At 70.7% G+C, this 50,165-nt stretch carries 46 protein-coding genes, 1 pseudogene and 1 riboswitch; of the genes and pseudogenes, 31 read left to right on the top strand and 16 right to left on the bottom strand.

Translation table 11 applies throughout. The features are described 5' to 3' along the window. Positions 1 to 13: 13 nt before the first annotated feature. From OC490_RS04640 to OC490_RS04630, 3 genes are all read right to left on the bottom strand, one after another. Complete coding sequence (locus OC490_RS04640) at positions 14 to 1,198, bottom strand: lysine N(6)-hydroxylase/L-ornithine N(5)-oxygenase family protein (protein ID WP_262056488.1); 1,185 nt, start codon at positions 1,196 to 1,198, stop codon at positions 14 to 16. Between the two features lie 129 nt (positions 1,199 to 1,327). Further along, a complete protein-coding gene (locus OC490_RS04635) occupies positions 1,328 to 1,957 on the bottom strand; it encodes a hypothetical protein (RefSeq protein WP_262056487.1) in 630 nt (209 codons plus the stop codon). Between the two features lie 246 nt (positions 1,958 to 2,203). Beyond that, positions 2,204 to 2,653 carry a hypothetical protein gene (locus OC490_RS04630; RefSeq protein ID WP_262056486.1) on the bottom strand — a complete coding sequence of 150 codons (450 nt, stop codon included), beginning with the start codon at positions 2,651 to 2,653 and terminating at the stop codon, positions 2,204 to 2,206. A gap of 583 nt (positions 2,654 to 3,236) precedes the next feature. Here OC490_RS04630 and OC490_RS04625 point away from each other — a divergent pair. From OC490_RS04625 to OC490_RS04600, 6 genes are all read left to right on the top strand, one after another. Continuing rightward, positions 3,237 to 3,635, top strand: a complete 399-nt coding sequence (locus OC490_RS04625; RefSeq protein WP_262056485.1) for a hypothetical protein — start codon at positions 3,237 to 3,239, stop codon at positions 3,633 to 3,635. 118 nt (positions 3,636 to 3,753) lie between these two features. Beyond that, the gene (locus tag OC490_RS04620; protein WP_262056484.1) at positions 3,754 to 4,893 is read left to right on the top strand and encodes a PLP-dependent cysteine synthase family protein; all 1,140 of its coding nucleotides are present in this window, start codon (positions 3,754 to 3,756) and stop codon (positions 4,891 to 4,893) included. Continuing rightward, positions 4,890 to 6,143, top strand: coding sequence for an MFS transporter (locus OC490_RS04615; protein WP_262056483.1), 1,254 nt, complete (start codon positions 4,890 to 4,892; stop codon positions 6,141 to 6,143). The genes OC490_RS04620 and OC490_RS04615 overlap by 4 nt, the downstream gene beginning before the upstream one ends. Positions 6,144 to 6,211: 68 nt before the next feature. Continuing rightward, positions 6,212 to 6,580 carry a BlaI/MecI/CopY family transcriptional regulator gene (locus tag OC490_RS04610; protein ID WP_262056482.1) on the top strand — a complete coding sequence of 123 codons (369 nt, stop codon included), beginning with the start codon at positions 6,212 to 6,214 and terminating at the stop codon, positions 6,578 to 6,580. Next, positions 6,577 to 7,488 carry a M56 family metallopeptidase gene (locus tag OC490_RS04605; RefSeq protein WP_262056481.1) on the top strand — a complete coding sequence of 304 codons (912 nt, stop codon included), beginning with the start codon at positions 6,577 to 6,579 and terminating at the stop codon, positions 7,486 to 7,488. Before OC490_RS04610 ends, OC490_RS04605 begins: the two co-directional genes overlap by 4 nt. 178 nt (positions 7,489 to 7,666) lie before the next feature. Then, a complete protein-coding gene (locus OC490_RS04600; protein ID WP_262056480.1) occupies positions 7,667 to 8,692 on the top strand; it encodes a C40 family peptidase in 1,026 nt (341 codons plus the stop codon). Positions 8,693 to 9,132: 440 nt separating this feature from the next. Here OC490_RS04600 and OC490_RS04595 read toward each other — a convergent pair whose 3' ends face one another. Beyond that, positions 9,133 to 9,795, bottom strand: coding sequence for a class I SAM-dependent methyltransferase (locus OC490_RS04595; RefSeq protein ID WP_262056479.1), 663 nt, complete (start codon positions 9,793 to 9,795; stop codon positions 9,133 to 9,135). A 90-nt stretch (positions 9,796 to 9,885) separates the two neighbouring features. Here OC490_RS04595 and OC490_RS04590 point away from each other — a divergent pair, with 90 nt between their 5' ends. Then, positions 9,886 to 10,497 (top strand): TetR/AcrR family transcriptional regulator, encoded by a 612-nt coding sequence (locus OC490_RS04590; protein ID WP_262056478.1) that lies wholly within the window; start codon positions 9,886 to 9,888, stop codon positions 10,495 to 10,497. Here OC490_RS04590 and OC490_RS04585 read toward each other — a convergent pair. Next, on the bottom strand, positions 10,490 to 10,762 hold the full coding sequence (locus OC490_RS04585) for a DUF418 domain-containing protein (RefSeq protein ID WP_262056477.1): 273 nt from the start codon (positions 10,760 to 10,762) through the stop codon (positions 10,490 to 10,492). The genes OC490_RS04590 and OC490_RS04585 overlap by 8 nt on opposite strands. Positions 10,763 to 10,795: 33 nt before the next feature. On the opposite strand from OC490_RS04585, the pseudogene OC490_RS04580 reads away from it, so the two are divergent. From OC490_RS04580 to OC490_RS04565, 4 genes and pseudogenes are all read left to right on the top strand, one after another. Further along, a pseudogene (locus tag OC490_RS04580) lies at positions 10,796 to 10,945 on the top strand (histidine kinase); the annotation flags it as partial. Positions 10,946 to 11,246: 301 nt separating this feature from the next. Further along, complete coding sequence (locus tag OC490_RS04575; RefSeq protein ID WP_262056476.1) at positions 11,247 to 11,456, top strand: ANTAR domain-containing protein; 210 nt, start codon at positions 11,247 to 11,249, stop codon at positions 11,454 to 11,456. A 59-nt stretch (positions 11,457 to 11,515) separates the two neighbouring features. Further along, the gene (locus tag OC490_RS04570; RefSeq protein WP_262056475.1) at positions 11,516 to 11,725 is read left to right on the top strand and encodes a hypothetical protein; all 210 of its coding nucleotides are present in this window, start codon (positions 11,516 to 11,518) and stop codon (positions 11,723 to 11,725) included. Positions 11,726 to 11,807: 82 nt separating this feature from the next. After that, the gene (locus OC490_RS04565) at positions 11,808 to 12,668 is read left to right on the top strand and encodes a SigB/SigF/SigG family RNA polymerase sigma factor (protein WP_262056777.1); all 861 of its coding nucleotides are present in this window, start codon (positions 11,808 to 11,810) and stop codon (positions 12,666 to 12,668) included. Positions 12,669 to 12,681: 13 nt separating this feature from the next. Here the strand turns inward: OC490_RS04565 and OC490_RS04560 are convergent, their stop codons facing one another. Beyond that, positions 12,682 to 13,152: an ATP-binding protein gene (locus tag OC490_RS04560; protein ID WP_410098546.1), complete on the bottom strand. Its 471-nt coding sequence runs from the start codon at positions 13,150 to 13,152 to the stop codon at positions 12,682 to 12,684. Between the two features lie 80 nt (positions 13,153 to 13,232). Between OC490_RS04560 and OC490_RS04555 the strand changes: the two genes are divergently transcribed. Next, positions 13,233 to 13,493: an STAS domain-containing protein gene (locus OC490_RS04555; RefSeq protein ID WP_262056474.1), complete on the top strand. Its 261-nt coding sequence runs from the start codon at positions 13,233 to 13,235 to the stop codon at positions 13,491 to 13,493. On the opposite strand, the gene OC490_RS04550 is transcribed toward OC490_RS04555, so the two are convergent. The 3 genes from OC490_RS04550 to OC490_RS04540 all read right to left on the bottom strand — a co-directional run bounded on the left by OC490_RS04550 (position 13,490) and on the right by OC490_RS04540 (position 15,503). Then, positions 13,490 to 14,071: a LysE family translocator gene (locus OC490_RS04550; protein ID WP_262056775.1), complete on the bottom strand. Its 582-nt coding sequence runs from the start codon at positions 14,069 to 14,071 to the stop codon at positions 13,490 to 13,492. The genes OC490_RS04555 and OC490_RS04550 overlap by 4 nt on opposite strands. A 91-nt stretch (positions 14,072 to 14,162) precedes the next feature. After that, entirely contained in the window at positions 14,163 to 14,699 is a 537-nt protein-coding gene (locus OC490_RS04545; RefSeq protein ID WP_262056473.1) for a DinB family protein, read from the bottom strand. Positions 14,700 to 14,960: 261 nt separating this feature from the next. Beyond that, a complete protein-coding gene (locus OC490_RS04540; protein ID WP_410098544.1) occupies positions 14,961 to 15,503 on the bottom strand; it encodes a MarR family winged helix-turn-helix transcriptional regulator in 543 nt (180 codons plus the stop codon). Positions 15,504 to 15,555: 52 nt separating this feature from the next. On the opposite strand from OC490_RS04540, the gene OC490_RS04535 reads away from it, so the two are divergent. Together OC490_RS04535 and OC490_RS04530 are read left to right on the top strand one after the other, a co-directional pair. Next, on the top strand, positions 15,556 to 16,479 hold the full coding sequence (locus OC490_RS04535; protein ID WP_262056774.1) for a DMT family transporter: 924 nt from the start codon (positions 15,556 to 15,558) through the stop codon (positions 16,477 to 16,479). Between the two features lie 51 nt (positions 16,480 to 16,530). Further along, entirely contained in the window at positions 16,531 to 16,953 is a 423-nt protein-coding gene (locus tag OC490_RS04530; RefSeq protein ID WP_262056471.1) for a hypothetical protein, read from the top strand. 18 nt (positions 16,954 to 16,971) lie between these two features. On the opposite strand, the gene OC490_RS04525 is transcribed toward OC490_RS04530, so the two are convergent. Genes OC490_RS04525 through OC490_RS04515 form a run of 3 tightly spaced genes read right to left on the bottom strand, consistent with a single transcriptional unit; the run spans position 16,972 to position 20,232 of the window. Then, positions 16,972 to 17,418, bottom strand: a complete 447-nt coding sequence (locus tag OC490_RS04525; protein ID WP_262056470.1) for an HIT family protein — start codon at positions 17,416 to 17,418, stop codon at positions 16,972 to 16,974. A gap of 34 nt (positions 17,419 to 17,452) precedes the next feature. Further along, positions 17,453 to 19,138: a TIR domain-containing protein gene (locus OC490_RS04520; RefSeq protein WP_262056469.1), complete on the bottom strand. Its 1,686-nt coding sequence runs from the start codon at positions 19,136 to 19,138 to the stop codon at positions 17,453 to 17,455. Further along, complete coding sequence (locus OC490_RS04515) at positions 19,135 to 20,232, bottom strand: toll/interleukin-1 receptor domain-containing protein (protein WP_262056468.1); 1,098 nt, start codon at positions 20,230 to 20,232, stop codon at positions 19,135 to 19,137. Before OC490_RS04515 ends, OC490_RS04520 begins: the two co-directional genes overlap by 4 nt. A 531-nt stretch (positions 20,233 to 20,763) precedes the next feature. Between OC490_RS04515 and OC490_RS04510 the strand changes: the two genes are divergently transcribed. The 6 genes from OC490_RS04510 (at position 20,764) to OC490_RS04485 (ending at position 29,919) form a co-directional block, all read left to right on the top strand. After that, positions 20,764 to 21,972: an FxsB family cyclophane-forming radical SAM/SPASM peptide maturase gene (locus OC490_RS04510; RefSeq protein WP_262056467.1), complete on the top strand. Its 1,209-nt coding sequence runs from the start codon at positions 20,764 to 20,766 to the stop codon at positions 21,970 to 21,972. Continuing rightward, on the top strand, positions 21,969 to 22,748 hold the full coding sequence (locus OC490_RS04505; protein WP_262056466.1) for a hypothetical protein: 780 nt from the start codon (positions 21,969 to 21,971) through the stop codon (positions 22,746 to 22,748). The genes OC490_RS04510 and OC490_RS04505 overlap by 4 nt, the downstream gene beginning before the upstream one ends. A gap of 24 nt (positions 22,749 to 22,772) precedes the next feature. After that, positions 22,773 to 26,690, top strand: coding sequence for an FxSxx-COOH system tetratricopeptide repeat protein (gene fxsT / locus OC490_RS04500; protein WP_262056465.1), 3,918 nt, complete (start codon positions 22,773 to 22,775; stop codon positions 26,688 to 26,690). Positions 26,691 to 26,716: 26 nt separating this feature from the next. After that, a complete protein-coding gene (locus OC490_RS04495; protein WP_262056464.1) occupies positions 26,717 to 27,547 on the top strand; it encodes a hypothetical protein in 831 nt (276 codons plus the stop codon). Between the two features lie 118 nt (positions 27,548 to 27,665). Further along, a complete protein-coding gene (locus OC490_RS04490; RefSeq protein ID WP_262056463.1) occupies positions 27,666 to 28,625 on the top strand; it encodes a hypothetical protein in 960 nt (319 codons plus the stop codon). A 133-nt stretch (positions 28,626 to 28,758) separates the two neighbouring features. Then, positions 28,759 to 29,919 (top strand): hypothetical protein, encoded by a 1,161-nt coding sequence (locus tag OC490_RS04485; protein ID WP_262056462.1) that lies wholly within the window; start codon positions 28,759 to 28,761, stop codon positions 29,917 to 29,919. An 18-nt stretch (positions 29,920 to 29,937) separates the two neighbouring features. Here OC490_RS04485 and OC490_RS04480 read toward each other — a convergent pair whose 3' ends face one another. Next, complete coding sequence (locus tag OC490_RS04480; RefSeq protein WP_262056461.1) at positions 29,938 to 30,879, bottom strand: ScbA/BarX family gamma-butyrolactone biosynthesis protein; 942 nt, start codon at positions 30,877 to 30,879, stop codon at positions 29,938 to 29,940. Positions 30,880 to 30,989: 110 nt separating this feature from the next. Here OC490_RS04480 and OC490_RS04475 point away from each other — a divergent pair, with 110 nt between their 5' ends. Both OC490_RS04475 and OC490_RS04470 read left to right on the top strand, forming a co-directional pair. Then, positions 30,990 to 31,643, top strand: coding sequence for a ScbR family autoregulator-binding transcription factor (locus tag OC490_RS04475; protein ID WP_262056460.1), 654 nt, complete (start codon positions 30,990 to 30,992; stop codon positions 31,641 to 31,643). A gap of 138 nt (positions 31,644 to 31,781) precedes the next feature. Further along, positions 31,782 to 33,344, top strand: a complete 1,563-nt coding sequence (locus tag OC490_RS04470; protein ID WP_262056459.1) for a glutaminase — start codon at positions 31,782 to 31,784, stop codon at positions 33,342 to 33,344. 30 nt (positions 33,345 to 33,374) lie between these two features. Here OC490_RS04470 and OC490_RS04465 read toward each other — a convergent pair whose 3' ends face one another. Then, on the bottom strand, positions 33,375 to 34,124 hold the full coding sequence (locus tag OC490_RS04465) for a class II aldolase/adducin family protein (protein WP_410098542.1): 750 nt from the start codon (positions 34,122 to 34,124) through the stop codon (positions 33,375 to 33,377). Between the two features lie 68 nt (positions 34,125 to 34,192). Next, positions 34,193 to 35,644 carry a sodium:solute symporter gene (locus OC490_RS04460; RefSeq protein ID WP_262056457.1) on the bottom strand — a complete coding sequence of 484 codons (1,452 nt, stop codon included), beginning with the start codon at positions 35,642 to 35,644 and terminating at the stop codon, positions 34,193 to 34,195. A gap of 159 nt (positions 35,645 to 35,803) precedes the next feature. Here OC490_RS04460 and OC490_RS04455 point away from each other — a divergent pair, with 159 nt between their 5' ends. Continuing rightward, the gene (locus tag OC490_RS04455) at positions 35,804 to 37,378 is read left to right on the top strand and encodes a PucR family transcriptional regulator (protein ID WP_262056456.1); all 1,575 of its coding nucleotides are present in this window, start codon (positions 35,804 to 35,806) and stop codon (positions 37,376 to 37,378) included. A 3-nt stretch (positions 37,379 to 37,381) separates the two neighbouring features. Here OC490_RS04455 and OC490_RS04450 read toward each other — a convergent pair whose 3' ends face one another. After that, positions 37,382 to 38,989: a purple acid phosphatase family protein gene (locus tag OC490_RS04450; protein WP_262056455.1), complete on the bottom strand. Its 1,608-nt coding sequence runs from the start codon at positions 38,987 to 38,989 to the stop codon at positions 37,382 to 37,384. A gap of 345 nt (positions 38,990 to 39,334) precedes the next feature. Here OC490_RS04450 and OC490_RS04445 point away from each other — a divergent pair, with 345 nt between their 5' ends. From OC490_RS04445 to metE, 8 genes are all read left to right on the top strand, one after another. After that, positions 39,335 to 39,868, top strand: coding sequence for a universal stress protein (locus OC490_RS04445; protein ID WP_262056454.1), 534 nt, complete (start codon positions 39,335 to 39,337; stop codon positions 39,866 to 39,868). A gap of 165 nt (positions 39,869 to 40,033) precedes the next feature. After that, entirely contained in the window at positions 40,034 to 40,444 is a 411-nt protein-coding gene (locus tag OC490_RS04440; RefSeq protein ID WP_262056453.1) for an SAV_915 family protein, read from the top strand. Positions 40,445 to 40,456: 12 nt separating this feature from the next. After that, entirely contained in the window at positions 40,457 to 41,794 is a 1,338-nt protein-coding gene (gene lysA, locus OC490_RS04435) for a diaminopimelate decarboxylase (RefSeq protein WP_262056452.1), read from the top strand. 95 nt (positions 41,795 to 41,889) lie between these two features. Beyond that, positions 41,890 to 43,695 carry a methylmalonyl-CoA mutase subunit beta gene (locus tag OC490_RS04430; RefSeq protein WP_262056451.1) on the top strand — a complete coding sequence of 602 codons (1,806 nt, stop codon included), beginning with the start codon at positions 41,890 to 41,892 and terminating at the stop codon, positions 43,693 to 43,695. Beyond that, a complete protein-coding gene (scpA, locus tag OC490_RS04425) occupies positions 43,695 to 45,881 on the top strand; it encodes a methylmalonyl-CoA mutase (protein ID WP_410098540.1) in 2,187 nt (728 codons plus the stop codon). The genes OC490_RS04430 and scpA overlap by 1 nt, the downstream gene beginning before the upstream one ends. After that, a complete protein-coding gene (gene meaB / locus OC490_RS04420; protein ID WP_262056450.1) occupies positions 45,878 to 46,861 on the top strand; it encodes a methylmalonyl Co-A mutase-associated GTPase MeaB in 984 nt (327 codons plus the stop codon). Before scpA ends, meaB begins: the two co-directional genes overlap by 4 nt. Positions 46,862 to 46,925: 64 nt before the next feature. Next, positions 46,926 to 47,414, top strand: coding sequence for a hypothetical protein (locus OC490_RS04415; protein ID WP_262056449.1), 489 nt, complete (start codon positions 46,926 to 46,928; stop codon positions 47,412 to 47,414). A 1-nt stretch (position 47,415) separates the two neighbouring features. Then, a riboswitch (cobalamin riboswitch) is annotated at positions 47,416 to 47,642 on the top strand. 149 nt (positions 47,643 to 47,791) lie between these two features. Beyond that, positions 47,792 to 50,110, top strand: coding sequence for a 5-methyltetrahydropteroyltriglutamate--homocysteine S-methyltransferase (metE, locus tag OC490_RS04410; RefSeq protein WP_262056448.1), 2,319 nt, complete (start codon positions 47,792 to 47,794; stop codon positions 50,108 to 50,110). Positions 50,111 to 50,165 lie beyond the last annotated feature (55 nt).

Below are 50,165 nucleotides of genomic sequence, written 5' to 3'. Positions count from 1 at the left end.
ACCCCGCCACGTTCTACGCCACCGTGTGGCGTTGTGCGACGGCCGCTGCCAGCCGCGGTGCCGCGAACCGGGTGCCGCAGGTGAACCGCAGCAGCGGTCCGAAGGTGGCCGCCGCCTGAATTCCGGTGAAGTACAAGCCGGGAACCGACGACTGCAGTCCCGGGTCCAGGCGCGGGAACCCTCCGGTACGTGTCAACTGGGCGCGTAGTTCCGGGCTCAGGTAGTCCAGCGTGTCCAGGCGGACGCGATAGCCGGTGGCGGCCAGCACGTGGTCCGTCTCCAGCGTGTCCACCCTGCCCTGTCCGTCGCGGCTGGTCATCACGACCCGGTCGTCCTCACGCCGGGCGCCGGTGATGTGCCGGCCGAGCCGCACGGGTACGACCCCGTCGAGCCGCGGCTTGAGCCACCACGAACCGAACGGCCCCAGTACCCGCCGCACCAGGTGCAGCCGCGTGGACGCGGGCAGGAAACGGTAGGCCGCCGCCTGGTGGACGACGGCATACAGGCCCCAGGAGCGGCCCAGTGGGGTGTCCGGCTGCCAGTGCGGCGGCGGTGTGGGGCCTGCCCCGAACACCAACTTCTCTGTCCGGGCCAGCAGTTGGACGCGGGCGCCGGCTTCGTGCAGCAACGCCGCGCTCTCCTGCGCCGACTGTCCGGCGCCCACCACGACCACATCCCGGTCCGCGAACTTCCCGAGGTCAGGGTGGTGCGAACTGTGCGAGACGAGTCCCTGGGGGACGAGTCCGGCGAGCGGCTCCGGCACGTACGCGAAACCGTCCATGCCGCCGGCCGCCACCACGGCTGCGGCCCGCACTTCCTCCCCCGAGGCGAGCTTCAGCCGGAATCCGTCCGGTTGCCGGTCGACGGCCAGCACCCGCACGTCCTCCACCTCGGGCACCAACTCCCCGGCGAACCAGCGCCCGTACCGGACGAACATCTCGACCGGAACCTGGTCGTGGCCGCCCAGCCGCACCTCACCCGCCTGACGGGCGTAGTCGTCCAGCGTGAATCCCGGACTGGGAGCGGACAGGACGGAGGCGCTCGGCGGCGATTTCAGCAGCATGCCGGCCGGCATGTTCTCGGCCCAGCTCGCCATCGGCGAACCGAACACCCTGACGTGCAGGCCGCGCGCCTTGAGGTGCGCGGCGGTGGACAGGCCGTACGGGCCCGCCCCGATGACGACGACTGTGTTGGACATGAATTCCCCCCTGGCGCGGGGCACTTGGGCAGCCCGCGCTCCGGCATGGCAGGTCACAACCTCGGATGTGTTCCGTATGCCGCCGCACGTCGCAGGTACGGCGCACAGCGGTGCGCCGTACCGCTGTCGTCAGACCGTGAGCGGCGGGGCGGAGGGAGGAGGGCCGCGCCGGACGACCGCGCCCACGAGGAGAACCTGAACCGGAGGGCCGGGAGCCGGCCCGGGGCGCGGGCGTGGCCCCGCTGCGGCCCTGCTCAGGCCGAGGGGAGTGCGGACCGGCGTGAACAGCCTGCGCACCAGTTCGCGCAGGTGCTCCCATTCGCGCCCGGCCACGTACAGCACTCGTCGGCGGCTGGTATCGATGCCGTGCAGCAGTACCGCGCACAGCACGGTCAACGCGAGATGGGCGACCACCACGGGCCAGCCCGCGTGGACCGAGGTCGGCCACACGGCGTGCGCCGGAACGGTGACCGCGTCATCGGCCCGTACGAACCAGTAGCCCACGGCCACCTGGGCCCCGACCGCGAGCGTCAACTGCCGCACCAGCGGCTTGTCCTGACCCGCGCCAGGCAGCGCGACACCGAAGAGGAGACACGCGGCGAGAGCACGCACGCTCCACGAGGGGCTCGAATCGAACGCCAGATGATGGACGGTGACGGCAACCGCCGTACCCAGCAGGGAAAACAGTCCGGCCCGGACAGCCGCCACCGGCACCACACGCGGCACCCAGCCGCGGTGGCACAGACGGGACACACGCACCGAACCCCCCATGACCCACCCATCATGGGGCGAGTGCCCTGCCCGTGTCACCTGTGCGCGGTTGGATGGTCACGGGCTTGGAGAAGGTGAGGGTGCGCCGACGCCGCCGAGCAGGACAGTGAGCACGGTACCCAGCAGGATCAGCACGGTCAGTGGCGTCCCGGCGCGGCGAGATGCCTGGGGCAAGGGGCAAGGGGCAAGCGTCCGGATCGACGGGTGTACGCGGAGGACGCAGACGGAGCGCCGTTACGACGCGCTCGGGGCCGCCGTCGGGCCCATGCCCTGCAGCTGTCGGATGGTGCCGCCGAGCCTGGGCCGGAACTTCTCCAGCAACTCGGGTTGCGCGCTGACGATCCAGCGTGAGCCGACCAGGTACTTGCCCCCGTACATGGCGGCGCTCTCAAGCCAGGTCTCCTTGTAACTCTCCTCGGGGAAGGTGGTGATGAGGTAGTCGACCTTCTTCGTGTGGCACAGGCCCTGGCGCAGTTCCTCCGCGTCGATGCGGATCTTGGGCTTGCAGCCGGTCAGGTTGGCGATCACCTCGACCTTGGCGGGTGCCACGACCCCGGCCTGGGGAGCGGCCGTCACGGCAGTCGTCGCCCGCTTGCGCTCCGCGGCGGCCTCGTCCTCGCCTCCGCTGCACGCCGTGGCCAGTGGGAGCAGGGCCAGACCACCGACCAGCGCGGCGCCACGCACCAGACGGGAAGTGATCGGAGCGCGTCCGGTACGTCCGCCACGTCCGCTTGGCTGCTGCTGAAGCACGGGCCGCTCCGTCTCTGCGAATCCGCGCCCGCCTGCCGGAACCGGCGGGCAGGCATGCGACAAGGGGTACGGGTGAACGCTGATGACTGTTCACCCGGCATGAGACCGGCCGTGGGGCGGTGTACTGGTCCGCCCGGGTTCAGCTCGACGGGCCGCTCCGTGGGGAGGGCCTCCAGGGAATCCAGGTCCACGGGTCCAGCCGTGTCGAGGGAGCTGCCGCATCCAGGTCTCCTGACGCTCTCTCCGCCAGAGAAATCCCGGGAAGGCCGTTCACGGCTCTGCGGAAGCGGCAATCAGAGGCCGGCTTCACCCGAATCGGTGATCGTCCGGACTGAATATGCGCGCGCTGCGGCCCTCTTCGCTCCCCGGGCGGCGCACGGCGTTCAGCACGCTGGAGCGACGCAGGCGTGCCTCCGACCCGCAGCCCGCGCGCCCCTTCTCGCCCGAACCCGACGCGCATGATCAATTACGGTTCGTGTTCATGAGGGCTCGGTCGGAACATCGCCGCAGCCGTCCCGTGTCACGGACCGGGACGGCGCTCGTGGTGCTGCTGGCCGCCCTGGTACACCTGCTCGCGTGCGCCCACGGCCCGACCCCGACGGGCGTGAGCCGGGCCGATGCCATCCTGAGCGCCCCGGTGTCCTGCGGGCAGCCCGCGGGTTCGACCGAGGATCGGGCCGTGCAGCAGAGCGATCCCACCGGCGGGGACCCGTCCCATTGCTGCGGCATCGACGAGCCCACCGTCCAGCCGCCGCGCGACATCGCCCCGGCCGCCGCCGCGGTGCCCCACGCCGTTCCGGCCGAGCGGGCCGCCGCACCGCTCCTCGCCGTCCGGGCGGCCCTGTTGCCTGATCCGGAACGCGACGCGATCCCCCAGGGGCAGTCGCAAGCCCGTCTTGGCGTGTGGAGGACCTGAGCGACCGCTGAGCCGTGCCCGCACCCGCGCGGAAACGGCCACCGATCCGTCCAGCCCCCTTTCACTCCACAGAACGGCCGAACGTCCTTCACGACGTCGGCCGCGGGAGAAGCGCGCCATGACACACCTCACCCCTGTCACCGTTCCCGCCTCACCGGCCCAACTGCTCACCGACGCCAGACGCCCGACGCACAACCCTGCCGGGCTCGTCGGCAACACCCCCGTGCTGTGGATCGGCGAACCCTTCACCCCCGCCGGCCGCGGCTTCTGGGCCAAGCTCGAAGGCCACAATCCCGGCGGCATCAAGGACCGCACCGCGCTCCACATGGTGCGTGCGGCGCGCGAACGCGGGCAGTTGCTGCCCGGCGCCCGGATCGTCGAGTCCACCTCCGGCACCCTCGGCCTCGGCCTGGCCCTGTCCGGGGCCGTGTTCGGCCACCCGGTCACAGTCGTCACCGATCCCGGCATGGAACCGCTGATGACCGGCCTGCTCACCGCCTACGGCGCCGAAGTCCAGCTGGTCGACACCCCGCACCCGACCGGCGGCTGGCAGGAGGCCCGCACGCAGCGCGTCCAGGAACTCCTGGCCGTACACCCCGGCGCCTGGTGCCCCGACCAGTACAACAACCCCGACAACGTGGTCGCCTACCGCCCGCTCGCCCACGAACTCGTCGCCCAGCTCGGCCGGATCGACACCCTCGTCGTCAGTGTCGGCACCGGCGGTCACTCCGCAGGCATCGCCTCCGTACTCCGGGAGTTCTTCCCCCACCTGCGTGTGGTCGGCGTCGACACCACGGGCTCGACGATCTTCGGCCAGCCCGCCGCCACCCGTCTCATGCGCGGCCTGGGCAGCAGCATCCACCCCCGCAACGTCGCCTACGACCTCTTCGACGAGGTCCACTGGGTCGCTGCCCCCGAAGCCGTGTGGGCCGCCCGGCACCTCGCCCGCAACCACTACGCCACCGGCGGCTGGAGCGTCGGCGCCGTCGCCCTGGTCGCCCGCTGGCTGGCCCGTGCCCTGCCCGCCGAGAACCGGATCGTCACCGTCTTCCCCGACGGACCCCAGCGGTACGTCGGCACGGTCTTCGACGACCCGTACTGCCGCGCACACGACCTCCTCGGCCATCTCCCCGCCGACGCCCCCGACGAGATCGACGACCCCGCCGACCGCGTCGTCACCCGCTGGACCCGCTGCGCCCGGGTCTCCGACCCCCTCGCCGCAGCCGCCGGGCACCCGCTGACGGGAGCCGCCCGATGAAGCACCTGTGGAAGCAGACCCGCTCCTTCCCGCCCACCGTCCGGCTGCTGATGGCCAACCAGTTCGCCATCAACCTCGCCTTCTACATGCTCATGCCCTACCTCGCCGCCCACCTGTCCGGCGGGCTCGGCCTCGCGGCCTGGGCGGTCGGACTCGTCCTGGGCGTACGCAACTTCTCCCAGCAGGGCATGTTCCTCATCGGCGGCACCATCGCCGACCGCTTCGGCTACAAGGCCCCGATCATGGTGGGCTGCCTCCTGCGCACCGTCGGCTTCGGCCTGCTCGGCTGGGTCGACAACCTGCCCACCCTCATCGCCGCCTCGGCGGCCACCGGTTTCGCGGGCGCCCTGTTCAACCCGGCTGTCCGCGCCTACCTCGCCGCCGAGTCCGGCGAACGCCGCGTGGACGCCTTCGCCACGTTCAACGTCTACTACCAGGCAGGCATGCTGCTCGGCCCGCTCGTCGGACTCGCCCTGCTGGCCGCCGACTTCAGGCTGGTCTGCACGGTCGCCGCAACCGTCTTCGCCGTCCTGACCGTGCTGCAGGGACGCGCCCTGCCCGCGCGCCGGGGCGAGAGCGCCGCCGCCGAGTCGGACAACGTACTGGCCCAGTGGCGCACGGTCGTGGCCAACCGGCCCTTCCTGCTCTTCGCCACCGCGATGACCGGCTCGTACGTCCTGACCTTCCAGGTCTACCTGGCACTGCCGCTGGCCGCCGACAACGCCCTTGGTTCCAAGGGGACTTGGGCGACGAGCGGACTGTTCGTCGTCTCGGCCGCCGTCGCCGTCGCCGGACAGCTCGGGCTCACCGGCTGGGCGAAGCGACGGTGGACCCCCGCACAGGCGCTGGTGCGCGGGCTGGCCGCGATGGGGCTGGCCTTCGTACCGCTCGCCCTCACCCCGCCCGGCGCCCCCGCCGCCGTGCTCACCACCCTCGTCACGGCGGTGGCACTGCTCGCGGCCGGCAGCGCCGTCGTCTACCCCTTCGAGATGGACACCGTCGTCACGCTCTCCGGCAACCGCCTCGTCGCCACCCACTACGGCCTCTACAACACCGTCTCCGGCCTCGGCATCACCCTCGGCAACCTCGCCACCGGCGCCCTGTGGGACTTCGCGACGCGGCACGACGCCCTCTGGCTGGCCTGGTGCACCCTGACCGTGACCGGACTCCTGTGCGCCGCATCCGTCGCCACGCTCGCCCGCAGTGGCCGCCTGGCCCTGCCGGAACAGCCGCAGCTCGTTCCCGTCTGACGAAACGGGTGCCAAGTCCGGCTGTCTACTATGGCCTTGCGTATTCGGTGGTGAGAGGGGGCACGTCCATGCGGCGGCTGGGAAATCTCGAAGCGGAGATCATGGATCGCCTCTGGACGTGGAGCCGTCCCGCCACCGTGCGCGAGGTCGTCGACGACCTCAACAAGACCCGCCCCGTCGCCTACACCACGGTGATGACCGTCACCAACATCCTCCACTCCAAGGGCTGGCTGCTGCGTGACAAGCAGGGCCGGGCCTGGCTGTACACGCCGGTCCGCAGCCGCGAGGCGTATGCCGCCGCGCTGATGGAGAACGGCCTGGGCGAGAGCAAGGACCGCTCGGCCGCGTTGGTCCACTTCGTCGAGAGCATGTCGGAGGACGAGGTCGCCGCTCTGCGCGAGGCGCTGCGGGGCGTGGAACGACAGGCGAAGGGATGAACGCGGCCCCCGTCCTGGTCGGTTACACGGCCTTCGTGGGTTTCGTGGCTCCGCGCATCCTCCTGCGGTCCGCCTGGCCGCACCGCGCCCCGGTCCTCGGGCTGGCGGTCTGGTACGCCCTGATGGCCTCGTTCTCGATCGGAGCGGCGCTGTCCGGCTACAACCTGGCCATGCCGGCCGAGCATCTGGACGCGGGGCTGGTGGGTCTGCTGCACGCCTGCGGATTCACCGCGGAGGCGGGACGGCCCGGCCACGGCGCCGCGCATCCGCTCGCCGTCGCACTGCCCGCCGCCGTCGCAATCGCCCTCGCCGCGAGCTTCTCCTTCCACGTCGTACGAGCCCACCAAGCGCGGGCACGTCACCGGAAGGCAGTGGACCTGGTGGGCCACCGCTCGGCCCGCCTCGGCGTCACCGTCCTGCCGTACGACGTCCCGGCCGCGTACTGCCTGCCGGGTCGCCGCCCCCGGATCGTGCTCAGTGACGCGGCCGTTCGCGTGCTCACCTCCGAGCAGCTCGGTGCCGTACTGGAGCACGAGCGGGCTCACATCACCGGCCGCCACCACCTGGCCCTGGCAGCCGGCCAGGCGTTCCACTCGGTGCTCCGCCGACTGCCGTTGGCCCACCACGCCCGGGAACAGACCGCGCTCCTCCTGGAGATGGTCGCGGACGACCGTGCTCTGCACAGCCACTCCGACGAGGCGCTGGCCACCGCGATGTACGAAATGGCAGCAGCACACGCCCCGAAGGGCGCCCTCGCCGCAGGCGGGCACACGGTGCTCATCCGGCTGCGGCGGATCCTCGGCCCGCGCAGTGCTCCGCACCCCGTCCTGTGCGGAGCCGTGGCCGCCGCGGCCCTGGCCGTGCCACTGCTGCCGCTGCTGGTCGCCTGCCCGCCCATCCTCGGCTGACATCGCGAACGGCCTGTTCCCCGCGGGCCCTTGGGATTCGGATTCACTTGCAACACGAACTACCAAGCTACTAAGTTCTATCCGACTTGACCGTCCATTGACCGTCCGTTGACCGGTTTCCGCCCGACGGCCGCAGTCCGTCGCTGGGTCCGCAGACGCACAGAGGAGTCACCCCACGATGGGAACGCACCGCCGGCCGAAGCCGCCCAGCCGCGCCCGGATAGCCACCCTCGGCATGGCCGCCGGTGCGGTGAGCCTCCTGCCGACGCAGAGCCAGGCGGCACCCAAGCCCTCGGTGGACGACGTGCGCAAGCAGGTCGAGCAGCTCTACGAGGAGGCCGAAGCCCCCACCGAGGAGTACAACGGCGTCCTGGAGAAGCAGAAGAAGCTCCAGGCCGAGGCGGACAGCGCCCAGGACCGGCTGGCCCGCAAACAGCAGGAGATCAACGAACTGCGCGAGATCATGGGCCCGTTGGCAGCGGCGCAGTACCGCACCGGCGGCATCGACCCGACCGTGCAGCTCTTCCTCTCCAGCGATCCGGACGACTATCTGGAGAAGGCCGAGGTCCTCGGCCGCACGGGCGACCGGCAGGCCGACTCCCTGCGCGCGCTGGGGAACAAGCAACGGGAACTGCTCCAGGAACGCGCGGACGCCACGGAGCGGCTGAAGTCCCTTCAAGAGGCGCGGGCGAAGGCCAAGGAGAAGAAGGACGAGGTCCAGGCCAAACTCACCAAGGCGCGCAAGCTCCTGAACAGTCTCACCGCCGCCCAGCGCGCCGAAATGGCCACCGCCCAGCAGCGCGAGGACACCGCAGCCGGCAGCAGCGACGCACCGACCACCTACAACGGCCCGGCCAGTGGACGCGCCAGGACCGCCATCGACTTCGCGTACGCCCAGCTCGGCAAACCCTACGAGTGGGGCTCGACCGGCCCCGACTCCTTCGACTGCTCAGGGCTGGTGGGGGCGGCCTGGCGCTCGGCGGGCGTCTCGCTGCCCCGCACCGTCAAGCAGATGTACGACGCCGGCCGCAAGGTGTCCCAGTCGGACCTGCAGCCAGGCGACATCATCTACTGGTACAACGACAGTCAGCACAACGGCATGTACATCGGCAACGGCAAGGCCATCCACGCCCCGCGCACCGGCAAGAACATCGAGATCACCCAGGTGAGCTACATGCCGTTCTATGCCGCGAGCAGGCCGTAAGCGCCAACGGTGAGACCGAGCGTCGGTTCGGACAGCAGGCGCGCTCGACGGTGACTTCAGCAGCATGGCCGCGGGCATGCCCTCGGCCCGGCCGGCCATCCGCGAGCCGAACACCCATTACCCCCGGGCGGCAGCCCGGTCGGGCCGCCCGCGAGTGTGGTCTGCCGGATGGTTCGTGCGGGAACGTGCGCATCGCCGCCCAGCCGTCCACGGCTGTTCAGGCAGTGGTGAGCACGCCGAAAGGGGGCCTCGGAGTACGACACAGTGGGGCGGAGCACGGGCTCGCGTGGCGAGGCGTGGAGCGGTCCGCCAGAGCCGCCCGGGGCAGCCCCGCCATCCGCACCGGGGCCGGTACACCACCAGAACGACACAGGCGGGACATATGGGTTGAAGTCACCACGGCCCACCACACACCATGAGGCGTGGCCGGCACCCTGCCACTACCGCGTCCGCGTCGCCCGCACGTACGACAGCCAGGGTCGTACATCGCCGTGCCCGCCGACCTCGAAGCCCGCGTCCGCGATGAGACCGCCGAGCAGGTCCACGCGGTTGTGCGCCATGGCATGGCCCGCGCCACCGTGCACCAGTCGACGACCCAGCCGGCTCTTCGGCGGCCGGAACTCGACGACCAGCAGCCGTCCGCCGGGCCGCAGGACGCGGTGCATCTCGCGCAGCGCCGCGGGACGGAGTTCCTCGGGCAGGTGATGCAGCATCAGGCTGGTGACGACGGCGTCGAAGGAGCCGTCCGGCAGATCGAGGGATTCGGCGATGCCTTCCTGGTAGGCGCAGGGGGCGCTGCCGGCGCGTTGCTTCTTGCGGCGGGCGTAGTCCAGGACCGGCGGCGAGGGGTCCACTCCGGTCACCGCACCGTCCGCGCCGACCCGGGCTGCCATGCGCCGGCTCAGGTAGCCGGTGCCGCAGCCGACATCCAGGACGCGGTCGCCCGGTTCGGCGCCGCTGAGTTCGGCGAGGCGGGTGAAGGCGCGGTTGCGGCGGCCGACGAAACAGACGTCGCCGAACAGTTCGTAGGCGCGAGGGGTCGCGATGGTCACGCCGGGCGTGTCCGCGTGCGGCTTGCCCTGCATGAGGCGTCCGAGGTTCATGACCCTCCTCCATAACTTAGTCATGACTAAGTACCGACTCCAACTTAGTCGCGACTAAGAAATGCCGCAAGAGCGCCTACCATGGCTGTCGTGACCGAGTCCCGCCCCCGCACGCGCCTTCCAGCCGCCGAGCGGCGTGCGTCGATCCTCTCCGCGGCCACGGAGGTCTTCTCCGAGACGGGCTACCAGCGCGGCAAGGTCTCCGACATCGCCAAGAAGGTCGGGGTCACCGAGCCGGTGGTGTTCCAGAACTTCGGCTCCAAGTCCGCGCTCTACCGGGCGGCCCTCGACCACGCCACCGACGCGGTCTCCACGCTCCTGCACCAGGCCGCCGACTCGGGCCGCCCGGTTCCCGAAGTGCTGGCCGCCTTCCTGGATCCCGCCCACATGGACCGGTTCCACCAGCCCGGCTCCCACGGCTTCCTCTTCGCCGACGCCACCGCCCTGGCCCACGACCAGGAGCTCGGCGAGGCCCTCCGCCAGGTCCACCAGCACTTCGCCGACACGCTCGCCGAGCTGCTGAGCCGTGGCCAGTCGGCCGGCAATGTACGCGACGACGTCGACCCGCACACCGCTGCCTGGTGGCTCATCTCTCTCCTCGCGGGGCGTTCCTTCCGCGCGGCCGTCGTCCCGGACCGGGACGACGTCGAGGCAGATCTGACGAGGATGGCGCTGCGGGCACTGCTGCCGGAAGCTACTTGATGTGGCGCGCGGGCCGGGTGGCTGCGTGCAGTCGGTGCTCCAGGGGCCCGCGCCTGAAGTGACGGGTCCACACGGTGGCCAGCAGCAGGGCGGCGGCGATGAAGGCGAGCAGCACCGGCAGCCCGGACATCGTCTCGTCCTCGACGGCGGCCATGTGCCAGGCATCGGTCAGGAGCCAGAGGGCGACGATGTGCAGGACGTAGACGGTCAGGGCCATCGTGCCGACCGCGGAGACGGGTGCCAGCGACCGGGTGAGGCGGGGCATCCGGTCGGCGACCGTCAGGCACAGGGCGAGTACCTCACGGCGCAGACGGTGTTGGCGAAGGAACGCGCCCAGCTCGCCCGCGAGATGCACGATGTCGTCTCCCACCAGGTCAGCCTCATCGCCGTGACCGCCGGAGCACTCCAGGTCGGTAACCCGGACGCGGAGGCGAGAGCGGCCGGGGCCATCGCCTCCGGCCCGACGACCGACGGCGGCTACGAACTCCGCCTGGAACTACCCAGCCGGCAACTCCCCCTGACCTCGACACATTCGAATGCGCCTCCCGGCCATGCACCTGTTTCACTGACCACCCCTTGTGACCGTGGGAAACCCAAGCGGCGGGACTGGTTCCGAGCACTCGTCCTGAGATCTCCTGCGATCGAGTGTGCCGACCTGCGGGAGCCGCGCTCCCCGGGCGCCACCCCGGAGCAATGATCAGCACGGAGAGTAGCGAGTTTCCCTTGCGGAACGGCGAAACGGGTGGGCCGTGTTGACCACCCGCCACGTCATAAGGAAAGCCATGGGCATCGCCATGGAGCGATATCACCTCGCCGAGGGCGGGGCATTCGCGGCACTTCGCGATCCCTCCCAAAAACGCAACGTCAAGCTCCGGTCGACGGTCGATCACTCAGCGGGTGTGCAAGAGCGGCATACGCGGCCAGTAATACCCCGGCCACTGAGGCGTCTGATCGGATGATTTCGGGGCACTCGACGGCCAAGTGGGCGCAAAGCCCTCACCACACACCAGGAGCGACGATGAACAAGCACGAGCACCCGCCGCCCACACCTCCGTCGCAGGCTCCCGGGGAGAGCGGCGACCCGGAGGCCCGGGACGAAGCAGAGGAGGCGGTTCTTCCCCGCACACCGGACGACGAGGCCCAGGAGGCTTCCGCGTCGGGCGACGCCGAGCGGCGTCCCTCCGAGCAGAGCACGCAGGCCGCCCCGTCGGATGAATCGGACGAATAGCGCACCCGAACATACATCCGGCCGGAGGGGGCAGAAGAGGCCTGTCCTGCTTTCCACCTGAGGCGGCACCGTGACCCTTTCCGTGAATGCCCGCCGAGCGACCGACGCCGCGACCGCGCAAACCCCCGAGGTGACCGACGACCTGCCGTGGATCGAGGACGCCGGCAAGGTCGCCCCCAAGGACGCGCGCTTACTGTCCAAGCTGTTCCTGGACCGGCTCCGGGTCCTGGAGGAGGGCACCCACGAGTACCAGTACGCGCGCAACACGCTCATCGAGATGAACCTGTCGTTGGTGCGCTTCGCCGCCCGCCGCTTCCGCAACCGCGGCAACGGCGACATGGAGGACGTCGTCCAGGTCGGCACGATCGGCCTGATCAAGGCCATCGACCGCTTCGACCTGACGCGCGAGGTCGAGTTCACCTCCTTCGCGATCCCCTACATCGTCGGCGAGATCAAGCGGTTCTTCCGCGACACCACCTGGGCCGTCCACGTTCCGCGCCGCCTCCAGGAACTCCGGGTCGCCCTCGCCAAGAGCAAGGAGACGCTCACCACCGAACTGGGCCGCACCCCCACGGTGAAGGAACTCGCCGCCCACCTGGACCTGACCGACGACGAGGTCATCGACGGCCTCATCGCCGCGAACGGGTATGTCGCGGGCTCCATCGACACCCCGGGTGGCGAGGCCGAGACCGACGACGGCGCGCCGAAGTACGCGGACATCATGGGCGACACGGACCCCGCGCTGGAACTCTTCGAGGATCTCCACACGCTCGGCCCGCTGCTCCAGCGGCTCGACGAGCGGGAACGGGCCATCATCGAGATGCGCTTCGGCCAGGAGCTGACCCAGGCCGAGATCGGCCGCGAACTGCACGTCTCCCAGATGCACGTCTCCCGTCTCCTCTCCCGCACCCTCACCAAACTCCGCAGCGGACTGCTGACCTGATGAGCCGCGGATCTCACGAAGTGCCGGGCGGAGGGTCGGTACGGCGGTCGCCCAGGGCGATGCGGGCGGTGACGCTCTTGCCGGTCGGTTCGAGGCGGACCTGGAACGCCTGGACGACGGCCATGACGATCTCCAGTCCGTGCTGACCGACTCGGCGCGGATCCACCGGGCGGGCGACGAGCTGGACACGCGCGGTGTCCCGTACGGTCACCTCCACCGCGTCGTCCGTGATGCGCAGTTCCATCCGCAGCGGGCCGGGGGCGTGTCGGCGAGCGTTGGTGACCAGTTCGCTGACCACCAGTCGCGTGAGGTCCACGGCCCGGGCGGAGACGGCCACACCGTGGTCCGCCCCGGCACGGCGGAGAAATTCCGTCGCGAGGTCACGCGCTTCGCCGATGGAGGTGCCGTCGCCGCTCAGAGCGACAGCAGTGGTCATGGGGCGGGTGCTCGGCTCGTCTTCGTCGTCACCGTCGGCAGGCTCCACTCGGTGTCACCTTCGTTCCCGTTGTCCGCCGACGCCTACCCTGCACGGCGTACCTCATGTTCTCCCTCCTCGAATTGATCATGACGGTGACAGACGTACGCCCGCCCCACCCCGACCGTCTGACGGTCGGTCGCCTCATCGTCGACGGTGTACGGATCGTCGCTCTGCGCGGTGAACTCGACCACGCGGCACGCGACTTCGTCGAGGAGGCGCTGAAGCCGCGAGTCGCTGACATGCCGCCACGGACCGTCGTCGATCTCACCGACCTGACGTTCATGGACTCCAGCGGCATCAACGCGCTGATCTCCGCCCACCGTGCGGCCGTTGGGACTCAGGGCTAGCTGCGCGCGGCCGGTACCCGGCCGGCCGTGCTGCGGGTGATCCGGATCGTAGGTATCGACGCCCTCATCTCCTGCCACCCCACCGTGTGCCAGTTGCTGACGGCCGGCGAGGCCAAGACCCGGTTCTGGACCGACGTCAGCCACGAACTGCGCACTCCGGTCAGCTCCTTGGTCGCGCTCTCCACCCTGCTGCCACCGTCACCGCCACCCTGCGCTACGCCCGTGCCCGCCAACGCGCCGAACGGCTCGCCCGGGGTCTCATCGCCCTGAACACGGCGACGCTGGACGTCTACAGCGCCGTGGGCTTGCTCGTCCGCCGAGCGGCGCCAGGAGGTCCACAGCAGCCTGCCTCCCATCCACATGAGGTACGCGGCCCCGGCCCAGCGGAGTACTTCGTAGGCGAGGTGGGAGGCGGTCAGGAGTGCGGTCACACCGAGCGAGGTGAGCACGCCCCAGATCAGCGTGCCGCTCTGGATGCCGAGGACCACGCCCCAGGCACGACGGCGGTGGCCGAGGCCGGCGGTGCGCAGGATGAGCGCGGTGTCCAGGCCGGGAGTGACGGTGAGCAGTCCGACCATCAGAGAGAAGGTCCACAAGGCGTCTATGGCGATCACGAACGACGACCCTAGGCCGCGCGACCTCCACTTTTCTGCCCGACATCGGGCAGGGTCACTCGCCGGTGGTGCCGTCGATGGCCTCGCGGAGGAGATCCGCGTGGCCGACGTGGCGGGCGTACTCCTCGATCACGTGCTCAAGGACGAACCGCACGTCGGTGTCACCGAATTCCGGGTTCGGCACGATGCGCGCGAGGTCGACGGTCACGCCCGCGAACACCTGCCGCGACTCCTCGCATGCGTTGAGGTAGTCCTCGTAGACCTGCCTGGCCGGCGTCGCGTCCGACTCGTCGTACCACTCACCGCCGTCGGTCGTGACGTAGGTCCGATAGGGGAAGAAGCCGGGCGTCGTGCCGGCCAACGTCCGCTGGAACCAGGCACGTTCGACCCCCTGCAGATGGCGCATGAGCCCCAGCAGGGTCAACTCCGAGGACCCCAGGGGGCGTAGCCGCAGTTGTGCGTCCGAGAGGCCCTCGCACTTCCACAGGAAGGTCGCCCGGTGGTAGTCGAGATTCGAGGCGATCACCTCCAACCACGGGCCCGATACGGTGCGTTCGGGCCTGACGATCTGCTGGACGACGAAGTCGCTCACGCTGGGGTCTCCCTGCTGGGCATCGGGCTCGGCCGAGTTCGACGTGCCCACAGAAGACCTCTCTTCGTATCGGAACTCATCGCTGGACGAACCCGTGAGGACACGGCACCGGCGACCGCCGCCCTCGACGTACGCATCACCGGACACACGATCACGCGGTGGCCGCGCGCAGGGCACAGCGTGAATGCCGCCGTCGGGGCGGTCGGAGTTTGCCCCCGAGACCTGAGAACGGGCTCGTCGCAGCGAGCCCGCCCCCGCCGCTCACCCACCCCCCGCCGAACGCGAACTCCCCTCCGAACGCGGATCCTCCACGCGGGAGAGCCACGTGGTGAGCAGCCCTTCCAGCGCCTCCGCCTCGCCTGGCGTCAGCAGGTTCAGCAGGCGGTGTTCATTTCGGATGTGGTCGGTGAACGCCCGGTCGATCAGTTCGTGTCCGGGGCGGGTGAGGGCGACGATCCGGCCGCGCTGGTCGTCGTCGGAGCGGCGGCGGGTGACGAGTCCGGCTCGCTCCAAGCGGTCGATTCGTTTCGTCATCGCGCCGGTGGTGACCATGGTGTGGGCGGCGAGTTCGCCGGGCGCCCGTTCGTAGGGCTCGCCAGCGCGGCGCAGTGCGCACAGGACGTCGAACTCTCCCTCGCCGAGTCCGTAGCGCCCGTAGACGAGGTTGAGTTCCTCCGTCAGTTGGCCGGCCAGGCGGTGCAGGCGGCCGATCACGCCCTGCGGGGTGACGTCGAGGTCGGGGCGCTCTCGGCGCCAGTCGGCCTGGATGCGCGCTACGCGGTCCGGCGGGTGGGGGGCGTCCATGGACAGCATGATAGCTTCCCAGGAAGGTATAGTATCTTCCATGGAAGCCAATATGCGATGGGTGACACTGACCGCCGTCGCACCGGTGGCCTGGGGCGCCAACTACTACGTCACCCATGAGTTCCTGCCGCCCGACAGCCCGCTCTACGGCGCGGCCCTACGAGCCCTGCCCGCCGGCCTCGTCCTGCTCGCCCTGTGCCGCCAACGACCGCGCGGCGCATGGTGGTGGCGTTCCGCGGTGCTCGGACTGCTCAACGTGAGCGTGTTCTTCGTCCTCGTCTACGCCGCCTCCCAGCTGCTCCCGACGAGCATCGCCTCGACCGTCATGGCGGTGTCCCCGCTGGCGATGATGCTCATCGCCTGGGCCCTGGTGTCCGAGCGGCCCGGCCGCGCGCACCTGGCCGGCGCGGCGATCGGGCTCGGCGGTGTCTGTCTCATGCTGTTCACGGGGGCGGGCGGGGTGAGCGTGCCGGGAGTCCTCGCCTCGGCCGCGGCCATGCTCGTGTCGGCCTTCGGCCACATCCTGACCAAACGGTGGAACACCACGGGTACCGACGTACTCGCCTCGACCGCCTGGCAGCTCACCGCCGGAGGGCTGTTCCTCCTGCCGGTCGCCGCGGCCGTGGAGGGCCCGCCGCCCGCGCTCTCCCCCTCGGCGCTCCTCGCGTTCGGCTACGTCACCCTCGTCGCCACCGCGCTGGCCTTCGCGGCCTGGTTCACCGGGCTGCGGCACCTGCCCTCCGGAACGGTGGGCCTGATCGGACTGCTCAACCCCGTCACCGGCGTACTGCTCGGCACGGTGGTCGCCGGAGAGGTCCTGACGGTCCGTCAACTGTGCGGACTGGCACTGGTCCTGGCCGGAGTCGTCCTGGGCCGCCCCACCCGCGCGGGCCGCCGCGGCACCGGCCGGACACCGACCCACCCCGTACCCGACGAACGTCCCGTCCACGAGTCCGTCGCCCCAGACCCCCGATGAGGGCCGGGTGAGTAAGCTCCTTTACAGACGAGTTGACACTGTGGGGGGCAAATGTCGGCGGAGAATCGCTTACGGCTGGACGACAACCGGATCAGGCATCTGGAGCTGATCCAGACGATCGTGGCCCGGATGGGAAACAACTCGTTCCTGATCAAGGGCTGGTCGCTGACGGTCACCGGCGCACTGCTCGCCTACGCCGTCGGGAACGGCAAGAGCTCGGTCGCGCTGGTGAGTTTCGTCCCGGTCCTGGCCTTCTGGCTCCTCGACGCCTACTTCCTGTACCAGGAGCGGCTGTTCCGGCGCCTGTACGACCGGGTGCGCCGCCCCGAGAATCCGGTAGAGCCCTTCGCGATGAACGTGGCACCCGGTCAGGAGAGCGCGGGCGTACTGAAGGCCGCCGTCTCTCCCACCCTCGCCTTCTTCTACGGGGGCCTGGCCCTGGGCCAGGCATTCGCGCTGGTCTTCGTGCTGTGATTGCCGTCCGGTGCCGCCTCAGTGCCGCCCCGCGGTCAGCGCACTGCGCAGTCTCCGCGCGGAGTCGTCGAGCAGTGCCGGATCCTCCTCGACCTTCGCGGGCCACAGATACGGCATCCGGTCGCCCTGGTAACGCGGGATCACATGGACGTGCAGGTGGAACACCGACTGCGTGGCGACGGCCCCGGACGACTGGATGACGTTCAGCCCCTCGGGGCGGTGGGCGGCCCGCACCGCGTGGGCCGCCCGGAGCACCGCCGTGCCGACGGCTGCCGCCGTCTCCTCGTCGAGTTCCCAGATGTCCGCGACATGACGCCGGGGCACGACCAGAACATGCCCGGGGTGCACCGGTCGCACGGGCAGGAACGTCAGCGTCTCGGCGGTTTCGGCGACGACGCGGGCCGATTCGGTGCCGGCGGCGATACCGCAGAAGACACAGTCGGCGCCGTGATGATCCACTCTCATGGGTCGACAATAGGCCCGTGGGCGGGCGCACCTCTCAGCGGACGCCGTCGTCGGCGTCGGGAAACGCCAGCGGAAGGTCCATCACCAGATCCTGAGCGAGGTGCGGCAGGTGAACGCCCCCTTCGTCGACCATGGACCGGGCGAGTTCGGACACGTACTCCATGAGCTCGTCCTCCCTGTGAGAGGCCATCAACTCGAAGACGTCGCCCTGGTATTCCCCCGGCGCACGGTGCTGGAAGCGCTCGAAGTCCTTCGGCAGCGTCCACCATCTCTCGGGTCTGACCCAGAACACCGGCATGATCGCGACAGGTTCCCGACCCAGATCGGCGTCCGCGCTCTCGATGCGCCGCATCATGACGGCCCACTCGCGCCGGCACCACGGGCTGGTGAAGTAGTCCTTGGTGATCAGGGGAACCAGCACCCTCGTGGTGCGGATCGCCTCGATCAGCCGCGGCTCCCACTGCGCCCCGCGCCTCGTGTTCCGGTCGAGGAAGCCGTCACTCAACTCCCGTTCCCCGCGCCTGACTTCGACCTGTTGCTGCAGCAGGTTGTGGAAGCGCAGCACCTCCTTGGCGTACACCTCGCGGTTGAACCAGCTGGTGAAGAAGAAGCAGGTGGCCGTTCCGGTGGCCGCCGTCACCGACGGCGTCTGCGGGACGCCCTGCCAGCCCCGCACCAGTTCCTCGACGATGCGACTCACGTTGTTGGCCGGGTCCCGGCCCGAGCCCGCCCTCTTGGTCTCCATCGTCACCGTCTCGGCGATCGCCCGCAGAAAGTCGGGCCTCTCCTGCTCGAACGCGAGGTCCAGCAGCAGGTCCACGCGGTCCTCCATGGACAGGCCGGTGGTCACCTCGTCGTCCAGGAGGATGCCCGTCCGTTCCCGCAGGGCCTCGATCCAGCGCTGATAGCTCCCGGAGTTCCAGCACACCGCCGACCGCAGGAGGTTGGTCCACAGGCTCGTGCGGTCACTGTCGGAGACCTCCGCCCGGAGCTGTCCCGGAATCCCGGGCGACCGGGAAGCCGCCTCGGCCGGTGCGGGCGCCATGCGGGCTATCTCGGTCAGGGTGACGAACTGTTCCGCGGTGATGATGCCGCCGCGGATGGCCTGGCCCGCGCGCACGATCTGCCCCGGGTGCCCGTCGAAGACGTCCGCCAGCCGGTCGGCCTGCGTCTGGTCGAGCGCGGTCACCGCCTGGATGAGCTCGATCGAGCCCGCCCGGGTCAGCGGGCCGACGCACAGCCGGGCCCGGGTGTCCCAGGTGCCGGTGGCGCGCGAGGTGACCAGGATGCGCGCGTTGCCCTCCGGGAAGTGCCGCCGGACCTCGTCGGGTTGCACCACGTTGTTGTAGAAGTAGAGCCAGTTGGCCGCGGTGGGGCCGGCCAGCGGCTCGCCCCGCGTCCGTTCGTACTCCTCCCGCAGCCGCCGCGACTCCTGTTCGAGGCGGTCCGCCAACCGCGCCGGGTCCCGCTCCCCGCCGCAGTCGAACATCCACATCACCTCGTAGTGCCGGGTGTAGCGATGGCCGTAGGTGATGGCGAGTTGCGAGGTGCCGTAGCCGTGCGGGCGGTCCTTCGGGTCGTGCACCAGCACGGCGCCGTGGTCCGCGAGGAGCTCATGGGCCTGCTCGACCTCTTCGTCCCGGCCGACGAAGGGTGCCGCGGGCGGCGGGAGGTTGGTGATCGAGGGAAGTTGCCGGGGCGAGCGTCTCTGCGGGCTCACCGGCCGCTCCCGCGGTCCTCCGACCGCTGTGGTGGCTCGGGCAGCAGCTCGCCGATCAACTCCTCGGTCTCCAGGAGATCCGCCCCGGCCAGTACGACGACCTGCGCGTCGCGGACGAGCAGGGGCCGCGGAGTCGCGTCGATCTGGACCAGGACGTCGGGTGAGGCCCTGTCGCGCGATTCGACGAACACCTCCGCCCAGTCGGTGGGGCTCGTGTCCCCGGCGGCGAAGTAGTTGCGCGAGAAGATGACCACCAGGCGCTCGGCCTCGTCCCGCGCCTGGGCGACCGCGTCCCGGAGGTCTTCGCGGCCGGCCCGCCAGCGGCGCTGTCTGACCTCGTAACCCCGTTGCTCCAGCACTTCCTTCATCCAGTCGGCCCACGGCTGGTCCGCGCCCACATAGCTGATGGCGACGGAGCGCGGGCCGCGGGCCTGGATGCCAGTGTCCTCGGGCTCCTCATCGGCGGGCAGCGCCTCCTCCGGCACCTCGGCCGCATCCGCCGACTCGCGGTCCTGGGACAGGCCCTCGCTGCCGAACTCCGGGCTCAGCTCCCGCGCGTCCGGTGCGTCCAGCGGCTCCAGGTCCGTACGCCCGGCCTCGGCGATGGTTTTGGCCAATTGTTCGACGAGCGCGTAATAGCGCGCCTCGTCCTCCGACTCCGACGAGGCGGCCAACGACTCCAGTCCGTACTGCCGCAGCCAGTCGAAGGCTCCCGGAATCTCCACCGACTTCCGTACGGCCTCCGGTACTTCGTCGCCGGTGACGGGCTTCCAGCACAACGGGATCAGACAGCCGCGGGCCGGTACTCCGCGGGTGTCCTCGTGGTGCCGCATCCGGGACCGGAAGACGGACCATTCGAGACCCGCGCCGCGGTCCCTGAAATACCGCGGGGAGTACAGCGCGATCATCACCCCGGCCCTGGTCACATCGCCCTCACGGGCGGACTCGGGTTCCATCAGCGCGCCGAGGACGCCACTGACACCGAACCCCTCCTGGATCCGCAGCTGGTACTCCAGGTCGGTGTGGAAACGTGTCAGCGCACGCCAGCCGTCGGCTCGTACACAACTCGTATAGAAGAAAGCGGCTGGATCCACGCGCTCCTCACAAGCTACCGCCGGCGGTCCGGCAGGACGGACATTCGCGCAGACTCGGTCACGACAGATGGCCGATCGGTCGGCGGCGGCTCCTCGGAGGCCGGTTCACCATCCCTCAACATTCCCGAGGATAGGCTTACTTGGTCCCGCTCGGTACACTCTCAGGTGTCTGGTGGGAGCGTTCGGTAAGCGCGCCGAGGCATTCACAAGCGGGGGAGCGAGCGGCCCGAGGATTCACGAGTCCCGGACTGTAGCAGGAACCACACACCTCTCCTGACACCTCGTCCGCTTGTCCGAACCATGCTGGTCGGACTCCGTGCGTCGCGGAGCCGGGACAGTCGGGGGGAGCCTGCGCTATGGGACGTGAGGCGGCACAACACACGGCACACGGTTCGACGTTGTCCGCGGACAGTCCCTCCCATGCCCCGCCCGACGCCCTCGAACTGTGCCGTCTCCCCCGGAGCGCACTCGTCGAGGCGCTGCTGCGCAACGTCGGCCGAGGATCCGGCCCCGAGCGGCCGAGGTGGGAAAGTGCGGTGTGAGACCGCACGCCTCGCCGTCCCGCCGCCCCCCGAACCGGCCGCGGTCTTCACCCAGTTCGTCGTCAAGCTGTACAGCCGCTGCAACTTCGGCTGCCCCGACTGCTATGTGTACGAGCACCGTGACCAGAGCTGGACCACCCAGCCGCTGGTCATGAGCCCTGCCGTGATGAGGCAGTTGTCCGGCAGAATCACCGAGCACCTGCGCCGGCACCGCCCGGCACGGGCGCAGGTCATCCTGCACGGGGGCGAACCCTTACTGGCGGGGCCCTCGACCATCGAACACTTCGCCCGCCGGCTGCGCGCCGACTGCGACCAACTGGCGACCCGGGTCGACCTGTTGGTGCAGACGAACGCCTCACTGCTCGACCGTGACTTCCTGGAGGTCTTCCGCCGCTACGGCGTCACGGTCGGCGTCAGCACCGACGGCACCGCCGCGTCCCACGACCGGCGCCGTCCCGACCGGGCCGGCCGGGGCACGTACACCGAGGTGGCCCGCGCGCTCGCGCTGCTCCGCACGCCACGCTACCGACCGCTCTACGGCGGGCTGTTGTGCGTCGTGGACATCGAGGCCGATCCGGTGGCGACGTACGAGGCGCTGCTGGAGCACGAACCGCCCTCCATCGATCTGCTGCTGCCGCATGCCACCTGGCAGTTCCCGCCGCCGAGGCCGCCGGACGCGGGCGGCGCGCCGTACGGGCGCTGGCTCGCCGCGGTGTTCGACCGCTGGTTCGACGCCGTACGGCGCGAGACCTCGCTGCGGCTCTTCGACTCCCTGCTCGATCTGCAGCTGGGCGGTACCAGCACCAGTGAGATGTGGGGCCCGTACGGGTCGGACGTCGTCGTGATCCAGCCGTCCGGGCTGATCGAGTACAACGACATCCTCAAGACGGTCGGTTCCGGGGCGGCCCGGTCCGTACTGCACATCGGGGCCCACGACTTCGACCGCGCGGCGGCCGATCCGGGGTTCGCCGCGGAGCGTGCCGGGCTGGCCGGACTCTGCCGGCAGTGCCGGTCCTGTCCCGTCGTCGACATCTGCGGCGGTGGTCTGCGCGCCCATCGGCACCGGCCGGACAACGGCTTCGACAATCCGTCGTGCTACTGCGCCGACCTCCGCTTCCTGATCGACCATGTGCGGGACCGGCTGGCGAACGGTGTCACCACGTTGCACGCGCGTCTGGACCGGGGGGCGATCCCATGACCGCGCAGGCCGGTTCAGGTGCTCCGTACTACTACATCAGTCACGCCCTGCCCGTACCCGGCGACCCCTGGCTGCGGACCTTCCACGCCGATCTCCAGAGCACCATCTACCGGCAGCTGGGCTCCGCCCCGGCCTACACGGGTCTGCTCCCGGAGCCCTCCCGCGGCGCCTTCGAGCCGGAGGGCTGGGGCTGGACGCCGGCCATGCGCTGCCGGACGCTGGTCGTCCTGCTCACCGAGCACTACTACAGAGAGCCCGGCGCGCTCCGTGACCTCGCGGTGTTCCGGCGACGGCTGCTGTGGGAGCAGCACCAGACCGGGGAACGCTCGCCCGCTCTGGTGCCGGTCCTGTGGAACACCAAGGGGCTGCCGCCCCGTCAGGATCCCGACACGCTGAGAGTGCCGGTCGGCGACTACACGGCGTCGGGTCTCGTCGGGCTGGTGGGTGCCTCGCACGCCCGCGGCGGATATCTGAAGGTGCTGCGCGCGGTGGTGGAACGGATCCTCACCGGTGCCCGTCACTCGCCCCCCGTGATGACTCCCGAGGACCTCTACTACTCACTGTCCCCAGGTGTACCGGAAATGCCGCGAATTCCGCTCTCAACCGATTGCTTCCCTGATAGGCACTTCGCGCCGCTCCGGGTACCGTTGCAGCCTACGCACCCCGTACCACCGTCCCACCGCCCTGAACCGGGGTGGGAGGCATCCACCCGCAGATCCTGGTTCTCCCACCCGGGGAACGACGAGCGGCCGATCCTCCGGGGACCTCACAGCTGACGCACCGAAGTTGGAGCGACATCGATGAGCAGCGCCGAGCCGTCGGGTTCCGCACGTGGTCGGAACCGGGCGACGGTCGTCACCTTCTACTCGTACAAGGGCGGGGTCGGGCGCACCATGGCGCTGGCCAATGTCGCCTGGTTGCTGGCCGACGCGGGACATCGTGTCCTCGTCGTCGACTGGGACCTGGAGTCGCCCGGGCTGCATCTCTTCCTGCGCCCGTTTCTGCGCGACCCCGAACTGCGCGAGTCGACGGGCGTCGTGGAGATGGTCCAGGACTACGGCAAGGCCGTGGAGGCGCTCGCCGGCCGGGAACTCCCCGCGGCGGAGGCCGAGTTCCGGCTGACGGAACTGCTGGAGCGCCACACCCAGGTGGGCAACCACACCGACTCGCTCGCGTACCGGTTCACCCATGCCGAGGGCCGTATCGACTTCCTCGGTCCCGGCCTCCAGGACAGCCTCTACAGCGAGCGCGTCGCGGCCTTCGAATGGGCCCGCTTCTACAAGGACCAGGCGGGCCGGCGCTTCGCGGAGGCGCTCCGGGAGAGCCTCCACTCCGACGACTACGACTACGTGCTCATCGACAGCCGTACCGGCCACTCGGACAACGCGAGCCTGTGCACGCTGGTCCTGCCCGACGTCGTCGTCATCGGCTTCAACCTCAGCAACCAGTCCATCGAGGGCTCCGCCGCCGTCGCCCGGCAGGTGCGGGAGCAGTCCGACGGCCGGATCAGGATCCTGCCGGTGCCGATGCGGGTCGACGTCTCCTACCAGGAGCGGGTCGAACGCCGTCGGTCACGGGCCCGGGACCAGTTCGAGGGCGTCGTGGGCCCGATCCTGTTCGGCGGCGAGGAGCAGTACTGGCGCGAGGTCGAGGTCGGGCACCTGTCGAGCTTCGCGTACGAGGAAGTCCTCATCCCCATCGCCCTCAAGGACTACGAGCCGTCACTGCAGAAGCAGGCCTACGAACGACTCGCCCAGGAGATCAGCGGGAACTCCGGGCTGCGCTTCGCGCCCATCGCGGCGGCCGACCGCGAGCGTTACATCGAGGCCTTCGCCGAGGTGCCGGCGTCCCCCCGGGTCGTACGACTGGTGTTCGAACCGCAGGACCGGCAGTGGGCGGACTGGATCCGCGCCGAGCTCATCGCGAACGGGGTGCCCTGCGAATTCGATCGCGGATCGGGTGACGGGGCGGCCCACGGTGACGCACCGGGCACCTTCCTCGTCCTCATGTCGTCGGCCATGCTCTGCTCTCCCCAACTCACCGCACTGGGGCGGCACATGCCGAAGGGCGGCGGGCTCACCAACCGGGCGAAGGTCGATGTGGCCTGGCTCGACGACGTCGAGGTCCAGCCGCCGTTCCGGGGCCGGCCGGGCCCCAAGCTGTACACGCTGGAGGAGGAGCCCGCCCGCACCGCCCTGCTGACGCATTTCCTGCCCGCCGACCGGCGCCCCCGCAGCTGGGCGGACCGCTGCGGGCGCGGGCCGCGCTTCCCGGGCCGTAACCCCCGGGAGTGGCACGGCCTGCGCCAGCGCCACGGCGAGTTCCTGGGCCGGGAGATCTATCTGCGGCAGCTGCGGAACGCGCTGCCGCCCGGCCAGGCGGCGCAGCCGGTGGTGCTGCACGGACCGGCCGGGGTGGGCAAGCGGACCTTCGCCCTGGAGTACCTGGACCGTTTCAAGGCGGACTACGACGTCGTGTGGTGGATGCCGGCCAACAGCACCGACCGCGTCGAGCGCGAACTCGTCCTGCTGAGCGAGCGGCTCGGCGCCGCCCGCCGCTCCTCCCCCCGCGCCATCGAGGCGCTGCGCGAACTGCTGGAGGGCCGGCACACCGGGACCGAACGACTGCTCCTCGTCTACGACGGCGTCCTGCACCCCGACGCGATCGCGAGCCTGCTCATCACCAGCCCGCAGGCACATGTCCTGATCACGTCCGAGTACCCGGACTGGGGCGCGCTGGCCCGAAGGATCGACATCGAGCCGCCGACCCCGGACGAGGCGGTACGGTACCTGCGCCGCAAAGCCCCTCAATTGACGCCCCAACTCGCCGAGGAGCTGGTGGGGTTGGGCGAGACGCTGCCCCAGATGCTGGACCAGATGGCCGCGTACCTGGGCAGCACCGCGCGCCCGGTGGAGGAGGCGGTGGCCGAGCTCGTCGAGGGGATCAGGACCCGTCAGGACATCGGCCTGGGGAACAGGCTGGCGGTGTGGCAGAGCGTCGTCGAGGACCTGGGCAAGGAGCGTCCGGCCTCGCTCGACCTGCTGAAGATGCTGACGGTGCTGTCGCCGGAGGGCGTCGGCTGGGAGCTGTTGGAGTCGCCGGCCGCCCTGGAGTTCCTGGGGCTGCCCGAGGGCGCGGACGGCAGGGTGCAGCTCGGCTTCGCCGCCCAGGGGCTCGTCAGCCGGTCCCAGGCCCGCCGCGGCCAGAACGGGAGGCGGCTGACGGCACCCCGGATGCACCTGGAGTCGCAGCGCGGCGACCTGTCGCCCCAGGAGGCGGCGGAGATCGCGTCCGGTGTCCGCCGTGTCCTCGCGGCGTACTCGCCTCCGGACGAACGCGTCGACGACCAGAAGATGGACCCGCTGTACGCGGAGCTGGACACCCATGTCGAGCCCTCGCGGGCGGCGGAGGACAGCGACCCGGAAGTGCGCCGCTGGCTGGTCAACCAGGTGCGCTACCGGCGCCGTACACAGTGTCTGGCGTCCGCGTTCACCCTGGCCCAGCGGCTGGAGGAGGCGTGGACCCGCGGGTCGTCCACCGACGACCCGGCGGCCCGGCTGCTCCTGCTGCGACTGCGGGTGGAGCTGGCCAACATCCACACCGACGCGGGACGGTTCCCGGACGCCAACCGGGTCAACGACGCGGCGCTGGAGGAACTGCGCAGGCTGCAGGGGCTCGACGGCCCGTTCACCCTGCGCAGCGCGCTGGGCCGGGGTGGTGAGCTGCGTGCCCTGGGCCGCCCGCAGGACGCGCTCGCCGAGGACCAGTCCACCCGGGAGGTGCTGCGCTCCAAGTACGGCCCCGACAACCACTTCACCCTGATGGCGGCCAGCAACCTCGGGCTGTCCCTGGCCATGCTGGGCCTTCCGAACGACTCCCTGGAACAGCACAAGGACGTCCACGAGCGCCGGGTGCGGGTCCTCGGCGAGCACCATCCGCTGACCCTGCGCTCCTCCGTGCACGTGGGCAGCCGGCTGCGTGAAGTCGGCCTGTGCGAGGCGTCGTTGAGCCGGCTGCAGGAGATCTACCGGCTGACGAAGGACCACGAGGAGTTCGGCCCGTCCGACCTGACGACCCTGCGCACGGCCTGCGCGCTGGCCTCGACGCTGCGGCACATCGCCGCGCTCTCCCCCGGCCTGCCGGCCGAGGCCCGGCAGGGCAAGACCGAGTCCGCCCGCAAGTGCGACGTGCAGGCGGCGGAGGGTTTCGAGTCCTACGGCGGCGCCGGGCACCCCGAGGCGCTCTCGGCGCGGGTGGGGCAGGCCGCCGATCTGCGGATGCTGGGCCGGACCGCCGAGGCGAGGGTGCTGGCGGAGCAGAACCTCGCGGCGTACCGGACGTGGGGAGAGGACCATCTCTTCGCCCGGATCTGCGAGGTGAACCTGGCGCTGTGCCTGCGCGACGCCGAGGACGAGACCGCCGCCGAGGTCAGTGAGCGCGGGCTGCGCGGCCTGCGCGAGCTCCTGTCGGTCGACCCGCAGCATCCGCTGGTCCTCACGGCGGCCCTCTGCCACGCCAACCTGCTTGTCTTCGCGGGCGATTCGCGAGCGGCCCGGGAACTCGACGAGCAGACGTATGCGGGGCTGATGGCGAAGTTCGGCCCCGACCATCCCCTGACGCTGACGGTGGCCGCACATCTGGGGCTGCGGGAGGACGGCACGGGCCGGGCGGGTCCGGACAACCGGATCGGCATCGAGTTGGACATCCCCAAGATCTGAGCGAACAGCACGGCAAGGAGGATTCGATGGCGCACCCGAGGAGGGAGTCCGTCGCCGTCCCGCACGCGGTGGCGGTCCTGTCCACCACGCGTGGCAGTGGAGCGACACTGCTGACGGCGGCGGCCGGACTGCTCATCGACGACGCGGTGGGCCGGGTCGGGCAGTCCGTGATCCTGATGGACGCGGACATCGACGGCGGTGGGCTGACGACGCTGACCCGCTCCTGGAACACCACGTGCGCAGCCCTTGACGACGGCCTCCTGGGCTTCGCCGGGGACGACGTGGAGCTGGCCGGGCGTGACCTGGCCCGCTATCTGCGGCATGTGCACACGGGTGCCCGACGGCGGCAGGACATGGTGCTGTTCCCGCTCGGCCCCGGCGACAAGCCGGGCGAACGGCTGCCGACCGACGGAACGCTGGAGGAGGTCGTCGGCACCGCTGTCGACCGGCTCGTGGAGCTGGGGGGCTGTCTCATAGTCGACTGTGGCGACAGCCGCACGCAGGTCACTCTTGAGGTGTGTCACCGGGTCGAACACATCATCCTGGTGGGGCAGTTGGGCCCGGAGGGCGGCGAGGAGACCGGTCGGCTCCTGTCGTGGCTGGCGGACCGGGGACTGGGCGCGAAGGTCATCGGCTGGGTGTGCAACAGCCCGAGCGCCGAGCGGTCCCCCACGGCCGACCCCGCCGGGGTCGGTGCTCCGCTGATGCGCCTGCCGTACGACACCTTCGCCGCGGCGACGGTCGCCGTGGGCACGCTGCCGGACGGCACCAGTCCGCTGCTGCTGACCCTGTGCGCGCAGCTGCGCGCACTGTGGCCGGACGTTCTGAACGACGGGGGATGGGGGAGAGATGAGTGACGACAAGCCTGTGTCCGGGGCGGGAGCGGGCACACCGGAAGCGCGCGAGGGGCCGGTTCCCGCCCGACCGGGACGCCCTCCCGCCCCCCGGCCTCCGGAAGTCCACCGCGCGGCTCATGTGACCGACGACAGCGATGTGTTCGTGGAGCTGTGCAGGAAGGCGCTGAGCGAGGACGGGCTCCACCATGTCGCGGAGTACCGCTGGGGCGTCTTCAACTACTCGGCCGACATCCTGGACCGGCTGCCCACGTCCCAGGGTGGCACGTTCGGCGGGGAGGAACAGGACTGCAGGCGGCAGTGGTTCGCGCGGCTGGGCCGTCAACTCCACTACATCCTGGGCCGGATGGACCATGTGCTGCGGTCGGTCGACAGCGGTCGCCTCATCCGCAGCGTGCTCCAGTTCGGCGACGGCGCCGTCTTCCACTACTACTTCCGCGCGGACGACTACCTGACCGGTGTCTCCCTGGGCGCCCACACGGCGGACGCGGGCGACCGCGCCATGGCGGACCTGGTGGGCGCGTTCCGCCGGGAGATCGGTCTCCCCCTCATGAATCCGGGCGGCTTCGAGACCGAGTCACCGGCTCCGGAGACGGAGCGGCGGGCGGGTGCCAAGGAACCCCTCCAGGCCAGGGAGGGGGACTGGGGAACGCCGGAGCCCGCCGCGTTCGCGCGCTGTGTCGACGCGGTGACCACCGAAGGCCTGCACTACGCGGGCTACTTCGCTCCGGGCACCGGCCGCTTCAGCGCGGACGTCTTCGACGATCCCGAGCTGTCCCGCTTCTTCGGCGGCCTCAGCCGGGACGAACGACGCACCCGCTACTCGGAGTTGGGCGAGCGCCTGCACTACGTCGTGGCGCGGCTCAACCAGTCCCTGCGCGCGGTGATGCCGGGCCGCCTCACCCGGGTCGTCCTGGACGTCGAGGAGGGCGCCCTGTTCTACGCCGACCGGTCCGACGGCCACTTCCTGCTCGGGGTCACCCTGGACCAGAGCCGGACCGCCTGGGCCGACCGTCAGATGACCCGGCTGGTGCACCTCGTCTCGGCCACGGCCGGTGAGGAACCGGACGAAAAAGACTGAACTCCGGCGACAAGGATGACCATTCGTTCACGCGGGTAAGCCGCAGGTGCGAACCGCGGGCGTTCGGCCCCGGCACGCGACCCAATGCTGAGACGCTCATCGCCGTAGGGAGTCCGCCGGATCGGAGCGAGCCATGACCCGCACACCGACAGCCGCACGTCATCTGTGGATCATGTTCGTGGTGCTCGGCTCCGGTTGGCTCCTGTCCTCCGTCACGGGCATCGCCTCCGTGACCCACTCCCCGGCCTACCCGCTGGCCATCTCCGCGCTGCTCGCCGTCGGACTCTACGGCTCGACCTCGGGCATCGATCTCGCCGAGGCACAGGGCGATCTGCGGACGCTGCTCCTCGCGGTGACGGTGGGTGTGCTGGCCAAGGCCGCGCTGATCGCGCCGGTGCTGTGGCTTGCCGTCGGGCAACCGGCGTACATGATCCTCGCGGTGACGGTCGCCCAGATCGACCCGCTGTCGGTGGCCGCGCTGCGCTCACGGTCCAGGATGTCCGAACGCGGCAAGGCCGTACTGTCCATCTGGTCCTCCTTCGACGATCCCGTCACCATCCTGCTCACCGCGTATCTGGCTCCGGTTGCGTTGAACGCCCTGGACGGCGCGTCGGCGTCCTCCGCGCTGCCGGTGTCGCCCACCGCGTACGCGCTCACCACCGCGGGGAACGTGGGGCTGGTCGCGGTGGCCGCACTCGCCTGGTTCCTGGTGCAGCGGGGCGGGCGGCCGGATTCCCCGCTCCGCTCCCTGGCCTGCCTTCTGGTGCTCGGCGGGCTCCTCGCGGCGGCCAGTGTGTACGGGCTGATGCTCGGCGTGGCGGTCATGGGTCTCTTCTACCGTCCGCGCCCGCTGCTGCCGGTGCTCGGTGTGCTGCTGCGCGCCGCCTACTACACGGCGCTCTTCGCGCTGGGCATGCTGCTCCTCGACGGCATCGAGCCGGTGCCCGGCATCGCGCTGGGGGTGGCCGCCTTCGGCGCGCAGGTGGTCGTCGGGTGGGTCATCGCCAGAAACCTGGACCGTTTCGACCGGGTCTCCCTGGCGCTGGGCCAGCAGAACGGTGTGACGGCGGTCATCCTGGCCCTGGCCCTCAAACCGGCCTTTCCCCGAACGGTGGCGATCGTCGCCCCCGCCATCGTCGTGGTCAACGTCCTGCACTTCGCGGCGAACGAACTGTGGACCCGGCTGCAGCCGCCGGCCGGTCCGGACGGCGACAAGGACGGCGGCGGCGATGTCCGGACACCCGCGCCGGGCGGGCACTCCGCCCCCGTCGACGTGCTGGTACCGCGTCACTGAACGCACCACGCCACCAGCTCAGTTGTCCGGGACCGGCTCCCACCACAGGACCCCCGAAGCCGTCACCGCACCGCCCTGCGTGACGTCGAACTCCCAGCCCTCCTCCGCGGGTTCGCACGCGACGTACGCGGGCGGGTCCCAGTCCGTGAATTGGGCGGCCGTCATGCGGCAGCCGGTCAGGCGGCCGGAGGTGTCGCCGCTCGTGAGGCATACCGCCTGCCGGGCGGCTTCCAGGAGGACCATGCCGGGGATGTGGTCGCTGGGGTGGTCGAAGAACAGGGGATGGCGAAGGTCGGCCGGCGCCACCCGCAGGGAGCCGGTTCCGTCCCGGGCCACCATCACACCGCCGGAGGCGGAGGCCGACACGGCGGCGGGCGCGAGTCGCCGGATGTCCTCGCCGGGAGGCGGAAGCGCACCGGCCCGGGCACCTCGCAGCCCCCTGTACTCGTCCTCGGTGAGAATGCGGGCCCGGCCTTCGGCGCTGCCGAACTCGGCGTCGCCCACCGCCAGTTCGAGCCGGAGACTGAGCGCGACGGGATGGGCGAGGCCTTCGACGCGACGGACGTCGTGGACCGTGGCGCGGCAGGTCACGTCGGTCGCGCCGTAGCCGACCACGGGTTCGGTGGCGGGGTCGAGCCGGAAGCCGATGGTCTTGATGACGGCCCTGCTGCTCATGGGGACGCCCAGGAAGCGCTGACAGAGGTAGAGGCACCCCTGCCGGAGGGTTTCGGCGATCAGCAGCGGGTCGTGCCGGTCGCCGGATCCGGGCCGGAACGTGGTGTGGGAGCGTGACCACTGCGCGGCGAGCAGATACCGCCCTTCGCCGAGCGCGTGTCCGTCGGTCAGCAGGACCTCCGCGATCGACTTCCGGTGGACGAGATTCCGCGGCACGGAGCGGTCCCAGCTCAGCGTCGGCACGGCCGCCGTACCGAAGGGGGGAGACCCGGTTGATTCCTTCATAAAATAATAGAATGCGTGATTCTTGCGGGTGCGGATAAGAAATGCCGCACCGTCCGATAGATTCGCCTGAAAAGACGATTCGGCGTGAAGGGCAAGGGTCGTTGAGGGCGATGCAAGAACGCGCGGAAGCCACCCGACAGGCCGTTCTGGCGGCGGCGGCAGTGCTGTTCGAACAGCATGGATACGTCGGGACGAGCATCAGCGACGTGGCGCGGAGGAGCGGCTACACCAGTGGCGCCATCTACTTCCACTTCGGCAGCAAGGAGGGCCTGGCCGCGTCCGTCTTCGAGGCCCACTTCGGTGAATGGCCGAGGCTGGTGGAGAGCTGGGCCTCGCTCGACGGCCCCGTCCTGGACCGGCTGGTGGGCCTCAGCCTCGCGGTGGCGCGCGAGTTCCGCGACAACGTGATCGTGCGGGCGGGCAACAGGCTCTCGAACGAGAGCAGATCCATCCCCGCCGAATTGCCGCAGCCGTTCGTGGGCTGGATCGAAACCGTCGCTCAACTCCTGGACGCCGCAAGGGAGAACGGTGAGATCGCCCCCGACACGGATGTCGAGCGGGCCGCTCGGGTCATCGTCGCCGGGTTCTTCGGCACCCACACCGTGTCCAACGCCCTGGACGACCGCAGGCACGTCGAGCAGGCGGTGACCGACCTCTGGCTCTTCCTGCTCCCCGCCCTCCAGATCACCCCCGACCCGCACGGCTGCCTGGACCGGGCCCGCACCCTGCTCGACCGCGCTCCCGGACCGAAGTCCGCCGCGTAGGCCCGCTCCCCTCGCACTCCCGCACGCCCCACCCGAACGGGTGATGGCGCTCTGGGCAGCGGCGCCTGCCCTCTCCAAGATGGAACATAACGATCGTAATGTTCTGCGATCCGCTGTTTCTGCTACGAGGTGAGCCGCATGGCGTCCACGACCCGCCCCAGGGAAAATCCCGATCCCACGTCCGGAACGAACCCTTTCGAAGCCGCGTACCGCGCTCTCTTCGACGCTTTCGACGACGACGGAAGCCAGACACTCTCCCGTGCGGAACTCGTCAGGAATCTCCGTGCCACCGGAATCCTGGAGGACGACCCCCGGATTCAGGGCATCCTCGACGCGACGCAGGACGGCGACGGCGACGGCGAGCGGGAAATGGGATTCCCGGAATTCGTGGCCCTGATCCAGCATCACAGCGGTCTGCTGCAGCGGGCGATGCAGAATTCCCTCATCGTTCCGGACTTCCCGTCGCTCACCGAGGAGATCGACCGGATCCACCACGATCTGCTACCCGTGCGCGACGGCCGGGTGGCCGACTGCATTCCCCAACTCGCCCGTATCGACCCGGAACAGCTCGCGATCTCCCTGTGCACCGTCGACGGCCAGCGGCACAGCGTGGGGGACGTCGATGTGCCCTTCTGCGTCCGGTCGGTGTCCACGACCGTCAGCTACTGCATGGCGCTGGAGGAACACGGCGTCGATGTCGCGCACCGGCACATCGGGCGGGAACCGAGTGGGCAGAGCTTCCTGATCCGTCCCGAGCTGTCACTCGCGGACCGCTTCGACCACGTGACGCAGACCTGGCAGCGGCTGGCCGGGGGCAGGCGGGTCGGATTCAACAACTCCGTCTACCTCTCCGAACGGCAGACGGCCGACCGCAATGTCGCGCTCGGCCATTCGACGCGGGAGGGCAATGCCTTCCCTCCGGGCACGGATCCGCTGCAGGCGCTGGAGTTCCACTTCCAGTGCTGCTCCATCGAATTGGACGCGCGCATGCTGGCGGTGGTCGCCGCCACCTTCGCCAACGGAGGGGTGTGCCCGCTGACGGGCGACCGGGTCTTCAGCCGGGAGACCGTCCAGCACTGCCTTTCCCTCATGTCCTCGTGCGGGATGTACGACTTCTCCGGCGAGTTCGCCTCCACCATCGGTCTGCCGGCCAAGAGCGGGGCATCCGGCGCGCTCATGGTGGTGGTCCCCGGGCTCATGGGGATCTGCGTCTGGTCCCCCAGGCTGGACGAACTGGGCAATTCGGTACGGGGAATCGAATTCTGCCGTCAGCTCGTGAAGAAGTTCGAGGTCCGTCCTCATGCGTCGGTCACGCGCGCCTCCCGGCGCAAGGACCCCCGCAAACGCCGTGACCAGAGCTCCGTAGAGAGTGTCGTCGCCCTGTGCTGGGCCGCCAGCCAGGGCGACCTGGACGAGGTCCGCCGGCTGGCGTCCGCCGGGGCGGACATCAGCACCGGCGACTACGACGGCCGCACTCCGCTGCACCTCGCCGCGGCCGAGGGCCATGTGGAGGTCACCGGCTACCTCCTCGCGCACGGTGCCGACCCCGCGGCGACCGACCGCTGGGGCGGCACCGCCCTGACCGACGCCCAGCGTGGCGGCCACACCCGCGTCGCGGAACTCCTCGGTCCGCACACCGCGGTCCCCTGCCGGAAGGCCACCGGGGCCGACACCAGGTCAACTGCCGCCTCCGCCAAGTGAGTCGACCAACCGGCGCCGGAACTCGGCAGCTCAGTCCTTGTAGTCCGGGGCGATGCGCTCCACCATGCGGAGCAGTGCCGACCAGGCGAGGTCGTAGGCCTTGTCGTCCTGGAGGTCCGAGTGGGCGTCCTCGCCGGTGAGTTGGCGGGCGGTGAGTTCGCAGATGTCGGGGGCGGGGGTGCGGAGCCGGGTGCCCGTGGCGGTCGCGGTGGTCTGGATCTCGCAGGCCTTGTCGAGGTAGTACATGCGCAGGAACGCCTGCGCGGGGGTCTCTCCCACGGTGAGCAGGCCGTGGTTGCGCAGGATCATCGCGGGGTGGCCGCCCAAGTCGCCTACCAGGCGCCGCTGTTCGGCGAGGTTGAGGGCGACGCCCTCGTAGTCGTGGTAGCCGAGCCTGCCGTAGAACTCCATGGAGATCTGGTTGAGCGGGAGCAGGCCGCTCTCCTGGGCGGCTACGGCGCAGCCGGATCTGGTGTGGGTGTGCAGGACGCAGTGGGCGTCGGGGCGGGCGGCGTGGATGGCGCTGTGGATGACGAAGCCGGCCGGGTTGACCGGGTGGGGGGACTCCTCGACGGGGTGTCCGGACAGGTCGATCTTGATCAGGTTCGACGCGGTGATCTCCTCGAAGAGGAGGCCGTAGGGGTTGATCAGGAAGTGGTGTTCGGGGCCCGGGAGGCGGGCCGAGATGTGGGTGAAGATCAGGTCGGTCATCCTGAAGTGCGCCACGAGCCGGTAGACGGCGGCGAGTTCGCGGCGCAGCCAGTGTTCTTCCGAGGACATGGGGATGGGGACCTTTCGACGGGACACGGCACGTGCGGGTGCGAGTGGGGGGGTTCCGGTACGGCGGGTCAGGCCACGCTCAACTCCGGTGCTGCGGGCGCCGGTTCGCCTGCCAGGCGGCGGTGCCAGGCCTGGACGACGGACTCTTCGGTCGGCCTGGTGAGGAGGCTGACGGCCAGGTAGGCGACGAGGCCGGCCAACAGGCCGTAGTAGATGGGCTCGTTGGCGAGGAGGCCGTCGGTCACCATGAAGACGATGACCGTGGTGCCGCCCGCGATCATCGAGGCCATAGCGCCGGGCAGGTTGCCGCGCTTCCAGACGAGGCCGCCGAGGATGGGCACCAACAGGCCCCCGACGAGCAGGTTGTAGGCGACGGTGAGGGCTTCGATGACATCGCCGAGGGCGCAGGCGATGCCCATGGCAGCGATGCCGAGGACGACGATCGCGAGGCGGTTGGAGCCGATCTCGTCGTCCTTCGAGCCGGTGGCCGTGCGCTTGCGCAGGCGGGCCCAGATGTCGTTGTTGGCGACGGTCGCCGACGCGATCAGGGCGCCGCTCGCGGTGGACATCATCGCGGAGAGCGCGGCGGCCAGCACCAGGCCCCGGATGCCGGTGGGCAGGGCGTGCCGGACGATCGTCGCGAACGCGTCGTCGGCGCTGGACAGTTGGGGGTAGAGCGTCTTGGTGGCCATGCCGACGACGGCACCCGCGAGAGCGTAGACCAGGCAGTAGACGCCGGCGACCGTGCCGCCCCAGGACGCGACTCTGTCGGAGCGGGCGGTGAACACCCGCTGCCAGATGTCCTGCCCGATGAGCATGCCGAAGGTGTAGATCAGCACGAAGGTGAGGATGGTCTGGCCGCCGATGGAGGTCAACGAGAAGTAGCCGTGCGGCAGTTCGTCGGCCATGGCACCGAAGCCGCCGGCCTTCACCACCGCGATGGGCAGCAGCAGGACGAGCACACCGAGGCTCTTGACCACGAACTGGACCATGTCGGTGAGGGTGATGGACCACATGCCGCCGAGCGCCGAGTAGCCGACGACGATCGTGCCGCCGACGACCACGGCGACCCAGCGGGGCACGTCGAACAGGACGTCGAAGACGCTGGCGTAGGCGATCGTGGAGGTCACGACCAGCATCAGCGTGTAGATCCACATCACCACGCCGGAGATCACGGCGGCGGTGTCGCCGTAGCGCAGGGAGAGCATCTCGGCGACGGTGTACACCTTGAGGCGGGCGATGCGGGCAGAGAAGAAGATGCTCAGCGCCAGCAGTCCGAGGCCGATCGCGAAGACCATGGCGGCGCCGGAGATGCCGTAGGTGTAGCCGAGGCGGACGCCGCCGATGGTGGAGGCGCCGCCGAGGACGACGGCGGCCATGGTGCCGGTGTACATGAGGGGGCCGAGGCGGCGTCCGGCGACCAGGAAGTCGCTCTTGGAGGCGGCGCGTTTCCTGCCCCACCAGCCGACGCCGATGATGCCCAGCAGGTATGCGGCCATGACGAAGTAGTCGACGGTCATCGGAGACCTCCGGGTTCGAGGGGTGGTGCCCTGGGAGTGGGACGACGCTATCGGCGTTCGCACTGGCGTCGAAGTGACGGTTCTGTCCAATATGGAGTCGCCCATTGGATGATTCCGGCAGTCCCGCACGGCACCGCCGGGTCGGGAGGATGTCCCCTCATGACCGAGTCCGAGCAGCCCTCCGTGCCGCTGAGCGTGCTGCTCGCCGACCCCGCTCTCGGCCTGCGCCGAATCGCCGGTCCTGCCGGGGATCAGCTGGTCAGCACGGTCGGCACCACGGAGATCGAGGACCCGTCGCCGTACCTGGTGGGCGGCGAACTGCTCCTCACCGCGGGGGTGCGGCTGCCGCTCGACGCGGAGGGCGTCGACACGTATGTACGGCGGGTCGTCGCGGCCGGGGTGAGCGCGCTCGGTTTCGGGGTCGCGCCCGTGCACGACGAGGTCCCGGCCGAGCTGGTCGCCGCCTGCGACCGCCACGGCCTTCCCTTGCTACGGCTGCCGCCCGCGACCCCGTTCGTGGCAGTCGGGCAGGCCACGTACGCGGCGATCGCCGAGGCCCGCAACCGTGAGCTGCGCGAGATCTCCCGGGCCCAGTCGGCGCTGGCCGCGGCGGCTGCCCGGCCGGACGCGCTGCGGGCCGTGCTCGCCCAGCTCAGCGGGCACACCGGCGCCTGGGCCGTGCTGCACGACGCCCGGGGCAACGAGTTGTTCAGCGCCGGTGCCCGGCCCGCGTCGCCCACACCGGGGCGGGTGCGCGAGCTCGCCGTGCGGACCCTCGCCCGGGTCCGCACCGGGTCCGCCGGGCGGTCCGCACCGGCCGCCGCGGCGGATCACGAGGGCGGTGTCCATCTGACCGTGCACACCCTGCCCGGCGCCGACGGCACCGCGATGGCGCTCGCCCTCGGCCAGGCCTCCACCACGGCCCCGACCCTGGTGCACCGCCAGGTCACCGGCACGGCGGCCGTACTCCTCGCCCTGCTCACCAGTCCCCGGCACGCCCTGGGCACCGACACGCACAGCGCGGGCGCGCTGGTACGGCTGATGCTGGGCGCGAGCCCTGCCGACGTGGCGCCCGTGCTCACGCCCGCCGGTACGACGGAGGGCGCCGGACACTGGGTCGTGGTCCACGGCCGGTACGCGACTGCACCGTCCCCGGGCGACGATCCGGCTCAACTCGCCACCCTGGGCACCGCGTTGGGCACCCCGTATCTCTACGTCGACGGCCCCGAGCTGAAGGCGCTGATCCCCGGTGCACCGGACGTACGGCCCGAAGTGCCCGCGCAGGCGGCGGACTTGGGCTGGGTGCTCGGGTTCAGTGCGCCGGTGCCGGCCTCGGACCTGGCGCACGCCGATGTCCGGGCCGGACGTGCCCTGCAGCGCGCGCTCGCGGCGCAGGTGCCGGCCGTCGTCCACACCAGGGATCCGCTCACCGTCCACGGGCTCGTTCCGGCCGCCGACGCCCGGGAGTTGGCCCGCACCCGGTTCGCCCCGCTCGACGAGGCCGGTTCGCCCGGCGCGCCGGTCCTCGTCGAGACCCTGCGCATCTGGCTGACGCTGCACGGCAGTTGGGACCGTACGGCGGCGGCCCTGCACGTCCACCGGAACACCGTGCGGCACCGGCTGGCACGGGTGGCCGAACTGCTCGATGTGGACCTGCAGGACCCCGGAGCGAGGATGGAACTCTGGTTCGCCCTGCACTGGTTGCCGGGCGAGGACCAGGACCGCTCCGGCTGAGGCTTAGCGTTTGCCGTCCGAGCGCTTGCGGTGGAGGGTGAAGTTCTCGAACACCGACAGGTCGCCGTTGGGCTTGTTCACGTTGTAGTAGGTCACGTGCATGCGGGTGGTGTCGCCGGGGTGCGAGCCGGGGTCGACGGTGAACGCGGCGAAGCCGTAGGGGTGGTCGGTGTCCCGGACTCCGATCCAGACCGCCTCCTCCTTGGCGTAGGTGGAGGTGCGCTTGCCGTTGGAGCCGGGGGTCGCCGACACGGACGTGATCACCTTGCCGGTGCCGTCCTTGAAGAAGCTCTGGTTCGTGGTGCCCGAGACGCCACCGCCGCCGAGGATCATGTGGACGGTGCCGAGGCCGGTGTCGATGTTGTCGGTGGCCGTGGAGATCGGGTTGGGGGTAAGCGTCTCGGTGCCGCTGACGACTCCGCGGACCGCGAGGGAGCGCTCGTAGTTGTGCTCGTGGCCGCAGAGGACCAGGTCGACGCCGTAGCGGTCGAAGAGGGGGCCGTACTTCTGGCGCAGGCCCAGGTCGGCGCCGTTGGCGTCGGTGGAGCTGACCATCACCTGGTGCATGGCGACGACCACCCAGTCGACGTCGCGCGAAGACCGGGCAGCCTTCAACTCCTTCTCCAGGAAGGCGAGTTGGCGTCCGCCGGAGTAGCCGCTGATGTAGACGTCACCACCGTCCTGGAGGCAGTTGTCGTCGTTCTGCAGCACGATGACCCGGACGGAGCCGGCCGTGAACGCGTAGTAGAGGCCCGCGAGTTCGGCGTCGGTCTCGGTGGACGGGAGGTCGAAGTAGGTCTGGTAGGCGCCGAGTCCGATCGGGCCGTTGGCCTTCTCGATCTCGTGGTTGCCGGCCGCCGGCATCCAGGGGCGGAAGCGGGCCGAACGGGTGTTGTTGGTGAAGAAGTTGTTCCAGGTGCGCACCCGGTCGACGTCCAGGTTGGCGTAGCAGAGGTCGCCGTTGAGCAGGTGGAAGAGCGGGGCGACCTGCTCGATGCCGGTGACGATGTCCTTCGTCGCGGGCGTGGAGTTCGCGTCGAGCCCGACCGTGCCGTTGGCCGCCCAGGTCACCTGCGGGGCGGACTGGTCGCCGAAGCTGGTGAAGGTGATCGGCTTCCGGCCACGCGGGGCGGTGCGGAACGTACCGCTGTCGGGCGTCGCGCCCTCGTGGGTGGCGAGGTAGAGGTAGTCGGTGTCCGGGGTGAGCCTGTTCAGCGCGGCGTGGTGGACGTAGACGGTGCGGCTGGAGGTGCCGTCGACGTAGGTGACGGTGCGGGCCTTGGCGCTGGAGCCGAAGCCGTGCTCCAGCGTGCCGTAGCGCACAACCGGTTTGGACACCGGTCTGTCGGTTATCCACGACACCGTCATCTGGGTGCGCGGGTCCGCCCCGAAGGTGAGGTGCAGGCCCTGGACCGGCGAAGCGCCGGAGGCGTCCGCGGTGAGGTGGAATGCCGGGGCGTCCAGCGGGGCGGCCTGTGCCGTGCCTGCTCCCAGCAAGGGGGTGACGGCGGCGCCTGCGCCCGCCGTACCGAGGAGACCCAGCGCGTGCCGTCGGCTGACCCCCTCGGACGACTGCGCCGAACCGTCCGGTGTCTCTGTCTGTGCGGTCATGATGCCCTCCCTGGCGAGCAGTTGAGCTGACAACGTCCGCACCCTGGCGCTTCCCGGCGGCTCCTGAGTGAACAGTGCGTTGCCAGACGGTCATCGCGTCTCACGGGGTGGTCCGCGGCGGCGATTCTTGCCCCGCGCTTTGCCAGTGGCCGCAACTTCGTTGACACGGGCGTGCGGTGGAGGGCGAGTTGAGGGATCAATTCCGGCCACCACCGCCACCGCGTCACGGGCGCGTCAAGAACCGCCCCTCCGGCGTCAGACCATCGCCAACACGGCAATACGCCGACTCTCCCCCGCACTTCGATGGGCTGGAGAAGTCTGTCGTACGGCGAGGAGTGAGCGACGATGAGCAGTGCCGGGCGGCTGCGTGCCGTGGTCGGAGTGAGCGGTTCGCCGGGGAGCCTCGCGGCACTGCACCGGGCCGTGCGGGAGGCCCGTCGCACCGGCGCCGAGGTGCTGGCCGTACTCGCCTGGGAGCTGCCCGGCGGTGAACTCGCCCACCGGCGCTCGCCGTTGGCGCTGCCGTTGGCCGACCTCCGTCGCGATGCCGGCGAACGACTCCTGGCCGCCGTCGACGCGGCCTTCGGCGACCCGGGTCCCGGGGTTCCGTTCCAGGGGCTGGTCGTGCGGGGTACGGCGGGCCGCGCGCTGGTGGACACCGCCGACCGGCCCGACGACCTCCTGGTGATCGGCGCGGGCCCCCGGGGCGCGCTCCGCGGCCTGTGGCCGTCGGTCACCCGGTACTGCGTCGCCCACGCCGGCTGTCCGGTACTGACGGTGCCGCCCTCGCCGCTGGAGGGCGAGTTGGCCGCCCTGCACCGGCGGATCGCCCTGCGGCGGGCGGTCGACGCCCGCGAGCTGACGGACGGCGGGCGCTGACCGGCGGTTCCCGCCCTCGTCAGCGGGGCGTTATGAGTGCGGCGCCCGCCGTCAAGCATCCGTCAGCGACCGTCCCGGACCCCGATCGCCCGGGCATAGCTTCGAGTGAGCGCCCCGGCCGAACCGGCCGTACCGCGCACACTGCTTCCCTCAAGGAGCCGGACGATGTCTCCAGCCGAACCCTCTGAATCCCCCGCCGAACCCGTCCCGGCCGGACTTCTTTACGTGCCCGTCCGGTCGGGGCCCGCGGGCTGTACGGCCCGGTACTTCCGCACCGCGCTCGGCGGCCGTACAGCCGTCGGCTTCACCTCGGCGGCGAGGCTCACCGCCACCCTCGGCCCCGACCAGGCCGCCATCAGGCTCTCCGAACCCGCGCTGCGCGCCCTCGCCGCACCCCTGGGCGTCACCGCCCTCACCGTCGACCCCTCGCTTTCCGCCCCGGCGGCCGACCGGACCGCGGCCACGGTCCGCGAGCGCGAGAACTCGTGGCGCCGCCGGCATCCGCAGCACATCGGTGCCCTGCGGGTGACCGGCGCAGCCGCCGCCGTCGCCTGTCTGAATCTGCTGATCGGCTGAGGAGACCCGCCCATGTCCATCCTGGACGCCCCCGTTGTCCGGGTCGCCGACACCGACGACCTGTCCGTCTGGCCCCGCTCCACCCGCCCCGCCCCCGCCGGGGACCTGACCGTCGGCGGTGTCTCGCTCGCCGAGGCCGCCGACCGCTTCGGCACTCCCGTCTACGTCCTCGACGAGCAGGAGGTCCGCGAGCGCTGCCGTGCCTATCGCACGGCGTTCCCGGAGGCCGAAGTCGTCTACGCCGCAAAGGCGTTCCTGTGCCGGGCGATGGCCCACTGGGTGGAGGAGGAAGGCCTCGGCCTCGACGTGTGCTCGGCGGGTGAACTCGCGCTCGCCGTCACCACCGGTTTCCCGCCGGAGCGGATCGTGCTGCACGGCAACGCCAAGAGCCCGGAGGACCTGAGCACCGCGCTCCGGCTCGGGGTCGGCCGGATCGTCGTCGACAGCGCCTCGGAGATCGCCCGGCTGGCCGCGATCACCCCGGCCGGCAGCCGGCAGAAGGTCATGGTGCGGGTGGTGCCCGGCGTGGCGGCCGGCGCGCATGTCAAGGTGCGCACCGGCACCGACGACCAGAAGTTCGGCCTGTCGATCACGGACGGCTCCGCGCAGCACGCCGTCACCCGGATCCTCGACCAGCCGCACCTGGAACTGGTCGGCCTGCACTGTCACATCGGCTCGCAGATCACCACGACGAAGCCGTACGTCGCCGCGGTGCGCCGCATGGTCGGGCTGTTGGCCCGCATCCGCGACCAACACGGCGTCACCCTCCCGCAGTTGGACATCGGCGGCGGGCACGGCATCGCCTACCGCCCCGGCGAGGAGCAGCTGAACATCTCCGTCCTCGCGGGGCGGGTGCGGGCCGAGTTGGAGGACGGCTGTGCCCGCACCGGGCTGCCCGTGCCCCGGCTCACCCTCGAACCCGGGCGGGCGATCGTCGGCCCCGCCGGAGTCGTCGTGTACCGGGTGCTGGCGGTCAAGCGCACCGGCGACCGTACGTTCGTCGCGGTCGACGGCGGCATGAGCGACAACCCGCGGCCCGCGCTGTACGGCGTGCGGTACGCGCCCCGGCTGATCGGCCGCCCGGCCCTCGCGCCGCCGCGACCGGTCACGGTCGTGGGCCGGCACTGCGAGGCGGGCGATGTCCTCGCCGACGAGGTGCCGCTGCCCGGCGACGTACGCCCCGGCGACCTCCTCGCCGTACCGGCGGCCGGCGCCTATCACCTGTCGATGGCGTCCGGTTACAACCTCGTCGGCCGCCCGCCGGTCGTCGCGGTGGCCGGCGGCATCGCCCGCGTCCTGGTCCGCCGCGAGTCGCTGGACGACATGAGCCGACGGGACGTCGGGCTGTAGTCACGAACCCCAGAGTGGTCTAGACCGCAAAGGGAGGTCAAGGTCACAGCCGCGTCCTCTGCTGCTCACCTGCACGTTTGCCCTAGCATCCGAGCATGACGGTCCTGCCTGACGACGGGCTCTCGCTGGCCGCCGAGTTCCCTGACGCGACCCATGAGCAGTGGCAACGCCTGGTGGAAGGCGTACTGCGCAAGTCGGGCAGGGAAGTCTCGGGTGCGGCGGCGGAAGACGCTCTGTCCACCTCGTTGGAGGACGGGCTCCTCGCCCGTCCCCTGTACACCGCGGACGACTCCGCGCCCGAACCCGGCCTCCCCGGTTTCGCCCCCTTCGTACGGGGCGGCCGGGCCGAGGGCAACACCCTCGGCGGCTGGGGCGTACGGCAGCGGCACACGACCCCCGACAACTCCGCGGTCCTCGGCGACCTGGAGAACGGCGTCACCTCGCTGTGGCTGGCCGTGGGCGAGCAGGGCATCCCGGTCGCCTCGCTCGGCCGGGTCCTCGACGGCGTCTATCTCGACCTGGCACCCGTCGTCCTCGACGCGGGTCCCGAAGTCGCTTCCGCCGCGGCCGAGTTGCTACGGCTGTACGAGGAGCGGGGCATCGCGCGTGAGGCCGCCCGGGGCAACCTGGGCGCCGACCCGCTGGGCTTCGCGGCCCGCACCGGAGCGGATCCCTTCGACTTGACGCCGGTCGCCGCACTCGCCCGGCGCTGCGCCGAGGAGTACCCGGGGCTGCGCGCGCTGACCGTGGACGCGCTGCCGTATCACGAGGCCGGCGGCTCGGCGGCGCAGGAGCTGGGCGCCTCGCTGGCGACCGGTGTCGCGTACCTCCGCGAGCTGACCGAAGCCGGGCTGAGCGTCGAACAGGCCGTCGGGCAACTGGAGTTCAGGTACGCGGCGACCGCCGACCAGTTCCTGACGATCGCCAAGTTGCGGGCCGCGCGCAGGCTCTGGGCCCGGGTGGCCGAGGTGTGCGGGGCGCCGGGCGGACAGGTGCAGCACGCGGTGACCTCGCCGGTGATGATGTCCCGCCGTGACCCGTGGGTGAACATGCTGCGCACGACGGTCGCGACGCTGGCCGCCGGGGTGGGCGGCGCCGAGTCCGTCACCGTGCTGCCCTTCGACCACGCGCTGGGCCTCCCGGACGCGTTCGCGCGCCGGATCGCCCGCAACACCTCGACGATCCTGGTCGAGGAGTCGCATCTGTCCCGGGTGATCGACCCGGCGGGCGGCTCCTGGTACGTGGAGCGGCTCACGGACGAACTCGCCCACGCGGGCTGGGAGTTCTTCCAGCACATCGAGCAACAGGGCGGCCAGGCAGCCGTGTTGGCCTCAGGCAGTCTCCGCGAGGACCTCGCCGCCACCTGGGCGGCCCGCAGCGCGAAGCTCGCCAAGCGCCGCGAACCCATCACCGGCGTAAGCGAGTTCCCGAACCTCGCCGAACGCCTCCCGGACCGCGCCCCCGCCCCCGTCGCCCCGTCCGGCGGCCTGCCGCGCGTGCGCCGCGACGAGGCCTACGAAGAACTCCGCGCCCGCTCCGACGCCCACCTCGCGGCGACCGGCTCCCGGCCGCGCGTCTTCCTGGCGGCTCTCGGCCCGGCCGCCGCGCACACCGCCCGGCTCACCTTCGCCTCGAACCTGTTCCAGGCGGGCGGCATCGAGCCCGTCACCGAGGGCGCGTTCGCGGACAGCGGGGCCACCGAGGCCTGCCTGTGCTCGAGCGACTCCCTGTACGAGGAGCAAGCCGCTTCGGTCGCCGGGGAGTTGAGGTCGGCCGGTGCCGGTCATGTGTTCCTCGCGGGCCGTCCCGGGGAGTATCCCGGTGTCGACGCCTACGTCTTCGCGGGCTGCGACGCCGTGGCCGTTCTGTCCGCCACCCTCGACCGCATGGGAGTGTCCTGATGGCAGCGATGGGGCGCATCCCCGACTTCTCCGGGATCGAGCTGGGGGCCCCGGCCGCCGAAGCCGGTGCCGACGAGTGGCGTGACGCCGTCAAGAAGGCGGCGGGCGGCGACGACCTGCTCTGGGAGACCCCGGAGGGCATCGCGGTCAAACCCCTCTACACCGGGCAGGACTTGGAGGGCCTGGACTTCCTGGCCACCTACCCGGGCATCGCGCCGTATCTGCGCGGTCCGTACCCGACGATGTACGTCAACCAGCCCTGGACGATCCGTCAGTACGCCGGCTTCTCCACGGCCGAGGAGTCCAACGCGTTCTACCGGCGCAATCTGGCGGCCGGTCAGAAGGGCCTGTCGGTCGCCTTCGACCTGCCCACGCACCGGGGTTACGACAGCGACCACCCGCGCGTGACCGGTGACGTCGGCATGGCGGGCGTGGCGATCGACTCGATCTACGACATGCGCCAGCTCTTCGACGGCATCCCCCTCGACAAGATGACCGTGTCGATGACGATGAACGGCGCGGTGCTGCCGGTACTGGCGCTCTACATTGTCGCCGCCGAGGAACAGGGCGTACCGCCCGAGAAGTTGGCCGGGACCATCCAGAACGACATCCTCAAGGAGTTCATGGTCCGCAACACCTACATCTATCCGCCGAAGCCGTCGATGCGGATCATCTCCGACATCTTCGCCTTCACCTCACAGCGGATGCCGCGCTACAACTCGATCTCCATCTCCGGCTACCACATCCAAGAGGCGGGTGCGACGGCCGACCTGGAGCTCGCGTACACCCTCGCGGACGGGGTCGAGTACATCCGGGCGGGCCGGGAGGCGGGGATGGACGTGGACGCGTTCGCACCCCGGCTGTCCTTCTTCTGGGCGATCGGCATGAACTTCTTCATGGAGATCGCCAAGATGCGGGCCGCCCGCCTGCTGTGGGCCAAGCTGGTCAAGCAGTTCGACCCGCAGAACGCCAAGTCCCTCTCCCTGCGCACCCATTCACAGACCTCGGGCTGGTCGCTGACCGCGCAGGACGTCTTCAACAACGTCACGCGGACATGCGTGGAGGCGATGGCGGCAACGCAGGGCCACACCCAGTCGCTGCACACCAACGCCCTCGACGAAGCCCTCGCCCTGCCCACCGACTTCTCGGCCCGCATCGCCCGCAACACCCAGCTCCTCATCCAGCAGGAGTCCGGCACCACCCGCGTGATCGACCCGTGGGGCGGCAGCGCGTACGTCGAGAAGCTCACGTACGACCTCGCGCGCCGGGCCTGGCAGCACATCGAGGAGGTCGAGGCGGCGGGCGGCATGGCCAAGGCCATCGACGCGGGCATCCCCAAACTGCGCATCGAGGAGGCGGCGGCCCGCACCCAGGCCCGCATCGACTCCGGACGCCAGCCGGTCATCGGCGTCAACAAGTACCGGGTGGAGACCGACGAACAGATCGACGTCCTCAAGGTCGACAACTCCTCCGTCCGCACCCAACAGATCGAGAAACTACGGCGGTTGCGCGCCGAGCGCGACGAACAGGCCACCCAGGACGCGCTGCACGCCCTCACCCGGGCGGCCGAGGGCAGCGGCAACCTCCTGGAGCTGGCCGTGAACGCGGCCCGCGCGAAGGCGACGGTCGGTGAGATCTCCGACGCGCTGGAGAAGGTGTACGGGCGGCACGCGAGCCAGATCCGTACGATCTCGGGTGTGTACCGCACCGAAGCCGGCGAGTCCCCGTCCGTCGAGCGCACCCGCGCCCTCGTGGCCGAGTTCGAGGAGGCCGAGGGCCGCCGCCCGCGCATCCTGGTCGCCAAGATGGGCCAGGACGGCCACGACCGCGGCCAGAAGGTGATCGCCACCGCGTTCGCCGACCTCGGCTTCGACGTCGACGTCGGCCCGCTGTTCCAAACCCCGGGCGAGGTGGCCCGCCAGGCCGTCGAGGCGGACGTGCACGTCGTCGGGGTCTCCTCGCTGGCCGCCGGACACCTCACCCTCGTACCGGCGTTGAAGGAGTCCCTCGCCGAGGAGGGCCGCGAGGACATCATGATCGTGGTCGGCGGGGTGATCCCGCCGCAGGACGTGCCCACGCTCCTGGAGATGGGCGCGGCGGCCGTGTTCCCGCCCGGGACGGTGATCCCGGACGCGGCCTACGACCTGGTCGAGCGGCTGGCCACCGACCTCGGGCACACCCCGTGATCGATGTCGACACCTATGTGAAGGGCGTACTCGACGGCAAGCGGGCGCTGGTGGCCCGCGCCATCACGCTCGTCGAGTCGACCAAGCCCCAACACCGGGTCATGGCACAGGAGTTGCTGACCGAGCTGCTGCCGCACAGCGGGAAGGCCCGGCGCATCGGGGTCAGCGGTGTGCCGGGCGTGGGCAAGTCGACGTTCATCGACGCGTTCGGCACCCTGCTCACCTCGCTCGGTTTCCGGGTCGCGGTGCTGGCCGTCGACCCGTCGTCCACCCGGACCGGCGGGTCGATCCTCGGCGACAAGACCCGCATGGAACGCCTGGCCGTGGACCCGGCGGCCTTCGTCCGCCCCTCCCCCACCGCGGGCACCCTCGGCGGCGTCGCGAAAGCGACGCGGGAGTCGATCGTGGTCATGGAGGCGGCGGGTTACGACGTCGTCCTCGTCGAGACGGTCGGCGTCGGCCAGTCCGAGACCGCCGTGGCCAACATGGTCGACTCCTTCCTGCTGTTGACCCTGGCCCGCACGGGCGACCAGTTGCAGGGCATCAAGAAGGGCGTCCTGGAGCTGGCGGACGTCATCGCCGTCAACAAGGCGGACGGCCCGCACGAGCGCGACGCGCGGGGCGCGGCAAGGGAGTTGGCGGGCGCGCTGCGGCTGATGCACCCGGTCGACGCGGCCTGGACCCCGCCGGTGCTGAGTTGCAGCGCCCGCGAGGGCACGGGCCTGGACACGGTCTGGGAGCGCCTGGAACAGCACCGGTCGCTGCTGGACTCCACCGGCCGCCTGGCCGCCAAACGCCGTGAGCAGCAGGTGGATTGGACGTGGACGATGGTCCGCGACGAACTCCTCGGCCGACTGCACGCGGATCCGACGGTACGCTCACTGGCGCCGGAGCTCGAACGGCGGGTGCGGGAGGGCGAGTTGACGGCGACCCTGGCCGCCGAACAGATCCTGCGGGCTTTTGGATCCCGGCCCAGCTGACCCACCGTGACCGGAGGTCGTCCGAGTGATTCCCGCACGGTTACTCGCCGTTGCTGCGCTGGTGATGGCGCTTCTCGCCGTGTCCGGCTGCTCCTCCACCTGGGGCTGCTCCGACACCACCGCGAAGCGCGGCAGGGCCGCTGTCAAAGTACGGGTCGAGGACGTCGACGGGCGGTATCCCGGCGCCTCCGCCGAGATCGTCGACTGGCGCCTTGAGCCGCACCCGCAGCGGCCCTCGGCCGGTGACCAAGTCCATTTCCACTACCGCTTCTACGGCGCCGACGAGTTCAACGGCCCCGCATTGGACGTCTGCGCGGTCGACAAGAAGCGCGTGGCCCTGTTGTGCGAGACGGTCTATTCGGCCGAGGCGTTCGGGCCGAACGGCGACAACACGGGCGACAGTTGGCTCGCCGTCGAGCACCCCGCGCAGGTCGCCGGAGTGCTGTTGATCCCCAATGACCAGTCCTACCAGTCACAGACCTGCGAGCAGGACGTCAAGGACGGCGGCGGTCCGCATCCTCCCGAGCCGGCCACCCTGGGGGACCAGCTGTAATACGCTGGCTGACGCAGCTGGTTCGCCCCCGTCCGCCAGGCGGGATGCGTCGCAAGAGGGAACCCGGTGAGATTCCGGGACTGCCCCGCAGCGGTGAGTGGGAACGACCGCCGTCATACGCACTGGGTCCGCGACAGGACCTGGGAAGCGACGGCCAGTAGGTGTCCTCCGGTTCGACGGAGGGTGTGCCCGCGAGTCCGAAGACCTGCCAACTGCCCGCGTACGAGGCATTCGTGCGCGGAATCCCGGTGACCTCGTGGGCGGGTCGGCGTACATATCGGCGGGCACGGCGACCGTGCGTCCGTCCGGTCTGACGTTCCTTCGCGCTCGCGTCCCGTCCCGGGATCTCAGGGAGACAGCTCGCGAAGGAGAGTTCCGTGACAGCGAAGTCCGCAGCCGCGGCAGCACGGGCCACCGTGTACGGCTACCCCCGTCAGGGACAGGGCCGGGAACTGAAGAAGGCCGTCGAGGGCTACTGGAAGGGCCGCGTCGACGCCGACGCCCTCCGGACCACCGCGGCCGAACTGCGCCGCACCAACTGGCGGCAGCTGGCCGAGGCCGGTGTCCACGAAGTGCCGACCGGCGACTTCTCGTACTACGACCATGTCCTGGACGCCAGCGTCATGGTCGGCGCGATCCCCGCCCGCCACCGGGCCGCCGTCGAACTCGACGCGCTGGACGGGTACTTCGCGATGGCGCGCGGCACCCAGGACGTGGCGCCGCTGGAGATGACGAAGTGGTTCGACACCAACTACCACTATCTGGTGCCCGAGTTGGGGCCCGACACCGTCTTCACCGCCGACTCGGACAAGCAGGTCGGCGCATTCCGTGAGGCCCTCGCGCTGGGTCTCACGGCCCGCCCGGTGCTCGTCGGCCCGGTCACCTATCTGCTGCTCGCCAAGCCCGCGCCCGGAGTCGCTGCGGACTTCGATCCGCTGACGCTGCTGGACCGGCTGCTGCCCGTGTATGCCGAGGTACTCGCCGATCTGCGGGCGGCGGGCGCGGAGTGGGCGCAGTTGGACGAGCCCGCGCTCGTCCAGGACCGGACCCCGGCCGAGTTGAACGCCGCCGAGCGCGCCTACCGTGACCTCGGCGCGCTCACGGACCGGCCGAAGCTGCTGGTCGCCTCCTACTTCGACCGGCTCGGCGACGCGCTGCCGGTGCTGGCGAAGGCTCCGGTGGAGGGGCTGGCGCTCGACTTCACCGGGGCCGCCGCCGCCAACCTGGACGCCCTGGCCGCGGTGGGCGGGCTGCCCGGGAAGCGGCTGGTCGCCGGCGTGGTCGACGGCCGCAACATCTGGGTCAACGATCTCACCAAGTCCCTTGCCACCCTGGGCACGTTGCTCGGTCTCGCCGACCGGGTCGATGTGGCCGCCTCCTGCTCGCTGCTGCACGTCCCGCTCGACGCCGCCGCCGAACGGGACATCGAACCGCAGATCCTGCGCTGGCTGGCGTTCGCGCGGCAGAAGACGCGAGAGATCGTCACGCTCGCCAAGGGCCTGTCCCAGGGCACCGGCGCGATCTCCGCCCAACTGGCCGCGAACCGGGCCGACCTGGCCTCCCGCGCGGGCTCCCCGATCACCCGGGACCCCGCCGTACGGGCGCGTACCGCCGCCGTCACGGAGGCCGACGCCCGGCGTTCGCAGCCGTACGGCGAGCGGACCACCGCCCAGCGGGCGCGGCTCGGGCTGCCGCTGCTGCCGACCACCACGATCGGCTCCTTCCCGCAGACCGCCGAACTGCGCACCGCTCGCGCCGACTTGAGGGCGAACCGGATCGACACGGCCGGGTACGAGGAGCGCATCAGGGCGGAGATCGGCGAGGTGATCTCCTTCCAGGAGAAGACCGGCCTCGACGTCCTGGTGCACGGCGAGCCCGAACGCAACGACATGGTCCAGTACTTCGCCGAGCAGCTGACGGGCTACCTCGCCACGCAGCACGGCTGGGTCCAGTCCTACGGCACCCGTTACGTCCGCCCGCCGATCCTGGCCGGCGACATCTCCCGCCCCGAACCGATGACGGTCCGCTGGACGACGTATGCCCAATCCCTCACCTCGCGGCCGGTCAAGGGCATGCTCACCGGGCCGGTCACCATGCTCGCCTGGTCCTTCGTCCGCGACGACCAGCCGCTCGGCGACACCGCCCGGCAGGTCGCCCTCGCCCTGCGGGAGGAGGTCAACGACCTTGAGGCGGCGGGGACTTCGGTCATCCAGGTCGACGAGCCGGCGCTGCGCGAGACGCTTCCGCTGCGCGCGGCGGACCGGGCGGCGTATCTCGCCTGGGCGACGGAGGCGTTCCGGCTCACCACCGCCGGGGTCCGGCCGGACACGCAGATCCACACCCATATGTGCTACGCCGAGTTCGGCGACATCGTGCAGGCCATCGACGATCTCGACGCGGACGTCATCAGTCTGGAGGCGGCCCGTTCGCACATGCAGGTGGCCCGCGAGCTGTCCGGGCACGGTTATCCGCGTGAGGCAGGGCCCGGCGTGTACGACATCCACTCACCGCGTGTCCCGAGCGCGGACGAGGCGGCGGCCTTGCTGCGCAAGGGACTTGAGGCCATTCCGCCGGAGCGGCTGTGGGTCAATCCCGACTGCGGGCTGAAGACCCGCGGCTGGCCCGAGACCCGCGCGTCGCTGGAGAACCTGGTCGCCGCGGCCCGTACGGTCCGTGAGGAACTGGCGGGTTCCTGACCCGAGGAACGAACGGGGCGGGGTCGGCCGGGGGAACCCTCCCGGCCGCCCCCGC

Source organism: Streptomyces sp. STR69 (assembly GCF_024519455.1).
In the GTDB taxonomy this organism is placed as follows: domain Bacteria; phylum Actinomycetota; class Actinomycetes; order Streptomycetales; family Streptomycetaceae; genus Streptomyces.
The sequence above is the reverse complement of the archived record's forward strand: the minus strand, read 5'-3'. Positions and strand labels throughout refer to the sequence as shown.

Bases quoted from the DNA above. Each gene is read 5' to 3' on its own strand.
- OC490_RS04640 (WP_262056488.1), bottom strand. From the start codon at position 1,198: ATGTCCAACACAGTCGTCGTCATCGGGGCGGGCCCGTACGGCCTGTCC.
- OC490_RS04620 (WP_262056484.1), top strand. From the start codon at position 3,754: ATGACACACCTCACCCCTGTCACCGTTCCCGCCTCACCGGCCCAACTG.
- OC490_RS04615 (WP_262056483.1), top strand. From the start codon at position 4,890: ATGAAGCACCTGTGGAAGCAGACCCGCTCCTTCCCGCCCACCGTCCGG.
- OC490_RS04610 (WP_262056482.1), top strand. From the start codon at position 6,212: ATGCGGCGGCTGGGAAATCTCGAAGCGGAGATCATGGATCGCCTCTGG.
- OC490_RS04605 (WP_262056481.1), top strand. From the start codon at position 6,577: ATGAACGCGGCCCCCGTCCTGGTCGGTTACACGGCCTTCGTGGGTTTC.
- OC490_RS04600 (WP_262056480.1), top strand. From the start codon at position 7,667: ATGGGAACGCACCGCCGGCCGAAGCCGCCCAGCCGCGCCCGGATAGCC.
- OC490_RS04595 (WP_262056479.1), bottom strand. From the start codon at position 9,795: ATGAACCTCGGACGCCTCATGCAGGGCAAGCCGCACGCGGACACGCCC.
- OC490_RS04585 (WP_262056477.1), bottom strand. From the start codon at position 10,762: ATGCCCCGCCTCACCCGGTCGCTGGCACCCGTCTCCGCGGTCGGCACG.
- OC490_RS04570 (WP_262056475.1), top strand. From the start codon at position 11,516: ATGAACAAGCACGAGCACCCGCCGCCCACACCTCCGTCGCAGGCTCCC.
- OC490_RS04555 (WP_262056474.1), top strand. From the start codon at position 13,233: ATGACGGTGACAGACGTACGCCCGCCCCACCCCGACCGTCTGACGGTC.
- OC490_RS04550 (WP_262056775.1), bottom strand. From the start codon at position 14,071: ATGGTCGGACTGCTCACCGTCACTCCCGGCCTGGACACCGCGCTCATC.
- OC490_RS04540 (WP_410098544.1), bottom strand. From the start codon at position 15,503: ATGGACGCCCCCCACCCGCCGGACCGCGTAGCGCGCATCCAGGCCGAC.
- OC490_RS04535 (WP_262056774.1), top strand. From the start codon at position 15,556: ATGCGATGGGTGACACTGACCGCCGTCGCACCGGTGGCCTGGGGCGCC.
- OC490_RS04530 (WP_262056471.1), top strand. From the start codon at position 16,531: ATGTCGGCGGAGAATCGCTTACGGCTGGACGACAACCGGATCAGGCAT.
- OC490_RS04525 (WP_262056470.1), bottom strand. From the start codon at position 17,418: ATGAGAGTGGATCATCACGGCGCCGACTGTGTCTTCTGCGGTATCGCC.
- OC490_RS04505 (WP_262056466.1), top strand. From the start codon at position 21,969: ATGACCGCGCAGGCCGGTTCAGGTGCTCCGTACTACTACATCAGTCAC.
- fxsT (WP_262056465.1), top strand. From the start codon at position 22,773: ATGAGCAGCGCCGAGCCGTCGGGTTCCGCACGTGGTCGGAACCGGGCG.
- OC490_RS04495 (WP_262056464.1), top strand. From the start codon at position 26,717: ATGGCGCACCCGAGGAGGGAGTCCGTCGCCGTCCCGCACGCGGTGGCG.
- OC490_RS04485 (WP_262056462.1), top strand. From the start codon at position 28,759: ATGACCCGCACACCGACAGCCGCACGTCATCTGTGGATCATGTTCGTG.
- OC490_RS04480 (WP_262056461.1), bottom strand. From the start codon at position 30,879: ATGAAGGAATCAACCGGGTCTCCCCCCTTCGGTACGGCGGCCGTGCCG.
- OC490_RS04475 (WP_262056460.1), top strand. From the start codon at position 30,990: ATGCAAGAACGCGCGGAAGCCACCCGACAGGCCGTTCTGGCGGCGGCG.
- OC490_RS04470 (WP_262056459.1), top strand. From the start codon at position 31,782: ATGGCGTCCACGACCCGCCCCAGGGAAAATCCCGATCCCACGTCCGGA.
- OC490_RS04465 (WP_410098542.1), bottom strand. From the start codon at position 34,124: ATGTCCTCGGAAGAACACTGGCTGCGCCGCGAACTCGCCGCCGTCTAC.
- OC490_RS04460 (WP_262056457.1), bottom strand. From the start codon at position 35,644: ATGACCGTCGACTACTTCGTCATGGCCGCATACCTGCTGGGCATCATC.
- OC490_RS04455 (WP_262056456.1), top strand. From the start codon at position 35,804: ATGACCGAGTCCGAGCAGCCCTCCGTGCCGCTGAGCGTGCTGCTCGCC.
- OC490_RS04450 (WP_262056455.1), bottom strand. From the start codon at position 38,989: ATGACCGCACAGACAGAGACACCGGACGGTTCGGCGCAGTCGTCCGAG.
- OC490_RS04445 (WP_262056454.1), top strand. From the start codon at position 39,335: ATGAGCAGTGCCGGGCGGCTGCGTGCCGTGGTCGGAGTGAGCGGTTCG.
- OC490_RS04440 (WP_262056453.1), top strand. From the start codon at position 40,034: ATGTCTCCAGCCGAACCCTCTGAATCCCCCGCCGAACCCGTCCCGGCC.
- lysA (WP_262056452.1), top strand. From the start codon at position 40,457: ATGTCCATCCTGGACGCCCCCGTTGTCCGGGTCGCCGACACCGACGAC.
- OC490_RS04430 (WP_262056451.1), top strand. From the start codon at position 41,890: ATGACGGTCCTGCCTGACGACGGGCTCTCGCTGGCCGCCGAGTTCCCT.
- scpA (WP_410098540.1), top strand. From the start codon at position 43,695: ATGGCAGCGATGGGGCGCATCCCCGACTTCTCCGGGATCGAGCTGGGG.
- OC490_RS04415 (WP_262056449.1), top strand. From the start codon at position 46,926: ATGGCGCTTCTCGCCGTGTCCGGCTGCTCCTCCACCTGGGGCTGCTCC.